Origin of the sequence: Aedoeadaptatus urinae, from assembly GCF_900155585.1 — a bacterium.
GTDB classification, from domain to species: Bacteria; Bacillota; Clostridia; order Tissierellales; family Peptoniphilaceae; genus Aedoeadaptatus; species Aedoeadaptatus urinae.
The window spans coordinates 1-56,820 of the sequence record NZ_LT707417.1; the positions used below are offsets into that span (position 1 = coordinate 1).

The following is a 56,820-nucleotide window of genomic DNA, read 5'->3' on the forward strand; positions in this document are numbered from 1 at the left end:
AAATTTAAATTTAAGATTACAATTTCAACGAAATAGATCGTAAGGTCAAGTTAGAAAGAGCATCCGGTGGATGCCTTGGCACCAAGAGCCGATGAAGGACGCGATAAGCTGCGAAAAGCTGTGGGGAGTGGCAAATACACATCGATCCACAGATTTCCGAATGGGGAAACCCGCTGAGAGAACCTCTCAGCATTCATGCGTGAATCCATAGCGTATGAAAGGAATACCGGGGGAACTGAAACATCTAAGTACCCCGAGGAAAAGAAAGAAACCTCGATACCCTCAGTAGCGGCGAGCGAACGGGGTCCAGCCCAACCTGAGATACGGCATCGTCAGCGAGCAGAATGATTTGGAAAGATCAACCATAGCGGGTAACAGTCCCGTATGCGAAGCGAAGCGCTGCCACTCTAAACGAGTACCACAGGGCACGTGAAACCCGGTGGGAATACAGGGGGACCACCCCCTAAGGCTAAATACTCCTTGGTGACCGATAGTGCATAAGTACCGTGAGGGAAAGGTGAAAAGAACCCCGGGAGGGGAGTGAAATAGAATCTGAAACCGGATGTTTACAAGCAGCGAAAGTGGTCTCGAGCCACGATCGTGTACTTTTTGTAGAACGGGCCAGCGAGTTATGATTTCCAGCGAGGTTAAAATGTTATGCATTGAAGCCGTAGCGAAAGCGAGTCTGAACAGGGCGAAGAGTTGGAGGTTATAGACCCGAAACCGCGTGATCTATCCATGGGCAGAGTGAAGTTGAAGTAAAATTCAATGGAGGCTCGAACCGGGTAACGTTTAAAAGTTATCGGATGACCTGTGGATAGGGGTGAAAAGCCAAACGAACGCGGAGATAGCTGGTTCTCCTCGAAATAGCTTTAGGGCTAGCCTGGAAGGGCATGTCTCGGGGGTAGAGCACTGAATGGTCAAGGGACTTTACCAAGTTACCGCGACCTATCAAACTCCGAATACCGAAGACAGACGCCTCCGGAGTCAGACTATGGGGGATGAGCTTCATAGTCGAAAGGGAAACAGCCCAGACCACCGGCTAAGGTCCCAAAATTCGTGTTAAGTGGAAAAGGATGTGGAGTTACTGAGACAACTAGGATGTTGGCTTAGAAGCAGCCATACATTGAAAGAGTGCGTAATAGCTCACTAGTCAAGTGACTCTGCGCCGAAGATAACCGGGGCTAAACACGATACCGAAGCCGTGGAATCCGTAAGGATTGGTAGAGGAGCATTGTGTATGCGATGAAGCAGAAGCTGTAAGGCCCTGTGGAGCGTACAGAAGAGAGAATGCTGGCATGAGTAGCGAGAGGTGAGTGAGAATCTCACCCGTCGAAAACCCAAGGTTTCCTGAGGAAGGCTCGTCCACTCAGGGTAAGTCGGGACCTAAGGCAAGGCCGAAAGGCGTAGTCGATGGACAACAGGTGGAGATTCCTGTACCGGCAAACGCAATGAAGACGTGGGGACGCAGAAGGATAAGCGCAGCGCCCGGTTGGTGAGGCGTGCAAGCACCAAGGATGAGAAGTAGGCAAATCCGCTTCTTATAAGTCTGACGTGTGATGCGGATCGAAAATAAGTAGAGAAGGAGCCGAATCCATACTGCCAAGAAAAGCCACTATTCGCGTATTGTCGCCCGTACCGTAAACCGACACAGGTAGGTGAGGAGAGAATCCTAAGACGAGCGGAAAAACCTTTGTTAAGGAACTCGGCAAAATGACCCCGTAACTTCGGGAGAAGGGGAGCCATGGAAACATGGCCGCAGTGAAAAGGCCCAAGCGACTGTTTACCAAAAACACAAGTCTCTGCGAAGTCGAAAGACGAAGTATAGGGGCTGACACCTGCCCGGTGCTGGAAGGTTAAGGGAAAAAGTTAGCGCAAGCGAAGCTTAGAACTGAAGCCCCAGTAAACGGCGGCCGTAACTATAACGGTCCTAAGGTAGCGAAATTCCTTGTCGGGTAAGTTCCGACCCGCACGAAAGGTGTAACGATTTGGGCACTGTCTCAACAAAGGATCCGGTGAAATTGTAGTAGCGGTAAAGATGCCGCTTACCCACGACAGGACGGAAAGACCCCATGGAGCTTTACTGCAGGCTGATATTGGATTTCGGAATGGACTGTACAGGATAGGTGGGAGACTTAGAACGGAGCACGCCAGTGTTTCGGGAGTCGCCCTTGGGATACCACTCTATTCATTCTGGAATTCTAACCTACTTCCGTGAATCCGGAAGAGGGACACTGTCAGTTGGGCAGTTTGACTGGGGCGGTCGCCTCCCAAAAAGTAACGGAGGCGTTCAAAGGTTTCCTCAGCACGGACGGAAATCGTGCGAAGAGTGCAAAGGCAAAAGGAAGCTTAACTGCGACACCGACAAGTGGAGCAGATGCGAAAGCAGGACTTAGTGATCCGGTGGTACCGAGTGGAAGGGCCATCGCTCAACGGATAAAAGCTACCCTGGGGATAACAGGCTTATCTCCCCCAAGAGTCCACATCGACGGGGAGGTTTGGCACCTCGATGTCGGCTCGTCTCATCCTGGGGCTGAAGCATGTCCCAAGGGTTGGGCTGTTCGCCCATTAAAGAGGCACGCGAGCTGGGTTCAGAACGTCGTGAGACAGTTCGGTCCCTATCCGTCGTGGGCGTAGGAAATTTGAGAGGATCTGTCCTTAGTACGAGAGGACCGGGATGGACAAACCGCTGGTGCATCAGTTGTCATGCCAATGGCATAGCTGAGTAGCTAAGTTTGGAAGGGATAAGCGCTGAAAGCATCTAAGCACGAAGCCCCCCTCGAGATGAGATTTCCCTCAGTAATGATAAGACCCCTTGTAGCCTACGAGGTAGATAGGTCTCAGGTGGAAGTACAGCAATGTATGTAGCTAAGAGATACTAATCGGTCGAAGACTTGACCAAAGAGATTGTATATGCAGAATGGTTCGTCCGGTGACGATAGCAAGAGTGACACACCTGTTCCCATACCGAACACAGAAGTTAAGCCTCTTAACGCCGATGGTACTTGGTTGGTAACGACCCGGGAGAGTAGGAAATTGCCGGTCACACAAAGAACGCACGCTGATCATTTGACGGCGTGTGTTTTTTTGTGCCTGTAAAAGGAAAAGAAGAGTAATAACATAGAAGAGGCGAGCCTCTTGCCGTAGATGGCAGCCGGGCGACTCGCTTGGCTCGTTCCACCGGGCCATCCTGACATAGGACCTACCATCCATTTTCCGTCCCTCCGGGCCGCAAAATGGGGTTAGGTCTCTAACGCCGATGGTACTTGGTTGGTAACGACCCGGGAGAGTAGGAAATTGCCGGTCACACAAAGAACGCACGCTGATCTTAACGACGGCGTGTGTTTTTTTGTGCCCTGAATTGTGAAATGGCAGTCTTATCTTTGCGTACATCACCCCGTTGACGAGTCGTGCTTTTGTTTTTCTTCTCCGCCTTATGGCTTGGGATTCCGTTGCCGAGCATGGCATTATTTTATTCGAAAAAAGTATAAAAACAGGCAGGAAAAGCTAGACATTGCAAGGGAAAGAGTGTATGATTACGGGTAAGTTTATTTAAACAAAGTGATAAAGAATAAAGGAGGTTTAAATGAAGGACAATAAGTTTACATCGACTTGGGGCTTCATACTGACCACCGTCGGCTCGGCGGTAGGCATGGCAAATGTGTGGGGCTTTCCTTATAAGCTGGCAGCCAACGGCGGAGGCGCATTTTTAGTCGTCTATTTATTTTTTATCGCTATCTTCGCCTACTTCGGTCTGTCCGCCGAGTACGCCGCGGGCCGGTACTCCGAAACGGGGACCCTGGGCTCCTACGAAAAAGCCTGGTCCCACAGAAATCTGTCTAAGGTCGGAAAAGCTGTCGGCGTGCTACCTCTTTTAGGTTCTATCTGTATCGCCATCGGCTACGCTGTCATTATTTCTTATGTATTAAAATCCCTTTTCCAAAGCTTGAGCGGAAGTCTAATGACCGTGGATTCGGAGGCTTGGTTCGCATCCTTTTCGGGCCAAAACTTCAGCGTCATCCCCTTCCACTTTATCGTCATCGTCCTGACCCTATTGACCTGTGTCAGTGGGGCTCAGTCCATTGAAAAGGCAAATAAAATTATGATGCCGATGTTCTTCGTTCTGTTCGTCATCTTGGCATGTCGTGTGGCCTTCCTACCCAATGCCGTTGAAGGGTACAAATTTATGTTTACGCCGGATTGGAAAAAGCTTCTGGATCCGCAAGTACTTGTAACAGCCATGGGGCAAGCCTTCTTCTCCCTGTCAATCACGGGGAGCGGGATGCTGGTCTGCGGCGCTTATCTGAACAAGGACGAAGACATTGTGGGAGGGGCCAAGCAAACGGGGCTCTTCGACACCATTGCGGCCATGGTTGCGGCCCTCGTTATGATCCCGGCCCTCTTTTCCTTCAGCGAAAATCCCGAAGGCGGTCCCGGGCTCTTGTTCGTGACCCTGCCCACGATTCTTCAACACATGACGGGGGGTAGAATCTTTGCCATCGCCCTGTACCTGGCCGTGCTCTTTGGCGGGATCTCTTCCCTGCAAAATATGTTTGAGGTCGTTTGCGAGTCCATTCTCCATCAATTTAAAAATTTAAATCGAAAGACCGTGTTGATCCTCATCGGCCTCGCCTCCTTTATCCCCGGCATCTTTATGGAACCCATCGGCGGCGTCGACGGCGCCATCTTAGGCGGCTGGGGACCCTGGATGGATCTCGTGTCCATCTACATCATTCCCCTGGGCGCCACCCTCGGAGCCATCTCCTGGTTCTGGATTATGGATGCCGACGCCCTCATCGACGAGATCAACTCGGGCAGCAAGGTAAAACGCAGCAAGAGATGGTACTACCTGGGCAAGTTTATTTATGTACCCATGGCGATCATTCTGTGCTTCATCGCCCTGTACTTTAGAATCGCCTTCTAGCCGTAGATGGCAACCGGGCGACTCGCTCGGCTCGTCCCGCCGGGCCATCCTGACATAGGACCTACCAACCATTTTCTCGTCCCTTCGGTCCGAAAAATGGGGTTAGGTCTCTAAGAGAAATAAATTTTTAATCACAACGGAATAAATGAAATGAACTGTCGAGGACTATACCCTCGGCAGTTTTTTAATGGAAAAGTTTCGAATAAGAAAACACGGCTCCTTGCAAAGATGCAATAAGCCGTGATTTTTCGGTCATATGAATTTGAAAGGTCTTAGCTGTCGTAGACCAGATACATAATCAGCAAATTCTCCTCATCCACGACAAGGGCGTCGTAGTTGGAAATAGCATCTCCCGCCGCATCCGGGGAGCGGTCCACATAATAGTAGCGGCACTTGGGAAACGACAGGGCGGGATCTTTTATGGCCGGCTGCTCTTCCTTCGCCCATTTCAGCGCCGAGACCACATTCCCTCCGATCTCGCTGTCGGCGGAAAAAGCCTTCGCCTTTTTCAAATCTTTATTTAGCCGGGCCATGTCCTCGTCATTCAACTTGTAAATCGCATAGCTTACGCCGTCGCCGAGAAAATCCGGCGGCTTTTTTACGGCGTCTATGCACATAGCCCGCCTCGTGACGTGAGTACCAAAGGCGGCGTTCATGGCCTTGATCGTACGGGGCGTGGCGTCGGAGAAAATAAGAATCGCCGCAAGGCCCACGCAAAAGAGGGCGCCTAAAGCCTTCAAGCCCTTAGTCCGCGTCATGGTCATCATCTCCTTCGTAGCGCAAAATATCTCCCGGCTGACAATCAAGGGCCCGACAAATGGCCTCCAGGGTGGAAAAGCGAATGGCCTTGGCCTTTCCGGTCTTTAAAATGGACAGATTGGGCAGGCTCACATTCACCGCCCGGGACAATTCCGTCAGGCTCATCTTTCGTTTGGCGAGCATAATATCTAAATCCACACAAATCATGGCGCACCTCAAATGGTCAGGTCGTTTTCTTCCCGCAGACGGCGGCCCTCATCCACCACATCGGCCAGGAGAAAAAAGAAGAGCGCCGCCGCCCCGAGGAGCAGGTCGAGGAGAAAGAAGAGCAGAAAGAGGGCGGCCAGCTGCACGTTCACGGCCAGGTAAATGGCGAGAAGCAAAAAGCTTCCCCCGGCGCCTAAAAAGCACAGGCCCACCCGCTCCAAGCCGCGGACCATGGCCGGGGTGAATAGGCGGCCCTTGGCGTATAAAAACGTGGTGTATAGGCCCAGGGCCAACCCCGCGAGAAGAAAGACGCCGCTTGCTCCCCAAAAGGCGAGGCTCGCGGGAATCAAGGGCAGGTAGATGGTAAAGGTGGCATCCTTCAGCACCCACGCTTTCACTAAAGCCGATCCGATGATGGCGAAAAAGGCGCTCACGGAAAGGATGGCCGCCGCCAAGACGACGGCGATAATTGTGGTTTGTAATCGTTTCATATCGACCTCCTGCTTTTATTATACCCGAGATTTAACGATAAACAATAAATAATTAGCGAAAAAAGTAAAGAAGTGACGAAGAATTCGATATGAGGAAGGAAAAGAAAGACTTGAACGGAAAAATCTTGGGGAAAAATCGCCGTAGAGAACGAGGCGATGAAGGCGATGGCAGAACGAGGGCGGAAGATGATCGAGAAAAAATCGGAAGAAGATCGTAGAGAGAAAACGAGAGAAGACGAAAAAGAATATTTCGGAACAAGATCGAGAAGAATTGAAAGAAGGTCGAAGAGAAAAATCGGAAGCAGATCGAGAAGAAAATTTCGAAAAAGCATAGGTTGTAAAGAAAACACGCCTGAAAAGCCCGAAACCAAGCCGAAAATACGCATTGAAAATAAATCTCAAAAAGTTTCGAAAATGCCTTGCAAAAATTCGAAGGGACGATTATAATAACAGATGTAAACGATATGAATTATCAAATCATTCTTTGCGGTACATATCAGGTGATTCTGTCGTTTATGCCAATGCGTGCAGCGTGAAGTGCCGCAAGGTAGAAAGGAGGGAATTTGATACCTGTCATTTACTGGTCGGGGACCGGCAACACCGAAGCCATGGCGAAGGCAGTCGCCAAGGGCTTGGAAGCAGCCGGTCAGGAAGCTTCGTTAATCGAAGCCGCCGACGCAACAGAGGCCAACGTCAAGGATGCAGACAGGATCGCATTCGGTTGTCCGGCTATGGGTGCAGAAGAGCTGGAAGAATCGACCATGCGTCCTTTGATGGATGAAGTAAATCCTCTGTTGAAAGGAAAATATGTGCTACTGTTTGGCTCCTACGATTGGGCGGAGGGCGAATGGATGGAAACCTGGGAGGACGAAGTTCGAGGACTTTCCCCCGCCTATGTCGCCACCGTCATTTGTAAAGGCGAGCCGGATGCAGACGGCTTGAAGGAGTGCGAAGACAGTGCTCGCGCATTATGTGAAGCGTAAACTCAATGACTCCACGGTTCGTTACCTCAATCAATGCAACTCATGTAATGATCGAGACTATTTAGAAGCTATACTTAAAGCCTATACGGCGCCCACGGTTTTTTGCGGAAAAACGGGAACTCTGGTTAACTTAGTCAATCCATCGAGAGATCTTTCCCGATGCTGGGCACGGGATGAAAGCATCAAGCATGTCGTACCCCTTGCACATGCCGAGCTGAGAAATCCCAAAGGTAGCTTGCTTCTATACTTTTACGACAAAAAAAGACTTGAACACAGACTTACTGACCGAAGATGCCGAGCTTTTTTAAAGAATCGCGGCTATAAATACGCCACTGTGGACGAAGCCATTGCGGAATTAAAAACACGGTTTTTAATTGGCTGTCCCGACGAAATAGGCATCTTTCTCGGTTATCCCGTCTCCGACGTGGAAGCCTTTAGCCAGAGGCGACACCATCGATTCGTCGGTTACTGGAAATGCTATGAAAACATCTTGCTATCGAAAGTGCGCTTTTTCTTATTTGACTTAGCGAAATATTTTGTCATGAATAAAGCGATGCAAGAATACTAAAATAATGACACCTTCCTATATTCTGAATGAAAGCGGACGCTGAGGCGTCCGTTTTTTTGCGCAAAAAACCCGCGTCGTGCGCGGGAGAATTAATCTTTCTTTTTGAAAAGAGAATAGAGAACGACCACAGGGCCGATGACATAAAGAGCCGGGAGCGCCACGAGGCGAAAGAAATTAAGTTCCAAATGATCCAAACGGTCGCCGGTGTATTTATAGGCTTGAGGAAAGGCCACGGTGGCGAGGATGAAGTAAAGGGTGAGGGGCATTAAGGCCGCGGATGTGGGGCTTTTGTGGAAAAGGGCGTCGGCAAGGATAAAATAGTAGACGAGAAAAAAGAACAGGCCGATGGCGTAGGCGAGGATTGTCACAAAGGTATCGCTAAGGGGAGAAGGTTCTTCTTTCTTCGAATCATCTTCTCCGATGAAATAGGCCATGTCCACGGAAAATACCTCCGCCAACTCCCTGAGATTAGTCATGGTCGGCTGCGCTTGATCCGTTTCCCATTTGGACACGGCCTGGCGGGTGACGCCGAGCTTTTCCGCCAAGTCCTCCTGAGAAAGCTCCATGGCCTTTCGCTTTGCTTTTATTTTTTCACCATACATAAGAAACTCCTTCTTGATTCGTGTTTTCCTGAATTCACTGTAACAAAAAGAAGAATAGAGCACAAGCAACCGGGGCGCAACTTTCGGTTGCGGCGAAGGATTTCTGCGAAATTTTATTAAAATCTTCGGAAAAGACATTTTCAGCAAAAAAATTCAAAAAAAGAGTTGACACTGTATTAAGACGGCGATACAATATGACTGTATTAAGGAAGTGGTACAGTCGAAAGGAGGGAATGATGGATTTACTTGATGTGGCGTCCTTAACCAAAGACTATGGAAACGGAAGGGGACTTTTCAATTTTTCGATGCATTTAAATGCGGGCGACATTGTCGGCCTCATCGGCGTAAACGGCGCGGGGAAAACCACCTTGTTGAATATCTTATCCGGACAAATTCATGCCGATTTCGGAAAAATATGCTACGAAGGCGAAGAAGTCACCATGGATTCACCTTGCCGGAAAAAGTTCGGCATTTCCGTGGAGCCGAATTTTTATGAGTATTTGACCGCTTATGAAAATTTGGAATCCATTTTGTACTTAAATGGAATAAGGCGTGCAGAGGAAATGAACAATGAAATCAAGCGTGTGTTGAATACAGTTGGTTTGGAAGGGGTGGAGAAAAAGAAGATTAAAGAATTTTCTTTCGGAATGAAGCAGAGGCTCGGATTTGCGCAAGCCTTGCTCAATGCCCAAACCGTGCTGCTTTTAGATGAACCTTTTGTGGGCTTGGATATTCACGGCCGCGGGATGGTAAAAAGCCTCATTCAGGAGATGGCAAAGAAGCAGAAAATGGCGGTGATTTTTTCGGACCACAACTTAGACGAAGTGAAGTCTTTATGCAATCGTCTCATTGTGATAAGAGACGGAGTCAAGCACTATGATGGGGACATTCATATTCAAAGTGCCGCGTTGTTATCTGTCGATGATGCCGAAGCCATTGAGGATGGTTATGTGAGAAAAATAGATAAGCATAGGGTGGAGGTAACGGAAGAAAATCTTAACGAGAAGTTGCACCACATAAGCGCGGTCACGACCATTTCGAGGATTGAAAAAGTAATCAACCCGCTGGAAAAACTATTAGAGGAGGGAAATGATGAAGGCACTTGTAGAGTTCGAACTGTTTAAGCAGTTAAGGCGAAAAGAGAATCTGCTTGCATTCTTCATGTTCCTGTTGCCCTTGTTTTATGGTTTGGGCGTACACAATCATTCGTTGATTGTCACGTACAACGGCAATGCGCCAATCAATGGGCTAACTTTTGCCGATAATATGTACACCTTGGTCTACATGGTCTTCGTTATTTTTCTCATTCTCGCCATCAACAGTGCGAATATACTAAAAGGGGAAATTGAAAACGGAAGCCTCTCCATGATGTTGAACCGCGTCAATAATCGGCGCAGGATTTATCGATCGAAGTTTTATGCGCAATCCATTTACTGGTGGGTCGTGACGGCGCTGTTCATTGTCTTCTCGATTGGTTGCTATTATTTGTTGGTTGCGAATCTTCCGATAGCTGACGGAAAGCTGTTTGACAGCCGCTATCTTTCTGATCTGATGACGATCGTTGCGACCGGTTCGTTGTACATACTGGCCATTAGCCTAGTACAAAGTCTCAGTATGTATGTTAAATCTCATGTTTCTATCGGCCTATTTATTGTCCTGTTTGTCGTTTTCGTGTATTTAAAATCATTCCCGTGGGTCCAACTGGCATCGCCTATGTATCATTTGGGGCAGCTGCTGGATACTGGAAAGGGAATCGATTTTATTCGGTTTATGGCACTTAACTGGGGATTGGTTTATTTATTAAACCTCATAGGCATTAGGAAGTTTGAACGATGTGATTTGTAAAAGAAGTAGTACAGATGAAAGGAGGGCCCATGGAATTTGACGGCAATCGACCGATTTATTTGCAGCTTTACGAAACCATTCGAAAGCAAATCGCCGCCGGGGAGCTGATCCCGGGAGAAAAATTGGAATCGGTACGAAATTTGGCGAAAGAATACGGCGTGAATCCAAACACCGTGCAGCGGGCACTACAGGAGCTGGAGCGAGAAGCGCTCATTGAAACGGATCGAACGCGGGGGAAATTTGTGACTGAAAATAAAGACACCATCGACACCCTGGGCAAGGACGCGTTTTTCGACGCCTGCGATCAACTGATCGGCGTGGCGGCGGATCTGTCCATGTCACAGGAGACAGCGGTAAAATTATTGAACAAGCGTTGGGAGAAAGGAGGGTCTCATGAGGGCCGTTGATTGCAAACAAATCGACATCGACTACCGAGGCAATGTCGTCTTGGACAAACTGGATTTAGCATTGGAGCCTGGCCACATCGTGGGGCTTATGGGGCCAAACGGCGTGGGGAAGACGACGCTCCTTCGCATTTTGGCCGGTCTCGAGATGAGCTACAAGGGCGAGGTGGAAATCTTCGGTGAAAAAATCGGCAAGGCCACGAAAAATATGGTGAGCTACCAGCCGGACCACCTGCCTCTGCCCAAGGATTTAACCGCCGAGGCCTGCGTGGATCTCTACGGCCATTTCTTCGACGACTTCGATCGGCAGAAGGCCTTTTACATGCTGAAATCCTTCGACCTGGAGTCCTCTCGCCGCATTCGGGAAATGAGCAAGGGCATGCAGGACAAGCTCCAGGTGGCGCTGACTCTGTCCAGGAAGGCGCGGCTCTATTTAATGGATGAGCCCATCGGCGGCGTGGATCCCTTGGCGCGGAAAAACGTCATCGACGGGATCTTGGACGGCTTCGATACGGAAGCGACCTTGATCATCTCCACCCACATGGTGGAAGCCATCGAGCCCATTATCGACACGGCGGTGTTTTTAAAAGAGGGCAAGGTGCTTTTAAACGAGGATGTGGAAGCCCTCCGCAGCCGCTACGGCAAGGATTTGGAAGCGATTTTCAGGGAGGTGTACGATGTCTAAACTTATCAGCTATTATTTCAAGCGAGACAAATGGATTCTTCTCGCCATGGTGGTCTGCGCTATTCTCGGCAGCTTCCTCTTGTGGAGCTACACGGGAGAAGAGAGCGCGATCGGCGCCGTCACCGTCTTTGTCGGCGTCGCAGCTTTTTTCATCGGCGTGAGCCTCCTTCCCTTGTGGCTTTATGTGAGGGATTACAAGCGCATGTACGGCGCCTACGGCAGTTTCTTCGCCGCCCTGCCTTTGACGGGAAAAGAAGTCATGGGCGGTCGGGCCATTTGGCTGATCATCGTGGAAGTGCTGGCGGTCCTCTCATCCGTGACTTTTTTCGGCCCCCTTTTCGTCCGCCAAATGGGGGGTTATCCGGAGGTAGGAGAGTTTCTCAGTGCCTTCCTTGAGAAGCCGGCCGTCACCTATTTGGAGGGCCTCGGCATTTTAATCATCACCGGCATCCTTTTTGCCGCATCCGTGTGGGTCTTCGTCACAAGCGTCGGGAGCGAAAAGCCCTTCCGCCGCTTCGGCATCGGGGGGCCTCTTATGCTCTACATCGGCCTGCAAGTGGTCATAAATGTGGTGAGTAAAGCGGTGGTCAATACCATGGGAAGCCAAAGACAGATTGTCGCCGAAGAATATTTTAATCAGGTCGCTTCCCAACTGTTTTTCAGGACGGCCCTGGTATTGAGCGGGCTTATGCTTATCGCCGCCGTGGTCCTCTACCTCAGGAGCATTTACAGCCACGACAAGAAACTTTCCGTATCCTAATAATAGAAATGAGCGGGGCCTTAAGGGCCTCGTTTTATTTTTCCTTAAATACGGGTAAAATAGGCGTAGGAAAAATCATCTAAAGAGAAAGGAGGGCCTATGGGGTTTAAAGTGGCTATGGCTTTCGCCCTGTTATTAACTCCGGGGATCATGGTTATTTCCGGCCGCATCATGGTGGATCATCCGCCGAAAACCATTAACGGTGCCTACGGCTATCGCACCTCCATGTCCATGCTTAATCAGGACACCTGGGATTACGCCCAGGCCGCCTGCGCCGAAAGGTGGCGGACATGGGGCCGCGTCCTCGCCCTCATCACCCTCGTCGTGTTAATCTTCGCCCTTCGCCGCCCGGGTGGTGAAGATTACATGGGCTACTACACCGCCTTTGAAGTCGCTTTTCTCTTGGCCTCCGTGGCCGCCACGGAAATGGACCTGCGACGCACCTTCGACGAAAAGGGCGAGCGGCGGAAAGAGTAGGGGCGTGCTTGAACATTGTACTTTTCTTTATCCTGTGTTAGGCTAAAACAAAGAAAGAATGAATGGAGGATATGATGAAACGAATTTGTCGATTATCGGCGGTGCTTTTACTCGCCCTGGGATTGATTTTGCCGGCTCGTTCGGCCTTTGCCGCAAGTCGAGATGAAAAGATCGCCTATTTGCAAAAGGCCGGTGTCGTCACCGGCTATCCCGACGGCACCTTGGGGCTGGATGCGCCCATTAAGCGGTCGGAGATCGCCACATTGTTGGTAAAAATGGACGGCAAGCAAGGTGAAGCCGCTGAAAAAGCCGCTATTTTTAAAGACGTCCCCACGAGCCACTGGGCCAACGGCTATGTGCGCGTGGCTTCCCAAACGAAAAATGCCGGCGGGGTCAGCGCCATTATCGGCTATCCCGACGGCACCTTCCGCCCGGAAAAAAATATCTCCAATGCGGAAATCGTGAAAATCCTCGTGGCGGCGACGAAAGCCGAGCTCACCGCCGCCGATGAAGCGAAGGCCCAATGGCCGGACAGTTGGATTCGCTGGGCCAACGAAATGATCATCATCGGCTCCCGAGGAGGCATTGAAAAGCTGGATCCCGAAAAACCCGCCACCCGCGGCGACGTCTTCGTCATGGTCTACAATGCCAAGGTGAAAGAACAACAGCCCGCAGAAAAACCGGCGACGCCGAAGCCGGACGACAAGCCGCTGAGTGAGCAAGACCCTTTGGTCGCAGCCAATCGCGGCAACGCCTTCTCCATGATTTTCAACGGCACATGGAGAAAGAATTTGCTGAATCAATAAGAAAAAATTGGCCTTATGTAAAAGAGCAGTTGCTTCCGGCAGCTGTTTTTTTATGCCGAGGATTTGATTCGAAAGAGGAGAAATGGCTCGAGGCTTTAAGACAACGCTGTTCATGTTTAGGCGCCATGGTTTAAAGATACTTATTTTCAGGTATAAATATAAAAGAACAGTAAATTGAATAAGGAGGACAATATGTTAAAAGATAAAGTATGTGTGGTTACCGGGGGCACCCGTGGCATCGGTCACGCCATTGTTGAGGAATTTTTGGCTCAAGGGGCGAAGGTGATTTTCTTCGGCTCCCGCCAAGAGACGGTGGATGCCGCCATGAAGTCCTTTGAAGGCAAGGGCGAAGTGGAAGGGGCATGGCCCGATCTTATGGACGGGGATGCGGTGAAGGCGGAAATGGACCGCATCGCGGAAAAATACGGCCGCATCGACGTCTTGGTCAACAATGCCGGCATCGCCGACGATAAGTCCGTCTATGACTACACGTCGGAAAAATTCGACAAGATCATGAATTTAAACGTCAAGGGCGTCTTTAACGCCATTTTGGCGGCGATTCCCCACATGAAGAAGCAAGGGGGCGGCGCCATTATCTCCACCAGCTCCATGGTAAGCAAATTCGGTCAGCCCGCCGGCGTGGGCTATCCCACCAGTAAATTTGCCGTCAACGGCCTCACCGTGTCCTTGGCCCGCGAGCTGGGTCCCGACGGCATTCGCGTCAACGCCGTGGCGCCCGGGGTCACCAATACGGACATGATGCGCAATGTGCCCAAGGAAATGATCGAGCCCATCGTGGCCAATATTCCCATGCGCCGCATCGGCGAGCCGGAAGACATCGCCAAGGCCTACGCCTTTTTGGCAAGCGACGCGGCCTCTTATATTTCCGGCACCGTTTTAAATGTAGACGGCGGCATGCTCGTCTGATAGAAATGAAAAGCTCCTGCGGGAGCTTTTTTTATTGAAAAAATCGGATGGATTTTACAAAAACAATTAAAAAGTGTCGGAATTATAAAATACAAACGTATATTTTATTATTTAATGATATAATCCAATCAAGTATCACATGAAGGAGGTTATGATGAAAAGATACGTGAAGAGACAGTGGACGGTGCTGGTCCTGGCCCTGGTCATGACGCTCGCGGCGGGCGCTCAGGTTTTTGGCGCCGGCTACAAGGACATCGGCGGCCACTGGTCGGAAGGCACCATGCTCAAAGCCGCGGAGCTCGGCTGGATTAAGGGCTACGAAGACAACACCCTGCGCCCGAATCAAGCGGTGACCCGTGCGGAATACATCGCCATGGTGCACCGCATGGCCGGCCTTTCCAAGGTGAAGGCAAAGAGCGCCTCGGCCTTTGGCGATGTGGATCAGGCGGCATGGGCCGATGAAACCATTCGCCAAGCTGAAGGGGCGCGGCTCCTGGAGCCCGTCTTCCCCGGTCCCTATCTGCGTCCCAACGACGCCATTACCCGTGAAGAAGCGGCGGCCCTCTTAAATGTGGGCACCATGCTCAAAAATGTGGGAGCGCACTCGGCTTTGGACGAGGAAGGCATCGAAGCCGTTCAACGCATGGTCGATCTGCAAATCAACAGAAACAGCGGTCCGGAAAGTCTCGCCTATATCGATAAAGGGATGGTCACCCCGCGCTTCGTGTGGGCTGTAGACGATCTGTCCAAGGCCAAGGTCATCGCCGGTTACGAAGACAACAGCTTCAAGCCCCAAGGCAAGCTCACCCGCGCCGAAGCCATGACCTTAATTTTAAAGGCCACGGGAGAAGTGCCGCTACAAGTGCAAAAACCGGCGCCGCAACCGCAGCCGACACTACAGCCGCAACCGGCGGCTCAGGCCCAAGGCAAAATCGTACAGGAAGACGGCAAGTTCTACATCGTCAATCCGGAAACCGGCGCACGCTTCAGTCGCAGCGCCTTTAAAGACGGCTACGTCACCATCGGCGATCAGGCCTATTTGCTTGGTGCAGACGACGCCCTCACCTCGGGCTTTATTCGCAGAGAGAACAAGACCTACTACATCGACCGGGAAAAGGGAAAGGTCCGCGGCTGGAAACAAGTGGGCGACGGCCTCTACTACTTCTCGCCGGCCAATTACCGCATGTACAAAAACGGCATGTTCTCCACCGGCGAAGGCGTCTATTGGTTCGGCAATGACGGCAAGCTTAAAATCGGCAAGCGCCCCGGCGGACAACACGGCCGCTTAGTTTACTGGGCAGGCCCCTCGGCCAAGGAATTGGAAAACGGCTGGCTCACCGGTCCCAATCAAGAGCTTCGCTTTAGAGGTCAGGAAATGGCCAACTACGCCGCCGCCTTCGAAGGCCAACCCTTCCGCTGGTACGGCTTTGAATTCGACAGCGGCAAGGGCGTTTACTGCGTCGGCCTCACCTACGCCACCCACAAGGCCTTCGGCATTCACATCCCCGGCCCCAACGACGCCAACATTCGCCTGCACAAGGGCTACGAGCTGCCCCGAGTGCAATACGAAGCCGCCTACAAATTCGGCGGCATGCGCTATCCGGCCAACTTCGCCAACGCATGGCCCGGCGACATTATCTTTAACTACAGCCCCAACTTTTACTTAGGCTACAACCACGTGGGCCTGTATATGGGCAAGAACAACGGGCGGGACATCTACGTTCACGCCACGCTGAAAAACGGCATCTTTGTCGGCGACTGCAGGGAAATGAACCGCGAAATCGGCCGCCGCTTCAACAAAGAATTCGTCCGCTACAACACGGAAAAGAACAAGGGCAACGGCAGGATCCCTGAAATTTTACGCCGCCAATAATCACCATACAACTTGATTGAATCGAGTGGGCATTTGCTCACTCGATTTTTTTCCATAGGTTCCGCTCGTGAAAAGGCGGGGAGCTTCTCTTTCCCGACATGGCCATTGCAGACGCAGTACTCGTCGCCTCATGAGTCGGCCGCGACTATTGCGAGAACAAAACAACATATTTGATACATTTTAACGGCACAGCCGCTTAGGGTACGGAACTCATACTCAGGGGTACGAAAATGAGCAAGGGGTACGAAAACTAATGCGCTAACCCTAAAACAAAAGGGACTGACTGCAAACATGAGCATGCAGGAGTCCCCCTTTTCATAATAATTGGAGTTGCTAAATTAAAATAAATTTGTTCAACTGAGTTGCCAGTTACTTGTCTTATTGAGTATTTTCTGGAAATCTTTATATATTCCTTCTTCTTCTATTAACTGCTCATGCGTTCCCTGCTGTACCAGCTTTCCTTGGTCTATAACTAAAATATTGTCAGCGAACTGTATTGTGTTTAGCCTGTGGGCAATAACGATCAATGTTTTTCCTTTGACCAAGGCGGATATGGCTTGTTGAATTAAATGCTCGTTTTCAGGATCAACACTGGCAGTTGCTTCATCTAATATAACGATAGGTGCATCTTTTAGTATGGCACGAGCAATGGATAAGCGTTGTTTTTCTCCTCCTGAAAGTGTCGATCCGCCTTCGCCAAGCATCGTGTTATAGCCGTTTGGTAAATTCTCAATAAATTCATGACAAGCCGCCTTTTTGGCAGCTTCTTTAATCTCCTCGATGCTGGCTTCCGGTCTGCCGAAACGAATGTTGTTCAATATCGTGTCATGAAACAGATAGACATGCTGAAAAACGATCGAAATATATTGCAGCAGAGTATCACAAGTCATTTCCCTGATATCATGACCATCGATAGAAATAGACCCATGATTGACATCATAGAATCTGGCAAGCAAATTACAGAGCGTTGTTTTACCGGAACCGGAGGGTCCCACGATGGCTAAAGTTGAATTTTCGGGAAGAGAAAAGCTCACATTCTCGATAACATTTTTGTGATCGTAAGCGAAGGATACGTTCTGATAAGAAATGTCAAAATTGTTTAAAACAATGTCTTTTGAATCTTCGTCGATATAGTTTGCCGTCTTAATTGTTTGAAGTTTGTCCAGCGCTGCTCGCATCATTTCCAAGGTGTGAGAAGCAGTAGTTACCGTTTCCAAACGAGCAAACATAACAAATGAAAAGATCACTATCATGAGCATGATAGGCAGAGAAATTTCATCGTGAATGGTTTGAAGGCATACCATAAAAGCGATTGCTACGGAGGTCAATTTTAGGCTTAACTGATAAAGACCGTGCGTCCACATGTAATCATTTTCTATTTTGATGTTGATGTCACGTTGATCGGAAAAAGATTTTTGTAGTTCCGCAACGGCGCTTCCTGTTCTCCCATACGATTTAATAACCGTTATTCCACGGATAAATTGGAGTGTTGCGTTAATCATGCTATCATTGGCTTTCTGGCGCACCGCTGTGTTTGCCCGGCTGTCTTTCACCAGTCGGCGCTGGAAAAATGCAGAGCATAATACACCCACTAAAGCAACAGTTGCCACTTTCCATGAGAAAAAAAGGATGCATAGAATCATGGCAAGAGTCTGCAAATAAGCCCCGATAACCGTATCCGTCATCTTCATGGCATACAATTCCAAAGTAGATAAGTCGGTTGTAACTGCTCCCGCAATTTCACCGGTCTTGTGACGATCAAAAAAGCCAAGGGAAACTCGCTTTAATATATCGCCTATCTCGATGCGCTCCTCGGCTGTTTTTTCATAAGCAATGCTTTCTTGAAAAACAGCCCGCAGATAGGAGAAGAAGAAACGACCTAAAACACAGAAAACCATAAACAAAAGCGCCCATAAAGCCTCCTTTGTGTGCAAACTCCTGAGCCCTGCCGTATCCTGCAGCATAAGGTTCAGAACATAAGCCGCTCCCATCAAGGGAAAGGCAATAAAGAAATTCTCTAATAACGACCAGACGATGCCCCAGTAAAATCTTTTTTTATAAGAACCTGTCCAATCAACGATACGTTTGATCATGGTAAACATTTATTTATCCGCTCCTTTCTCTTGATTGGATGCCGCCCATGCTTTGGCACCAACATGTGCTTCCCACATGGAGCGGTAAAGGGAGCAAGCCTTCAGAAGTTCATTCTGCGTTCCTTCCGCCACTTTTGTGCCTTCCTGCAAAACAACGATTTTGTCGGCATTTTTTATCGTAGAAAGCCTATGGGCAATCACTAACAGCGTCTTGCCACGCGTTAGTTCATTAATCGATTTTTGGAGTTGAAGTTCATTTTCCGGATCAGTAAATGCGGTTGCTTCATCCAAAACAACGATAGGGGCATCTTTTAGTATTGCCCTGGCAATCGCTATACGCTGTTTTTCACCGCCCGACAGTTTATCCCCCGCTTCTCCAGCCGGCGTGTCCCAACCTTGTTCTAAACGTGAAATAAACTCTTCGCATTGTGCCATATGAGCAGCCTGAAACACCTCTTCTTTTGTTGCGGCCGGATTGCCTACGCGGATATTTTCAAAAAGGGACATATTGAAAAGAAAAATATCCTGAGAAACATAGCTGATGAGTCCTGAGAGCTGTCCAAGTGGCAAAGAGCGTATATCCTTTCCTCCGATACAAATACATCCCTGATTCACATCCCAAAAACGCAAAAGTAATCGAGATAAGGTAGATTTTCCTCCACCGGAAGGACCTACCAAAGCTACGAAAGATTCCTCGGGTATTTCTAAAGAAAAATCTTTAACGACAGGTGCTTGAGCCTCTTCATAAGAAAATGTGACATCCTTATATGAAATGTCATAACCGGACAGTTCTTTCGACTCTTTTTCTTCCGGAAGCTCTTGCAAGTCTAAGATTTTCTGAACATCCAGCAGAGCGTATTCAATGGATTTATAGCTGTTGACAGCTGTCGTAAAATATGAAACGGGGCCTACCAGACTTAAGGAAAGGATGATGGTAAGCGTTAGTTCGGCAGGTGATAGATTTCCTGTAGCATAAAGCAAGATACCTGCCGGAAGAATGCCTAACAGTGTACTCGGCAGTATCGCCGCTGCAAAATTCATCAGCGGCCAAGTGGAGCGAAACCAATCTAAAGTAAAATCTTTAAAGGACGTGATCGCATTCGTATATTTTTTATAGGATTTACTGGATTGATTAAAAGCCTTGACAACTTCAATGCCTTCCACATATTCCACAATCACACTGTCCACTTTTTTAGAAGCTTTCATATAGCTGTCATATTTGCTGTTAAATGTCTTCATGACGATCGCATAGGCGAGCACGCCAAAAGGAATGCAGGCAACAGATGCCAATGCGACTTTCCAATTCCATACCAGCATGAAAATAAATACGATAACAGGAAAAATCAGATTCGATAAGCCTTCCGGTATCAAGTGTGCCAAAGGTAATTCAATCGTTTCTACACGGTCAACAATAATGCTCTTGAGTTCACCGGCGGTTTTTCCTGTTACAGTTCCAAGCGGCAATCGCATTAATTTATCGGTCAGTCGGCTTCGTATATTTTTAAGAATATGGTAGGCGGCATGATGAGACCGATTCGTTGAGATTGTGTGAAACAAGACTTTAAGGCCATATCCTGCGACGCACAAAAGGAACCAAGGGACAAGTGAATGCACAGAAATTTGACTGCTATCTTGTACTTTTGAAAAAAACACAAGAAGGACTTGATAGATCCCAAAATAAGGCAAAACACCACAGAAAACGCTTAGCACGGCAAACAGAATGGATAGTATAAACTGTGGTTTCGCACTGTCTGCAAAAGACAGAACAATCGGCAATATTCTTTTTTTGCTTTTCAAAATAAAAACACCTCATTTCTAAACTGTTTTGGTCGAAGAGAATTCAACGTATTCTCTAAAACAGTTTATGAAATAAGGTGTGGTCCGTTCCACCCTCTAATGGGAAAACAGCTCCGTTCAGACAAGAGTTTTTCTATAGTCTCGTGGCGTTAATCCACGAAGGGACTTGAAGGCAGCTGAAAACTTGGATGGGTTTTGGTAGCCTAAATCATTCGCAATTTCAAGTATGCTCTTCGATGAATCTTGTAAGAGCAAAGCCGCTGCATTAACGCGATACTCTTTCATATAGGCATAAATCGATTTTCCATAAATAATTATGAACGCTTTTTTCATAGATGTGAGTGGCATATCAATGAAACTCGAACATTCGGTTAACGTATAAAATCGGTCAAGATGTGAAGTCAACCTTTTTTCCAAAGATTTGATCTTAGTTACTTGGGCGAAATTTAAAAAGTCGTTTTGTTGTTTTGCCAAAGAAATATCCATACCATCCAAATAAAGAAGAAGTTCTAATACCTTAATTTTCAGATAAGGAACTCTATCTTTTTCAGAAATTTGATAAATTTCGGCTAAGATATGGTTCGTTTGTGGATTGGAACGCATAATAAAGGTTTCATAGCCTTTTGATGTTCTACAGAATTTGTTTTTCAAATTTTCCACATCAACCGGAAATCCGTTTAATAATGTCCTTATCGTTTCAGAACCCTGCGGAAAGAGAATGCTGATTGTGATTCCGTGATAGTGTTTAAGTGGAAAGTAAAACTCTCCGCAATGCTGGGTGCGTACTTCCATCTGCAAATCACCAGCACTGATATAAGTGTACTTTTCCGGATGAATGCTATTTTCTATTCTTCCTTCTTTACAGTAATCAATGGTGAACATCGATTGATGTGGCTTGAAAGCTGAGTAACAAGTTTTGAGATGAAAGTCATTAAAAAGTACAAAGACGCCTTCGAAAAGGGAGTAGCAAGTCATCGTCCCCGAGCCAGTTTCATCATGCAAAAAAAAGATAGAACTGCCATCTTCTCGTTTCTGCATTTTGATATTATCTCCCATATTGCCTAAGGCGTTCATTGTCATTAAACCTCCTCTCTAAAAAAATTCTGCAATTTCTGTACTGTCGTCTGGTTCAAATCATATTGCTCCTTAATCTGCCCATCTTTCATTTCAACAATATGCTGACAGGCAAGAGCGATAAACTCCGGATCATGAGTAATAATTAAGCATGTTTTTCCTAAAAGAATTATCCTCTTTATAATTTGTGCAAAACGCTGCATGTTTTCCAAATCAAGACCACTGGTCGGCTCATCAAAGATTAAAACATCTCGATTGCTCATCAGAGCGGAGGCTACTGCAACACGCTGCTTTTGCCCTCCTGAAAGAGACATGGGATGTTCATCTTTAAAGCCATCCAGATGGAGTTCTTGGAGTATTGCCTCGGCTGCAGAATGATTTTCTTCTTCCTGAGAAATCAAAAGCTCTTCCATAACCGTTTCTGTAAACAACTGACGATTCACTTCCTGTTGCACAAGATAGGTCAGATCACGTCTTTTTTTAGGTGGAAAAGTCTTGTTTTTATAGATCAGTTTGCTTTTATCTTTTTTCACCAGTCCGCAAAGAAGTTTGGCAAAAGTGGACTTGCCGGCACCGTTTGAACCTATGAGAGCTGTTGCCCTTCCCAGAGGAAGTTGAAACTTCGGAATATTCAATACGCTTTGCGTATTGTGGTAGGAAAAATTCACATCGTAAAGCTCTAAAAAATCTTTCGTCGGCGATAATGGATCGGAAGCTCCAAATGAAAGCTGTTTTATGTCCGGAATACGTATCCCATGCGTTTCATAAAACGAACTCGGTAACTCGAAAAAGTTAACGCCTTGATAGTCTCCGATCATCTCGCCGGTATCAAGCAATATCACACGATCCACTAAATTTTTTAAATAATGGATGCGATGCTCGGCAATAACGATTGTTTTTCCCTCATCTTTCCAAGATTGTATCATCCCTTGCAAATTTGCGATAGCGGAAAAATCAAGATTAGCACTTGGCTCATCCATAAGAACAAGATTGGGAGAAAGCACAGCCACAGAGGCACAAGCAATTTTTTGTTTTTCTCCAGAAGAAAGATGAAACAAACTCTTTCCCATCAATCTCTCAATATGCAAAGAGGATACGATTTTGTTAAAGCGCAATCGAATATCTTCTTTTGACATACCTAGATTTTCACAGGCAAAAACCAGTTCACTATCCGTATCTACATTAAAAAACTGGCTGCGGGGATTTTGAAATACGCAGCCAACAATCGGCGCGAGTTCATATAGAGCAAGCGTTTGTGGACTTTTACCAAAAACAGATACACTCCCCAAACTTTTCCCTTCATAGTAATGAGGAATAAGGCCATTTAAAGCTCGTATAATGGTCGTCTTACCACATCCGGACATTCCCGTTAAAAGAACGCATTGACCGTCAGAGATTCTCAGATTGATATTTTTAAGTGTACTTTGGTCAGAGGATGTATAGGAAAAAGAAAAATTTCTTATTTCTATCATGACGAACCTCCGATCTTATAAAAGATAAGTACACACAAGCTAATCAGGCAAAGCATCAGAAAGAGTATATCTTGCAAATGGAATCCAATTTTACAGACATTGGTGCGCCTAATCGGCGCGCCTAAGCCACGTGTTAAAGCAGATGCGGAAAGTTCGTCACCGATTTTTACGCAGGACACCATCAGCGGAACCAGACGATATTCCACAGTTTTCCACGGTTTTGAACCACCTAAAGAGATGCCTCTCATTTTCATTGCATCGGCTATGGCGTGATACTCCTCCAAGATGGTAGGAAAAAAGCGAAAAACAACGGAAAGTGGAATCGTAATCTGGGTAGGAACACGCATGCGTTCCATTGCTGCCATAAACTCGCTGATTTTCGTTGAGCTGAGCAAATAGGCACCCATGGCAAGCCCCGGCATCATGCGAACAAAAATACCGCAAAAAGCCACCAACAGAAAACCTAAAAATCCGGTAACGAGCGGCAAAAGATATATCTGCCCTACATAGGCCGCTATGAATAAAATGGCATATATGGCGGCATATTTCCACTTGCTTTCAATAAGAAACAGTATAAAGGGAACGGATATAAGGAGTATTCGAATCGGAGCCAGCCAATATCCATGTCCTCCTCCCACAACGACAGCAGCGATGGTAAAGACAAGAAGTATTTTTGTTCGAGGATCAAGAAATTCTTTTTTTGATCGCGTTTGAATAGGTTGCATGATGGATTAGACAATCCCGGCGCGTTCGAACTGCTTTTTTAGAAGGGAACGTCCAATCAAAGCACCAAGGATGCCCGCGATAAATATGCCTACAAGTAATGGGATCAAAATCCAGTCCGGAATAAGCTTCATAAGTGCATCCGCATAGGCCTTTCCGTAACCGCCTTGTGCTAAATTTTGATAATAAGCATCACGGCTAATAACAATAGGAATATAGTTGCCGATCAGCCATATTGAAAAAATACCTTTGCTGAGAATTACTTTTTTTGCACTGGAATAATCCGAGGATTTTAATAACAAATCCGCTAAAAGGCCCGCGATAAGTCCGGTGAAGGGTGCATATACGCCCATTCCCATGACCCCGATTAGTAGTCCAAGCAAAAATCCCATAATGGTTATAAGCCCAAACTTTTTCGTTTTGCTCACAAACAACACATACGGAATACCGTCAATAAGCGGCACGATGATGCCTAAAAGCGGAATAAATATTGGCATGTAACCCAGCATTGCTACTGCCATGCAAAGAGCAAACATAATGGCAGTAAAAATACCTGTGGTGATCAAATCTTTTGCTTTAATTCCAGATGATTTTTTCATACGATTAACCTCCATTGAGTTAGAATAAGCTAACTTGGCACATTTGATTAGACCTCTTTAAGGGCATTTCATTCAACCCCGATTAAAATAAAAAGCTCCATTCGGACATTTTATAGAGCCTTGATTTCTGAGCCATTTCTGAAGGTTATGCGGATATCTCCTTTGCTGAATACCGTGATATGATCTACAAGAGCACAGAAGCTCTGTTCGTCGAATGTTTGCAGAAGCCTGTCTTGTTTTTGTAGCTGCTTCAGGCAGAACTTGATATCGGCTTTGGTCGCCTGCATCTTTTTGAGCTTTCCTTCGACCTTCGCTAAGGCCGCCTTTTTTTCATTGTAGAAGCGTTCCAGATCTTCGTACTTTGCTTGGTACTCGCTCTGGTCTTGCGGGATGGCAGCATTTTGGCGGATAAGGTCTTCGATCATCTTGGCACAGACATCCATCTCACTTTCCAGCTTTGCTTTTTCGCCTTCCAAGGTATGAGTATCATAAACGCCTCCGACAATCTCTTGAAAGCTATTAAGAATCTCATCTTTATTCTCTATGAGCTTGTTGGTCGCAGAAAGAGGTCATCTTTTCCTATGGGGACAAAGATCCGAATCTTGGACACGCAAAAAGAAGTATCAAGAAACATTATCCCAAAGTGGAAATAAAAATCTTGCAAGGCTATGGGCACTGCGAGGAGATGACGCAAAACACGGAGGCGTATCTGACGTTTGTAAAAGAATTTTTGAATTCGGATTTATGGAATGAGAAAGATAAAAGTTGATGGATATCCTACGAGCAATACTTGACGGCGTGGCGATCGCCGCAATTTTTAATGGGGCTGTCGCAAGCTTGGCACTGATCAATCCAAGATGGTTTTTGGACTCTTATCCAAAAGCCATTCAAAAGGCAACTTCTTTACCAATGACAACGCAAGAGAAAAAGATAAATCTCATATTCACTATCGGCCTCGTTGGGATATGTTTTGTTTATTCGGTTGCGAGCCTTATGCATTCCCCAATTATTGGTTTTTAGAACTTGTTTTGGATGAGCTATATTCAGTGGAGCATCTTAAATGCAGGAGATTTTTTGCTGTTAGATTGTCTGTTATTTCAAGGAAAATATAAGAGCAAAATTGTTATTCCCGGCACAGAGGGGCACAAGGACTATGAATTTAAGAATTGGATGAAGCACTTGGCGATTTGGGAACATTTCTTGTTTGTACCCTTTTTGCTGATATCAATCATATCAGTAATCCAGGCGTTCATTATTGGAGTGTTAGTCAGATAATTCGCAATCTGTAAACCTTTTAACGATTCTTCAAACAATTTAACGATTGCTGACACCTTTTAACGATTGCTCGCCAAAGGGTACGAAAAACGTAAACAGACACACCGGCAAGAGCCACAGAAAAGCCCCAAAATCATACAAAAACCGCCACGGAAAGCAGTGACGGAAGCTCCGCAGAAAGGCGAAAATCCCTGTAAATCAAGGGATTTCGAGGTTAAACACGTGACTTACGTACCAGCGTTAAATTGTATCAAATACAGTGTCGGAATAGAGAACAAAACGCCATATTTGATACATTTTAACGGCACAGCTGCTTAGGGTACGAAACTCATACTCAGGGGTACGAAAAATAGGTATGAGGGGCACGAAAACAATTCGATAGGACAAATAGCATCACGATCATATAAAACCAGGCCTTCTTCTGGTCATAATTATTGACGTAAAAATATTTCTCTTGACAGATAGCAACAGCTGGGTGTAATGTTTATATAACTTAGTTATCTAAACAAGAGCTATTTTTGATGGGAGGATCTATGACTACAGGTAATTTTGAAGAAACTCATGCCAACATACTAAAAAGTGGTCTGGATGCCTTCTTGGAGGAAGGCTATGAAAAAGCAAATATGAGAAGAATTTGTAAATCAGCTGGCGTGACAACAGGAGCTTTCTATAAGCATTTTACAGATAAGGAAGATTTGTTTGCAAAGTTGGTAGAGCCTTTAGCAGATAGGATCAATGAAATTTATAACTACTACGAAAAAGAAAGTTTTTCCACCTACGGCACGGAGTTTCCCGTTCCCAAAGAAAAAATCTTAAAAGTTCTTGAACTCAAACAAGAAGGGACGCTTAAAAGTGTTGAGTTTTTCTATGCACATAAAGATATCTTTGAGCTTCTTATTTTTAAATCCTATGGCACAAAGTATGAGCATTTCTTAGATAAACTCATCGAAATTGAGGATCGTAATGACTGGTCGATTTTAGAGATGATCCATGGGAAAGAAAACGCGGATTCCGTTATGACCAAGCAAAGTGTCCATATCATCAATCATGCATTTTTCAACGCCATCTCTGAACTCGTTGTACACGCATCCGATAAAGAACAGCTTCTCAGTATGACAAAGACGATGTCTAATTTTTTCAATGCGGGTTGGGAAAAGTACCGCAGCCCGTAGCTCTATATTTTTTTATCCAAGAGATGACTTAGTTATCTAATTTGCTTTATATGTGATCGTGAGGAGGTAAAAACATGAAAAAACAAAGTCCCATAAAGCGTCTGTGGGAACTGGCTGCCAGTCAGCACGCCGGACTAAAACTCTCTGTGAGTCTTGCGGTACTTGGAGTTTTAGGTGGTATCGTTCCCTACGTGGCTGCGGGACAGGTTCTGACAAACTTATTTAATGGTGTGACAGACTTCAGTGCTTATATGAAAGCCTGCGTTGTCGGGCTTTTAGGCTATGCCATGAAATCCGTTCTATATTCACTGTCGCTTTCCGTTTCCCATAAAGCCACTTTTGAATTTTTACAGGAACTGCGCGAAAAAATGCTGCACAAGCTTCCAAAACTCTCGCTGGGGAAAGTAACAGCGACACCCAGCGGTGAATGGAAGCAGCTCATTGTAGATCAGGTGGAAAGTTTGGAGCGTCCGGTTGCTCATCTTATTCCGGAAATGACGGCAAATATGGTGGGGCCGCTCTGTATTTTGATTTATCTCATTGTACTGGACTGGCGCATGGCACTGTTATCTTTGGTATCCATCCCGATCGGAATGTTTTTTATGAGTATCATTATGAAAAGCTACGGCAAGCAATATGCCGGCTCGGTCCAGGTTGGCGCTCAGATGAATGCCGCTATTGCGGAATATGCCGGAGGCATTGAAGTTATTAAAGCTTTCAATCAAGGAGAGAGCAGCTATCATAAGTTTTCCGAGAAAATTTTCGCAAATGCCCAATACTACTACGACTGGATGAAAAGCGTTCAGTTCTTAATGTCGATGTCTAAATCGATACTTCCTACAACGCTGCTTGCTGTTTTGCCGGCAGGATATCTTTTTTATCAAAGTGGAAGTTTGGACGGAGGAACATTTTTGACGACGGTGATCCTCTCTTTCTCCCTTTCGGGCCTTTTGATGGCTGCCATGAATTTTGTGGACAGTTTGGCTCGGGTGGGAACGGTTGTCGGTCAGATTGATGCGCTCTTAGCTGCCGAAGAGCAGCAGCATGAAAAACACCCGATATCGTTCAACAAACACGACATTGTTCTCGATCATGTTTCTTTTTCCTATGAATCCGGTGAAGATGCCAAAGAAATTATTCATGATGTTTCTTTAAGCATAAAAGACGGGAGCTTTAATGCATTTGTAGGTCCATCCGGCGGCGGCAAATCGACCTTAGCAAAACTGATAGCCGGCTATTGGGATGTGGAAAAAGGAAGCATCGCTATCGGTGGCATCAATGCGAAAAAGGTTCCCTTAGAACAACTCTATAATAGCGTTTCCTTTGTATCTCAGGATAATTTTCTCTTTAACGAAAGCATTCGCAACAACATTCGCATGGGTTGCTTGAGTGCTACGGATGAAGACGTGGAGCACATTGCGAAGCTCTCGGGCTGTCATGACTTTATTGAGAATCTGGAAAACGGTTATGACACGATTGCAGGAGAAGGAGGCACTCATCTTTCCGGAGGTGAGCGTCAGCGGATTTCTATTGCGCGCGCCATGCTTAAAGATGCCCCGATTGTCATTTTCGACGAAGCAACAGCATACATTGATCCCGAGAATGAAGTGCTGATGCAGCAAGCACTGGGACAACTTGTTGCGGGGAAGACCGTTATCGTAATCGCTCATAGACTTTCCACCATCACGGGAGCCGATCAAATCTTCGTCATAGAAGAAGGAAAAATCGAAAATCATGGCACACATCAAGAGCTGCTTGAAAAGTCAAAGCTCTATCAAAGTATGTGGCTTGCTCATGTAGGCGCGAAAGGAGGCAAATAACATGTTGAACGCACTGAAAAAAATAGGACATTTTGCCGGAGAGGAACAGGGCAATATTAGAAAGTCCATCGCCGTTTCCTTTCTTTTTGCCATTTTCTATATGTTTCAAATTGGTGCTGTTTACTTTGTCATCTTAGGGATGCTGGGAAAAGATATCGGCATAAACCCTGCTCTTTCGGCACTCCTTTTTCTCCTTATCAGCATCTTCGGACGTGCTCTTACCAACTACTTTGCTCAGCTCGAGCAAACGCATGCCGGCTACTTCATGGTGGCTCGGCAGAGACTTGCGGTCGCAAACAAAATGAAGACCGTGCCTATGGGCTATTTTGATGAAGCAAACATCGGCAATATTGTAGGAACGCTTACTACGGTTCTCGGTGATGTAGAAAACACAGCTCCGGTTGTGCTGATCAATATCATGGGAGGCTTTCTCAATGCTTTTGTGTTTACTTTAATAACCTTGATCTGGGATTGGCGTATCGGTCTCATCGTTATTGTCGGTACACTGATTTATTTGTGGGTTACCTCGGCGATGGAGAAAAAGACGGCACATCTTGCACCGAAACGCCAAGAAGCGCAAGCAGAACTGGTGGAAGCCGTCCTTGAACAGATTAAGGGAATGTCCATTATTAAATCCTTTAATCTGACAGGGAAAGGTGATAAAAAGGTTCATGCGGCAATTCGTCGTAACAAGAAGACCAACCTTGCTATTGAAAAAATGTTTACGCCTTACAATATGGCCCAGGATTTTGTGCTAAAGCTCTTTAGCATTTTGATTATCGTTGTAGCTATTTACCTTTACGTGCAAGGAACTATGCTTCCGGAAAATGCTCTGATGTCCGTTATCATTTCCTTTATGATTTTTGCCCAGATTGATTCCGCCGGTTCATCTATGGCTGTTTTGCGTGTGGTATCCAGTTCTATTGATCAGGTAGAAAACCTAAAACAGATGCCGGTTATGGATATTCATGGTGAAGACATCCGTCCGAAAAAAGCCTCCATAAAGGTAGCAAATATTGACTTTTCGTATGGAAGCAAAGAAATTTTGCATGATGTAAGCTTTACCGTTCCGGCAAAAACAACCACGGCCATCGTAGGCCCTTCTGGATCCGGGAAAACAACGGTTTGTAATTTAATTACCCGTTTCTGGGATGTCAATGCAGGAAGCATCAAAATTGGAGGACATGATATTCGGGACTATACGTTGACCTCTTTGATGGATCAGATCTCTATGGTGTTCCAAAGCGTCTATTTGTTCCAAGACACCATTGAAAACAATATCAAATTTGGAAACATGAATGCCACGCATGAAGAAGTCGTTCAAGCTGCTCAAAAAGCAGCTTGCCATGATTTTATCATGAGTCTGCCGGAAGGCTATAAAACGGTAATCGGAGAAGGCGGTGCATCTCTTTCCGGTGGTGAAAAACAGCGTATCTCTATTGCAAGAGCCATCCTCAAAGATGCACCCATCATCATATTCGACGAAGCAACAGCCAATGTCGATCCGGAAAACGAAGATAAGCTTCAGCAGGCTATGAACAGCTTAATGAAAGATAAAACCATCATTATAATTGCTCATCGCTTGAAAACAGTTGAAAACGCCGATCAAATTTTAGTGATTGATGAAGGCAAAGTAGTGGCGAGTGGTACACATAACGAACTTGCCGCCAAAGACGGTATTTATTCCAGGTTCCTTCAGGCTCGGAAAACGGCTGAGTCTTGGAAGATATAAAAAGCATTTAAGGAGGATTTTATGAAACTTAAAAATGTGGTACAAATTGCAGTGCTTGGAGTCATTGGCTTTGTTCTGGCTATGGGCATCGGTATGCTCACGGGGCTTTTAGGCGTGGTTTCACTTTATGTATCCGCAGGATTTGGCGCTTTCTTTGTCGCGCCGGTCTATGTCATCATGGCACGCAAGGTGCAAAAGCGAGGTGCATCGTTTCTCTTTTGGCTGATTATCGGTCTCTTATACATTGCAATGGGCTATTGGATTGCAACACCGATTTGTGTTGTTGCCGGTATCATAGCTGAACTGATTGTAGGTGATTACAGCAATAAAAACCGTATTGCCATAGCTTTCAGCGCATCAATGTTTATTTACGCCATGCATCCGATTTTATTTGTTGTGTTGTTGGGTGCCGAAAACATTGCACGCTTTGTCAGCAGCATGAGTTTAGAGCAAGCGCAAATGATGGTGGCCAGCTATACCGGAAATGTAATAGTGATTTGCGTTTTGGTAAACATTGTTTTGGAGCTTATCGCCGGCCGCTTCGGGCTTTTCATCAATAACAAGTTTTTTGAAAAGAATAGTAAACAAAGCAGGCTTAGCTGATGATAAAGAAATCAGCTCTAAAGAAAAAGGAGGAAGGACAGCTGCATCCGTTTACGCTCTTCGCGCTTACGATTCTGGTGTCCTTCCAGGTCTTTTTTGGCAATCAAACGGTCTATTGGGCTGTGCTTGTTCTGACGTTGTTGATTGCTTTAAATGCCTCGACAGGTCTCTTCCTTAGACAGATTATTGTTTTTTCTGTTTCCTATGGCATGATGTATCTATTGGCCTTCGCTGATTTGGGATATGTCACAGGCATTTTTATAGGACTTTTTGCACTCATTGCCCGCTTCATACCGATCTTTAATATTGGCATTGTATTGATTCTTACCAGCCCATCGAAAATCTTAGCCTGTTTTCGCAAGCTTCATATACCCAACACCGTTAGTGTAGCCATGATTGCAGCTTTGCGTTTTATGGATGAAATTGGCCTGCGCTTGCATGAGATTCGAAACGGTATGAAAATCCGCGGCTTTCATGCTTCCCTTTTGCATCCCGTCCGCACTTTTGAGCTGTACTTTGTTCCTTTGGTATATAAGTGTCTGCATGTCAGCGAAACGCTTGTCTCTTCAATTATTGCCAAAGGTATCGAGTATGAAGGAGAAAAAACCAGTTATTATGATATGCGCTTTAAATTCGCAGATGGCATCAGCTTGTTTGCCGGCGTGGCGCTTTTGGGAGTTGCACTATGGACATCATGAAAGTCAATATTGAGCGCTTCACCTATCAAGGAGCAGAAAAGTCATCTTTGCATGCTATTCATTTTGCGATCGCACCGGGAAAACTGGTCGTACTCACCGGTAATTCCGGCTGCGGAAAAACAACGCTTACCAGAGTGATGAACGGACTCATACCGGATCAGTATGAAGGCACACTGGATGGCAAAGTCACATTATTGGATCAAAATCTGCATGATTTTAAGACGGGTACCTTGGCTAAGGTCATCGGCAACGTATTTCAAAATCCATCCGATCAATTATTTACCCGCAAGGCAGAAGATGAGGTCGCCCTTGTCGGAGAGAACCTCGGCATGCCGCAGGCGGAATTGAGAAAACGGGTGAAGAAAGCTTTTGAGTACATGAGCATTGCTCACTTAATGGATAAAAATTTGAATGAACTTTCCGGCGGAGAAAAACAGCGGGTAGCTATTGCCTCTACCTTAGTTTATGACACAAAGATTATTTTCTTTGATGAGCCTTCAGCTTCCCTTGATCAAGAAGGTATCCGAGATTTGCAAGGCATCCTGAAATTGCTCAAAGCGTCGGGTAGAACCATCATCATCGCCGAACACCGACTATATTTTTTGGAGGATCTCTACGATAAGCTCTATGTCATGAAAGACGGAACTTTTATCAAAGAATTTGATGCGGGCGAACTAAAATCATCCGATTGTAAATACTTGGGACTTCGAGCGATAGATTTTTCCGCACTTGTTCCGCACAACACGACAAAGACAGGTGAGCGTGTTTTTTCTGCGAAGGATGTTCATGTCTCTGTAGGCAAAAAAGAACTCATCTCGAATTTATCCTTTGACTTACATTCCGATGAAATCATGGGGATTGTCGGCACAAATGGTATCGGAAAAAGCAGTTTAGGTCGTGTTCTCTGCGGACTTGCCGGCAAGAAGCAAGATATTTCATGGGGAAAAACTCAGCGAGAACGACTGAAAAATGCCTACTACATGATGCAGGATGTAGACTACCAGCTGTTTTTTGATACCGTAGAAAACGAGGCGCTCGCGAACGGCAAAAAAATAAGCGATGCTTATTTGGCAGAGGTTTCTTGGATCATTAAGCATATTGATCTTTGGAATAAACGCAGCGAGCATCCGCAAAACTTATCCGGCGGGCAAAAGCAAAGGCTGGCTCTCGCCAATGCTTTTTTGAGTGAAAAGCAAATTCTTATTTTGGATGAGCCGACCAGCGGTTTGGATTACATGCACATGGATAAAATCGCCGAGCTTATCTTTGAACTTGCCAAAGGTCGCCCGACACTTATTATTACGCATGACATCGAACTATTACTGAAAGTCTGCCGGACGGTCCTTCTGATCAAACAAGATGGATATGAGAAACTTGATTTACAGACGGCAGAATATCATAAGCTCATTTCTTATTTTGAGCAGATGATGAAATAACGGCGGCTAAGAGCAAATCTCGCTGCCATTTCTGAAGGTTATGCGGATATCTTCTTTGCTGAATACCGTGATATGATCTACAAGAGCACAGAAGCTCTGTTCGTCGAATGTTTGCAGAAGCCTGTCTTGTTTTTGTAGCTGATTCAGGCAGAACTTGATATCGGCTTTGGTCGCCTGCATCTTTTTGAGCTTTCCTTCGACCTTCGCTAAGGCCGCCTTTTTTTCATTGTAGAAGCGTTCCAGATCTTCGTACTTTGCTTGGTACTCGCTCTGGTCTTGCGGGATGGCAGCATTTTGGCGGATAAGGTCTTCGATCATCTTGGTACAGACATCCATCTCACTTTCCAGCTTTGCTTTTTCGCCTTCCAAGGTATGAGTATCATAAACGCCTCCGACAATCTCTTGAAAGCTATTAAGAATCTCATCTTTATTCTCTATGAGCTTGTTGGTCGCAGAAAGGAGGGCTTATGAAATTTAAACCGGCCGTGGCTTTCGCCGTATTTTTAATTCCCGGGATCATGGTCTTTTTCGGTCGCCTTATGGGAGACCATCCGCCGAAAACCATCAACGGAGCCTACGGCTACCGCACCTCCATGTCCATGAAAAATCAGGATACTTGGGACTACGCCCAGGCCGCCTTTGCCGAGCGGTGGCGGAGATGGGGGCGGGGTTCTGGCCCTGATCACCCTGATTGTTTTCATCGTCGCCCTTCGCCGGCCGGCCCTTGCGGAGGGGATATGCTACTACACCGCTTTTGAAGCCGCCTTCCTCTTGGCCTCCGTGGTCGCCACGGAAATCGATCTGCGCCGCAACTTCGACGAAAGGGGACAGCGGCGAGACGATTGATCTTTCGACCAAGGGATCCTAAATGGCCGCGCCGGGTTTAAAGATACTTATTTTCAGGTATAAATATAAAAGAGCAACAAATAAAGAGGACAATATGTTAAAAGATAAAGTATGTGTGGTCACCGGGGGTACCTGTGGCATCGGTCACGCCACGCTGAAAAACGGCATCTTTGTCGGCGACTGCAGGGAAATGAACCGCACCATCGGCCGCCGCTTCAACAAAGAATTCGTCCGCTACAACACGGAAAAGAATAAGGGCAACGGCAAGATCCCCGAAATTTTACGCCGCCAATAATCATAAAACCATATAGTTTGAAGAAATCGAGTGAGCATCTGCTTGCTCGATTTTGCCTTTCATAGGTTCTGCTCGGGGAAAAGGCGAGGAGTCAGAAAAGATAGGCTTATAATGGGGTTTGATATAGAGTTCCCCCTGTTTTAATGATAAAATGGATAGAGTAAATTTAGAAATGGAGAAAGAACAAATGAACAAAAATTATATGGTAAACGAAATTAAAAATGAAATGAAAGCCTGTATCGACGGCATCGGCGGAGAAAATCTTTACGAGCGCCGGGGCCGCATGGAAAAGCTCTTCGATTTAATGGAGCTTTTGCTGGATATCGACACGGAATCCGGCTTCGACAGCCGCGTTCCTGCAGCCGATGACGACGATAAGGTCTACGTGGGCCGCGTTCACCTGCGCCTGGGCGGCGGCACCTTGGGCGAAGACAATGTGTTCATCCCGGAGAAAGTGCTGCGGATGCAAAACATCGGCGAAGGGGACGAGGTTCGGGCCAAGGTGGTGAAGCAGGTTTACAACAACAATCACCTGAAAAATATTTATAATTACGAGCTGCTGGAAAAGGCCGCGGAGGTCTCTGAAAGCGAACGCCGCACCATTGCCTACGCGCGGGTGCTCTACGATCCCGAATTAAGCGGCCTTTACATCGAAGGCGAAGGCGACGACGGCGTGATCCGCGTGAATTTAGAAGACGTAAGCCTGGGCAATTTAAATGTAGGCGAAGGCGACATTATCGACTACGCCTACTGGCAACGGGATCCCGAAGGGGGCCGTGTCATTTGGATCCACAATATGGACGGGGACGATGTGCTCACCGGGGACTTCGACGGCGAAGGCGCCATGGTTGAGGACGACGACTTTCTCGAACATCTTGAGCTCGCCGTCTTCGGCCAAGGCCCGGTCGTGGCGGATCACGTGGAGGCATTAAACAAAGCGGGAAGCGATGCGGTCCTTATGGAAGATGGATCTCGTGAAAACATCGAGAGCTCTTTAGACGATGCGGATCTGGTCCTCGTCTATCTGAACTCCGTGGCTCCCGCCGATGTGAAGCGCATTCGCGACGAAGTGGACAAGCGGGACATGGACGTCCTGTTTATTCAAGACGAAGATTTCGACAATATTCTGGCCGCCATTCACGATAAATTGGAAAACAGCTATTACTTTGATATTTAAGGCGAAGAAAGGGGACAATCGTGAAATTATTTAATTCCATGACGAGGCAAAAAGAGGAATTCAAGCCAATCGACGACAAGAAGGTGCGCATGTATAATTGCGGACCTACGGTCTACAATTTCATTCACGTGGGAAATGCCCGTCCCTTGGTGGTCTTCGACACCTTGCGCCGCTACTTTATTTACAAGGGCTACGACGTGGATTTCGTCGTGAACTTTACGGACATCGACGACAAGCTCATTAATCGCGCCAAGGACGAAGACACTACCGTCTCCGCCATTGCCGAGCGCTACATCGGCGAATTTATGCAAGACGCCAACGGGCTGAACCTGTACACCTACAAGACCACCAATCCACGGGCCACGGAATTTATCGAGCCCATGTTGAAATTTGTGGAGGGCCTGGTGGAAAAGGGCGCGGCCTATCCGGCGGACGGCGACGTGTACTTCGACATTACCAAGGCCAAGGACTACGGCAAGCTTTCCGGTAAAAACATCGACGAGCTCCAAAGCGGCGCCCGCATCGAAGTGAACAGCGCCAAGAAAAATCCCGGCGACTTCGCCTTGTGGAAGGGCAAGAAGGAAGGGGAACCCTTCTGGCACAGCCCCTGGGGCGACGGCCGTCCCGGCTGGCACCTGGAATGCTCCGTCATGGCAAAAACCCTGCTGGGCGACACCATCGACATCCACTCCGGCGGCGAGGATTTACAGTTCCCTCACCACGAAAACGAAATCGCCCAATCGGAAACCCTGACGGGCAAGACCTTTGCCAATTACTGGCTCCACAACGGCATGATCACCGTGGACGGCACGAAGATGAGCAAGTCCTTGGGCAATTTCTTTACGGTGCGTGAAGTGGCCAATGTATTCGATCTGGAAGTGCTGCGCTTCTTCCTTTTAAGCGCCCACTACCGCAGCCCCATTAACTACTCCTACGACGCCATGGAGCAAACCAAGGCGGGCCTGGATCGCCTCTACGGCGTCAGAGACCACATGGAGCAGCTCTTAAAGGGCGAGCTGGAAGCCGGCAGCGACGCCGATTTCGACGCCGCCGTGGACGGCGAAAGGGCGGAATTTATGGACGCCATGGACGACGACTTAAACACCGCCCGTGCCACCGGCGCTCTCTTTACCCTGGCTCGGGACATTAATTCCTTTATCGCCAAGGGGCCGAAGAAGGACAGCCTGCAAAAGGCCTACGACACCTTTATGGAGCTGGCAGGCGTATTGGGCATTCTCTATCGCCGGGAAGAAGGCGACGAAGACAGCGCCATCGAAGCCTTGCTTGAAGAGCGCAAGGCCGCTCGCGCCAACAAGGATTTCGCCCGGGCCGATGCCATTCGCGACGAACTCTTCGAAAAAGGCATCGCCATCGAAGACACGAGAGAGGGCACTCTGTGGAAGAGGATTTAAGAGGATATTTTTCCGCGCCCCAGTGGACGGAAGCCGAGGCGAGGGGGCAAAATCCCCTCGTTCTTGCATACATAGGGGATTGCGTTTACGAGCTTTTCGTCAGAAGCCGGATTTTGCACCGAAACGAAAAGGTGGCCCGCCTGCACCGGGCCTCGGCGAAGCGGGCCAAGGCCTCGGCGCAATCGGCCCTTGCCGACAGCTTAACGGATTTTTTTACGGAAGAAGAAGCCGCCGTCTTTCGCCGCGGGCGCAACGCCCACCCGAAGACCATGGCGAAAAACGCCTCCATGGTCGATTACCGCAAGGCCACGGGGCTGGAGTGTTTAATCGGCTACCTCTACGGCTCGGGAAACACGGCGCGGCTGTTGGAGTATTTTAACGAGATTGAGAGGATTTGGGAGAATGAAGGTTAAACTCATCGCATACACCCCGGATGGGGCGGCTACCATCGCCAAGGCGGCCAAGCTTTGCTACTCGCCGGTGGGCGTGGAGGCCATCGAAGAGAAATTGGACGAGGCGGAAGTCGGCCGCTTCGTCGCCATGCTCGCCGACATGGGCCACGAATCGCCTATGGAACACATCAGCTTCACCTTTGCCGTGGAAGGGGTGAGCCGGGTCTTGACCCATCAACTGGTGCGCCACCGCCTGGCCAGCTACTCTCAACAATCCCAACGCTACGTGCGCCTGGATCAGTTCGAGTACATCATCCCCAAGGCCATTGAAAAAGATGAAGCCGCCAAGGCCCGCTTTATTCAAAGCATGGAGGATGCCGCCAAGGCCTATGAAGAGTTGGCCGACGAGCTGAAGGCGGGCTATGTGAACGAGCTTACGGATCAGGGTATGGACGAGAAGAAAGCCGCCCGCATGGCGGAAAAGCGCGCCATCGAGGATGCTCGCTACGTCCTTCCCAACGCATGCGAGACGAAAATCGTCGTGACCATGAACGCCCGCAGCCTCATGCACTTTTTCACCATGCGCCTCTGCGAGCGGGCTCAGTGGGAAATTCGCGACATGGCCCTCGCCATGTTAAAAGAAGTCATCGCCGTGGCGCCTGAGGTCTTCAGACAGGCGGGCCCCGCCTGCGTCACGGGCCCCTGCCCGGAAGGCGCCATGACCTGCGGCAAAATAAAGGAAGTCCGCGCCTTTTACAAGGAGGAACTATGGAAACGACCATGATCTACGGCAGAAACCCGGTCTTGGAAGCCTTGGACAAAATGCCCGATAAAGTTTACATTCAAAAGGGTGCCAAAGACGGCTCCATGAAAAAAATTCGCGGCCGGGCCAAGGAACTGGGCATCTACATTCAGGAGCGGGAAAAATCCCGCCTGGACGAAATGACGGGCGGCCAAAACCATCAGGGCGTCGTGGCATTTATTTCCGACTTCACCTACGGCAGCGTGGAAGACATGCTGGCCCTGGCGGAAGAAAAAAGTGAGGATCCCCTGATCGTGCTCTTAGACGGCATCGAAGATCCCCACAATCTCGGCGCCATTATTCGCTCCGCCTACGCCATGGGCGCTCACGGCGTCGTCATCCCCAAGCATCGGGCCGCCGCCGTGAACGGCACCGTCTATAAGACCTCCGCCGGGGCGGTGGATCACATGATCGTGGCCAAGGTCACCAATATGAACCGCACCATCGACGATTTAAAGGCGAAAAACATTTGGGTCTACGGCGCCGACGGGGGGCAGGCTCCCCTTTACGAGGCGGATCTCACCGGGCCCGTCGCCATCGTCATCGGCAACGAAGGCAAGGGCATGGCGCAAAAGACCAAGGAACACGTGGACAGCCTCCTCTCCATTCCCATGGAAGGCGGCTTCGATTCCCTGAACGCCTCCGTGGCGGCGTCGATCTTCCTCTACGACATTCAAAGGCAAAGGCATGGCAAGGCAAAGAGTCTATAGGCGAGGAGGACGCTACCTCTTCGTCGACGGCTACAATATCATCAACTCCTGGGCCGATTTCGAAGGCCTCGTGGACGAGCACCTGGAAGAGGCGCGGGAGCTCTTGGTGGACATATTGGAGGAATATGCCGCCACGGAGCACCTCTACATCATCCTCGTCTTCGACGCCTATCGGGTGAAGGGCCACGGCGGCACCGTGGAAAAAAAGGCCCATATGGACGTGGTCTTTACGAAAGAAACCGTCACCGCCGACCGCTACATCGAAAGCGAAATCGCCGCCATGGGCAGGGTGCGGGATGTGACCGTGGCCACCAGCGACTTTGTGGAGCAGCAGATCATCCTGGCGAGAGGCGGCAAGCGCATCAGTTCCAGAGAGCTGGAAATGCTGGTGAACCGCTCCAAAACCGTGACGCGAAAGGAAGCCAATCGCATTCGCACGAAAAAAGGCAACGCCCTGGCTATGGACGAGGAAAACAAAAAAAAGCTGGAAGATTTGCGCCGGCGTCTGGAAAAATAAAGGAGAAACGGAAGGGGAAGCCCTTTCGTTTTTTTGTGAGGGAAAATTCACATTTCTTTTTCTCGAAAAGCCTTGTTTTTCCGTTGAAGGGAGAGTATGCTCGAATTGATCGTAAAACACAGATCGATTCGCAGGTGAGCGAAGCGATCGACGCCAAAAATTTTGGCATAAGGAGGCAGTCATGAAAAAATTATCCGTCTTCCTGTTGGCTCTCGTCATGATCCCGACCGCGGTATTTGCCGAAGGGTCCGGAGCAGGCCTACACTGTTTCTTAAAGGGAAAAGCCCTTGAATCGGGAGCTTCCTTTATTCAGGACAACCGCACCTTTGCGTCGGTGAACCTGTTGAAAAAAGATGGCTTCGACATTACCGTCGACGGCAAGACCATCGCCATTAAGGACAAAGACCGCACCATCACCATGGCAACGGGAGAAAAAGAATACCGCGCCGATGCGGCGAAATTTGCCATGGATGTAGCGCCCTTTGAAAAAGACGGAGAAGTTTACCTGCCCCTGCGTTACGTATCGGAAGGCTTCGGCATGAAGGTCACATGGGATGAAGACAAGAGTGTGGCATGCCTGGGTGATTACACGGAAGAAATGGCCTTTGGCGGCGAAGAACGCATGACGGCGAAGGACGGTTTTTCCTTCGTGATTCCCGAAAAATACAAAAACTATTTCGTCACCGAAGACGACCGCAGCGAAATCCGCTTCTACGACAAAGCCAATTACAGAAAAACCGACCACGTGGGTCTTATCGGCACCATGGTTAAAGTGACGGATCCCACGGAAGCCAAGGGCCCCATGCTTCTGTTAAGCCCCGTGCCCGGCGGCTACTTGATCTTTACCTACGCCGAAGTCACCGGCATGAAAAATGTCGAAGACGAAAATCTAAAACAACAATACGAACAATCGAAGGCCGCCCTCGCGGAAGTATTAAAGACCGTGGATGCCACGGAACACATCGAATAAAGAAAAGACCTGTGTGGAAAACTCCACGACAGGTCTTTTTTTGTGCTTTTCATAGGATAGGCGTCTATTCTTCCCGAGACAAATCCCGCGACTCCGCCAGGCTTGCGGCGATGAATTTGATGAAGAGGGCGGCGGGCCAAATAATCCACGTGTATTGCCACTTTCCGGTGTAAAACGACGCGCCCAGGTAAATCATAAGGATCAGGAGGTAATAGGCCCGAGCCGCGGGGGAGTAGCGTCGCCGGGCGATTTTCTTGCGGCGAGTAAAGCCGCCCTGCTCCAAAATTTTTTCGAAGCCTTCCTCTATGACGGCGGTGCGCACGATAAGATAGACGCCGAAGGCCACGATACACAGAGTCGCGGCGAGGCCCACGGCGATGCGACCGTCGTCGTTTGTAGCGGAGGAGATGAGCAAGGGAGCGGCGGAGAGAATACAGAGCACGATCCCCGCGCCCAGATTGCGTCGGTGCAGGGGAGCGTAGTCGTCTCTTCGCTTCTTCATGGCACCGTCGACGCCGTAGGCCGTGTCGATGGGATCGTCAAAGCGTCGGAAATCTTCCGGCGTTTTTTCGCCGCCGACCAAAAGAAAGACGCCGGCCGCCACGACGGCGAGGGTGCCGATGGTGCCCAGGACGTAGGCGCCGTCCGTGTCCTTAATGCCGCTCAAGACCACGGGCAGGGCGGAGAGGATGAAGAGGCTCACGGCGAGGGCGACTCTCGGCGCCCGGGCGACGAGGTGGTTCATGTAGGCGTCGGCATCTTCCAAGGTCACCGAGGAGAGTGTCTCTTCCGTAGAAAGGTCGGTCACCTCATCGGCCGTGGTCATGGAATCCAAGAGCAGGAAATCCGTGGACACGTGAAAGTATTTGCTGATTTCGATGATCTTCGCCATTTCGGGCATGGCGCCGGCGCCTTCCCATTTCGATATGGACTGGCGGGATACGCCCAGGGCTTCGGCCAAGGCTTCCTGCGTGAGGCCGGATTTTTTTCGCAGATAGACGAGTTTTTCAGAGAATAACATGATGCGCTCCTTTTCTTTTTCAGCATTGTTTTCTAAGAAAAGAATAGGCCTTTTGCCGGTAGCATACCATACAGACCTCTTGGAATTTTCGCAACCTGCAGTTGCAATGGCGAAATCAAGCCATTTTCGCCCTAGTCTTTTTCAAAAAAATCCTTCACGGCGCGGATCAATGCGTCGTTGGATTCGGCGTCCAAGAGGCAGAAGCGGAAGAAGCGCTCGTCTAAATTTTTAAAGCCGGCGCAGTCCCGTATCACCATTTTCTGTGCCAGAAGGGCTTCGCGGAGCTCCGCCGCCGAGTGGCTGCGGTCTTTGATTTTCACCAGGACGAAATTCCCGTAGGAGGGAAAGATTTTTAAGGCGGGAATGGTCTCCAGAGCCGTAATCACTTTTTCCTTCTCCCGCTGAATCAATCGAAAGCTTTCGTCTCTGTAGGCGGCGTCGTTAAACATGACCCGCCCCATAACGTCGGCCATGCTGTTGATGCCCCAGATGGACAGCTCTCCGGCGAGGGCCTCGGAAAGCTTCTCGTCTTCCGTGAGGGCGTAGCCTAATCGAATCCCCGGCGTGGCGAAAAATTTGCTCGTGCCCCGAATGACGATAAGCTTTTTCCGCGAGCCTACCAGGGGCACGGCGGAGTAAATGGCCGGGTCCGTAAATTCGATATAGGTTTCATCTACCAGCACATAGGCATCGGTTTCGTCCAAGATCCGCGCCACATCGGCCCGGGTCAAAATGGAGCCCGTGGGATTGTTGGGATTGGTAAGGACGTAAAGGCCTATGCCCTCTTCATTGATCCGCTCCACGATGTCGTCTACGTCGATGGCGAAGTTTTTGTGGTAATCCAGCTGGTATTCGGCGACAGCCGCCCCGATTTTTTCCAGCTCCCGCTCGTATTCGCTGTAGCAGGGGCTGTTGATGAGGGCCCGGGCGGGCTTTAAGTAGTCGATGGCCGCCTGTATCAGCTGAGACGTGCCGCAGCCCAGGAGAACGGAGCCGTGGGGCACCTTCAGGTACTCGGCGATGGCGGCTTTTAGCTTCCGGTATTCGGGATCGGGGTAGCGGCACAGGGCGCCGATATTTTTCGCCGCCGCCTCCATGGCCTTAGGCGAGGGGCCCAGAGGATTGATATTCGATGAAAAGTCCCGTATGTCTTCGGGACGGTAGTGGTATTTTTTTTCCAAGGCGTAGAGATCGGCGCCGTGTCGGTTCGTCTTCATGGACTCCCTCCTTTCCCACCTATGATATAATGACGAAAAAGAAAAGACAATGGAAAAGGGGTGCCTATGTTTAATTTCAGAAACGATTACCACGATTTATGCCATCCGAATGTACTAAAGGCTTTGGCCGCCACCGACGGGGAGGGAAACGCCGGCTACGGCTTCGACGCCCACACGGAGCGGGCCGCGCAATTGATTCGGGACGCCGCGGGAGGCGACTATCCCGTGCACTTCGTTCACGGCGGCACGGCCGCCAATGTGCTGGCTCTCACCTTTCATCTGCGGCCCCACGAAGCCATCGTCAGTGCCGACACGGGACATGTGGTGGAACACGAGGTGGGCGCCATTGAAGCCGCCGGCCACAAAGTGGTTTCCGTCAAAACCGAGGCCGGCAAATACGACGCCGAGGCGCTGGACGAATTTCTTTCCTCTTTCGGCGATTTCCACAATGTCCTGCCCGGCATCATCTATCTTTCCAACACCACGGAAACGGGGCTGGTCTATCGTAAAGAGGAGCTCGCCGCCATTCGCAAGGTGGCGGACAAGCACCGGCTTCCCGTCTATATCGACGGCGCCCGCATGGCCAGCGCCCTTACCAGTGAATTTAACGACGTGAAGCTCTCCGAATACATGGACTACGCCGACATGTTTACCGTCGGCGGCACGAAAAACGGCGCCCTCTTCGGCGAAGCCCTGGTCTTTAAAAACGAAGACCTGGCGCGGGAATTTATCTATTTCCAAAAGCAGCGGGCACTCTTAATGGCCAAGGGCTTTACTCTGGGCGCCCAGTACGAGGCCCTGTTTACCGACGATCTCTTCTTCGAAAACGGACGGGCCGCCAATCGGGCGGCGAGCTATCTGGCTCGGGAGCTCACCTGGCTCGGCGTGGAATTTATCTATCCCCCCGAGAGCAATCAGCTCTTTATTCGCCTGCCCAAGGCCGCGGCCGAGGAGCTTGAAAAGCACGGCCAATTCGATATTATGGGCCCGAAGGAAGAAGGCACGGTGCCCGTGCGCTTCGTCACCGATTACAACACGACGAAGGACGAAATCGACGGCGCCATCAAGGTCCTGGCGGGTTTGTTAAACGAGGCCTAGTTAATTCAGAGTAAATTAGTTTGACAAGGCCACTGTGCCGTGGTATGATGTGAAAAAATTCAGAGGAGAAATTATGGTTAAGCAAATCCAAACCATCTGCAAATGTGCTTGCACCTGTACCTGTTGTTGTACGGGTTATTTGCCTGCGCAGATGTTTTGGGAAGAACCATAGCTTTTTCCGGCTGTTATTTTCCATAGGCATCTTTGAAGCGGGCTTCGGCTCGCTTTTTTATTTGTCTGAAAGGAGTTGTTATGAACCGGGATTTTCTCGTGGCCATGCTGCCGCAATACATCGAGGCGGCCAAGCTCACATTATCCATCGGCCTCTTAGGCGTTTTGGGCTCCGTCCTCGCGGGACTGGTCATTGCCTTTATCCGCGTGGAAAAAATTCCCCTGCTCAACGGCATCGCCAAAGCCTATATCGAAGTGTCGAGAAACACGCCTTTATTGATTCAATTATTTTTTCTCTACTTCGGCCTGCCCAAGGTGGGCATCGTCCTCTCGTCTCATGCCTGCGCCATCATCGGCTTGATTTTTCTCGGCGCGAGTTACATGGCCGAGTCCTTTCGCTCCGGGATCGAGGCGGTGGACCTGAGCCAAATCGAAGCGGCCATGGCCATCGGTCTCACGAAAAGCCAGCGCATACGCTACGTGGTCCTGCCTCAAGCCTTGGCCATGGCCATTCCCTCCATCGGCGCCAATACGATCTTTCTTATGAAAGAAACCTCCGTCTTCAGCGCCGTGGCACTGGCGGATCTTATGTACGTGGCGAAGGATTTAATCGGCCTCTACTACGAAACCGACGAGGCATTGTTTTTATTGGTGGTGAGCTATCTGGTGATTTTGGTCCCCATAGCCGTCATCTTCTCTTTACTGGAAAGGAGGCTGAGACGTGGCATCGGCACGAGCGCTATTGCTTAATCCCCACACCATGGCCCGGCTGCTGAAGGGCCTGTCCGTCACCTTGCGGGTGTCCCTTCTGTCCGTGGCCCTCTCCGTCTTCTTCGGTCTGATCTTCGGCTGGATCATGACGAAAAAATCCCCCATCATCAAAATCCTTTCAAAGATCTATTTGGAATTTATGCGCCTCATGCCCCAACTGGTGCTCCTCTTTATCGTCTACTTCGGCATGGCCCGGGCACTGGGGATCCACATCTCCGGCTTCAACGCCGCCATCATCGTCTTTACCATGTGGGGCACGGCGGAAATGGGAGACTTGGTGCGCGGCGCCATCTCCTCCATCCCGAAGCATCAATACGAGGCCGCCGCATCCATCGGCCTCACCCGGCTTCAGACCATGGGCTATGTGGTGCTGCCCCAAGCCCTGCGCCGGCTCATTCCCCAGGCCATGAATCTGGTGACCCGCATGATCAAGACCACCTCCCTCATCGCCCTTATCGGCGTGGTGGAAGTGATTAAGACCGGGCAGCAAATCGTGGAAGCCGTCAGGCTGGAATTCGCCTCGGCGGCCCTGTGGATCTATCTCGTCATTTTAATCTTATACTTTTTGGTCTGCTACCCTCTGTCCAAATGGGCGGGGCATTTAGAAAAGAAATGGAAGGAGGCATAATGGCTATACTCGAAGTAAAGGACATGGTGAAAGCCTACGACGGCGACCCCATCTTCGACGGCTTTTCCATGGACGTGGAAACGGGAGATGTGGTGGCGGTGCTGGGGCCTTCGGGCTGCGGCAAAAGCACCTTGCTCCGCTGCATTAACGGCCTGGAAAAAATTCAGGGCGGCGACATTCTCCTTAGGGGAGAAAGCGTGGTGAAGAGGGAAAAAGACATGCCCGACGTCCGCAAGAAAATCGGCATGGTCTTTCAATCCTACGAGCTCTTCGGCCACATGAAGGTGCTGGATAATTTAACCCTGGGGCCGGTGAAGGCCAAGGGCGAAGACAAAGCCGAGGCCGAAAAAAGAGCCCTGGCCCTGTTGGATAGGGTGGGCTTAAAAGACAAGGCCGACAGCTATCCGAAAAATCTCTCCGGCGGCCAGCAACAGCGGGTGGCCATTCTGCGGGCCATGCTCATGGACCCGGAGCTCTTTCTCTTCGACGAGGTAACCGCCGCCCTGGATCCCGAAATGGTGCAGGAGGTGCTGGCCCTCGTCGGCGAGCTGGCCAAGGAAGGCAAGACCATGCTCATCGTCACTCACGAAATGGAATTTGCGAGAAAAGTCGCCAATCGCATTTTGTTTATAGAAGAGGGGCGCATCGTGGAAGATACCGACCCGGAAACTTTCTTCGAGCACCCGAAGACCGAACGAAGTCGTCAATTTTTAGAAGGACTGCACTACAATTAAGGAGGACAAAATGAAAAAACTACTCACCGCACTAATCGTCGCCGTCATGGCATTGGGCCTCGTCGCTTGCGGCGGCGTGGAAGAAGAGGGCGCCCCTGCCGCAGACAAGGCCGGCGTACGCACCGTGGAGGACATTAAAAAATCCGGCGAAATCACCATCGGCGTCTTCGGCGACAAAAAGCCCTTTGGCTACATGGACGAAAAAGGCGAGTTCCAAGGCTACGACATCGCCCTGGGCAATCGCATCGCGGAAGAACTGGGCGTGAAGGTCAAATACGTCCCCGTGGAAGCGGCGAGCCGTGTGGAATATTTAAACGCCAATAAAATCGACCTCCTCCTCGCCAACTTCACCGTCACCGACGAGCGCAAAGAGCAAGTGGACTTCGCCCTGCCCTATATGAAAGTGTCTTTGGGCGTCGTGTCCCCAAAGGGCGCGATCACCGACGTATCCCAACTGAAAGACAAGACCCTGATCATTTCCAAAGGCACCACGGCGGAAACCTACTTCACGGAAAAGCATCCGGAAATCAAGCTTCAAAAATACGACCAATACGCCGAAGCCTACAGCGCCCTCTTGGACGGCCGTGGCGATGCCATGAGCACGGACAACACGGAAGTATTGGCATGGGCTCTGGAAAACGACGGCTACGACGTGGGTATTAAGGCCCTGGGCGATGTGGATTACATCGCGCCGGCAGTGAAAAAAGGCAACAAAGAATTGCTGGACTGCGTCAACGGAATCATCGAAAAGCTTTACGGCGAAAAATTCTTCACCAAAGCATTTGAAGACACCTTGGCCCCCACCTATGGGGATGCCGCCAAGCCGGAAGACATGGTAGTGGAAGCCAAACCGGAAAATTATTAAAAGTAAATACCGCGTCTGCATTGATTTCAGAACGCCAAGAAACCCACGATGAACGTCGTGGGTTTTTATTTGCGCACAACTCACAAAGAGATCGAGAAAATCTTTCCAAGAAGTAAATGATATCCGTTGTCAAAATAATAAATGAGAGATATAATCATTTAGCAAAGTTGCCATACAATTTTTTATTACTTGGTAAGGAGGAAGCGATGAATAAAAAGAAAACGCCGGCCATTGTGACGGCACTGGCTTTATGTGTAGCCGCACAATCGACCGGTTTTGCGGCAAGTTTTCAGGATATGCCGAAAGAGAGTGAATGGTCTTATAAGGCACTGAATTATTGTCTGGAGAAAGATTATTTAAAAGGCGTTGACAGCTTACATATTGCTCCGCAGTCGCCCTTAACGAGGGCGCAAATGGCGGCGATTATGAATCGGGTGAAAGGAACGACGGAAGTAGCGGACATTTCGAGGTTCAGTGACGTGCAAGCCGACGAATGGTTCTATAACGACATCGCCAAGGCGGTAAAGGCGGGCTTTATATATGGGCGCAGCGAAATAGAAATGGCGCCTAACGCATCCATTACGAGGGAAGAGGCCTTTACGATTTTGGACCGCGTTCTCGGCGACAAAACGACAGCGGACCACTTGGCTGATTATAACGACGGAAAAGATGTATCGGCATGGGCAAAGAAGGCCGTGAATCGCTTAATTGAAGAAAAAATTGTGACAGGTGACGGCGTGAATCTGCGTCCTAAAGCGAATATTACGCGGGAAGAATTTGCCCAAATCATTTACATGGCCGTTGAAAAGCAAGAGCCACTTGAAAAAGAAGTGGTGAAAGAGAAAAAAGAAGACACGGAAAAATCGCCGGGGAGCATCGGAATGATTACGCCGTCCCAAGATTCAACGCCGGAACAAAAAGATACCGTCCTTTATGGCGACGCCAATGTGGACCAACAACAATACCCGCTGGTTGCACCTTTTGTCCATCCGCCCTTCTACAATGTGCGCGTAAAAGTCACCTTGGATAAAGACGGGAAGATTGCCTCGGTGGAAGACGATAACACAGCGACTAAAGGTTTGGCACCGGGTACAAACCAAGAATTTTTTAATAAAAAGAATAAAAAGTTCTTTGACTTACTGTCGGCAGATGTTTACAAAAAATTTGTGGGCAAAGACCGCGCCGGCGTCGAAGCCATGCAAATGAAAAGCGGCGAAGCTGACGCCGTCTCAGGTGCCACGGAATCGGGCAAGGCCCTAAAGCAAGCCGTGCTTAATGCCTTGGATAAAAAAGCGGGCAAAAAATTCTTAGAAAAAGACCAAGTGTTGGTTGCAGAGGCGCCGATCAAGACCAATGAAGGTTTGAAGATTCACTTTAAAAATCAATTGCCCAACGGCTTCAAGGTTCAACTTCTGAGCGTCAATCAAGGCATTTACAATGGCGAAAAGCTGCTGGATGCCGCGGCCTATAGTTGGAAGGCTGAAGGCGATGGCTTTGATCTTCTCTTGAAAGATGGTAATACCCCCGCAGGGAAATACTACGTGAACATTGTGGATGAAAATAACAACTACCGTTCACCGGATTTCGAATCGGGTCATGGTGCAACGCCGAAGTATCCCTACTTCGTTATTGAGAAAGGCGCAAACATCAGCTATGAGCATGACAAGCTGAACGTACCCGGTAATGAGTTTGCCAACTTCCAACAAAATATCGAAGAAATTGAAGTCATCGAATGGGATACGACGAAAGACAAGCCCGTGATGATCAAAGGACGGGACGGTCAAGAGGTACCTAAAGCGGTTGAAATCGAGCCGGTGGGGCATCACGGCACCAAGAGCAATTACGCCGAAAATCCCTTATTCAATAACGATGGAACCGTAAACAAATCCGTTACGGCGGGGCGACAACCGAAGCCGGTTTTCGAAGAAGGCAAGACCTACAAGATTGTGGTCAAGACCTACGGCTACGGAGATACGGGTTTTATGTATACGGCAAAGAAGGAAGAAGATCAGCCCGGAGCGGACGCGAAATTAAACGGAGTATTTACGGGCAAAGGAGCTGTCGCTTACAGGAGGTACGATTTTTTAGTAAAAGTAACGATGAAAGACGGAAGGATTGTTTCCGCCGAAGATAACGGAACAAAACCAAGAGTTGGTCAAGACCGTAGAAGACATCAGAGATTTATAAATAGGAATGGCTTATCTGTTTATGTAGGCAAGACGAAAGAGGAGGCGGCGGCGATAACGAGAGCCGATATGGTATCCGGCGCGACCTACACCTCCAAAGCGGCGAAAGCGGCCATTCAAGACGCATTAAAATAATCGGAAAAGGCCGATCTTAATTTCAATCACCAGTAAACGTTGCCTTCCGTTCGGGCATCGAAAGGTGATGGAGAACTAATGTGTAAGAAAATTGAAACCCAAAATAAATAAGGAGATGTATATGAAGAGAGTCTTAACACTCGTTCTGATGCTTTGCGTATTGTGCTTCTCGTCTAAAAACGTGTTTGCTCGTGAAGCCGTGACGATCAAAGATCCCTATTTGAAAAAGCAAATTATGGCATCACTAAAAAGCAAAAATGAGATGCATAGAAAGATGGGCAATATAAAACTAACCGATCCGGACTATGTCAAGGATCCTAGTGAAACGGTTATTTATAAGTCGGAGCTGGCGATGTTTACGCATTTTCGCAGCGATGAGGCAGTAGAAGATTTAAGCGGCATGGAGTATATGACGGAATTAAGAACCTTAAAAATCTTCAGGAAATCCGTCATTCACGATTTGACGCCATTAAAAGATTTGACTCATTTGGAGCATCTGTGGCTTGGCAATAATCGCATCGAGGATGTGCGCCCATTGAGCAATTTGACACGTCTGGAAGTGCTGCGATTGGAAAACAATCAGATCGAAGACATCGGCCCCATTGCCGATATGGCAAAGAAAAATGAAAAGCTGAAGAAGCTTTATCTGTACGGCAACCACATTAAAGACTTTTCCGGATTAAAGGACAAGACTTTTAAAGAAAAGGACGGATTTTTCGGGTACAATCAGACAATTACGCTTAAACCGAATACGGCGAACTTTCCCCTCAATTTATTAGATGAGAAGGGAAAATTGTACGATTTGAGTGATATGAATGTGTCTGGGACCGATAAACTGGTCAAGGAGTCGAATGGTAACTATCGTTTTAAGGACGCCCCGGAAAATACCCGTCTCCGTATTTTTTCAGATGGGTTTAAGACACAGCCCACTTGGGTGGTAGACATCGATGCGTCGGACATGGGCAATGATCCTTTGAAGACGAAAGTTCATTTTGCCAGCCCTGCTTTAGAGCGAGAGATTTTGACTATTTTAAAGGATCCATCGGTGCGAGATGCCAAGGAGGTCATTCTCAGCAATCCAAATTATGTGAAAAAGCCAAACGAGACCTTTATCTATGAAGACGAGATGGCCTTGTTTAAAAGCTTAACGATTGTGAACAATAATGAAATCGAAGATGTAACGGGACTTGAAACCGCCACGAATTTGGAAAGCCTTAAGCTATTTCAAAACAACCTAAAGGAAATTCGTCCTTTGGCGGCGTTAACAAAGCTTCGTTTATTAAATCTTGATTCGAACAAAAACATCCAAGATTTTTCCGCCATAGCCTCTCTTTCAGACTTGGAAGATTTATCTCTGGCGGAGTGTAATGTGGGTTACCTCAAACCATTTGAAAACCTTACGAAATTAAAGACTTTGGATCTGAGCCACAACAACATTGGGTCCATTGACGCGTTAAAGAAGCTAGATCAACTTCAAGTGCTGAGTTTGGACGATAACTTGATACAAAACCTCGCGCCTCTGCGAGGGAAAGGAAAATTGCATAGTCTGAGCTTAAAGGCGAATGAAATCACTTCCGTGGAAGATTTAAAAGACCTGCGAAATCTGTCCTACCTTGCCTTATCAAAAAATCGTATCACCGATTTTTCCCCTTTAAAGGATGTATTTCACGAAGTTTCAAAAGTATTTCCCCACGAGGATCAAGAGATTCATCTGTATCCCTCGGATGAGGTATTCGCCATTTTATTAAAAGACGAGAAAGGCAAGTCCTATGGACTGGTGTCGAAACGACTGATCGACCGCGGGAATGGAAAGTATTCTTACGCTAAGCAACCCGAAATGCTGGGCTTGGAAGTGGTGGATGACTTTTATGCCAATACGCCACAGAAGAATAAAATAGCATGGCATGTCTTCATTCATCCGGATACGCTATTGGATAAACAAAAAGAGCAGGAGAAAAGCGAACACCTCGCCTTAATAAAAGAGAATAAGCTGTTAAAAGAAAAACTAAAAGAAATGGAAAAGCTTATAGCCAAGGATAAGGCAAAAATGGAGGCCCTGAAAAAGGAATTGACGGCCCTAAAAAATCGCTCGGCAGAGAAAAAAGATTCAAATAAAAATTCCGCCGGCTACCGATACGTCCTGTCGTCTCCTGTGGTCGAATCGCCGGCAAAAAAACATGAGAGCGCAAAGAAGCAAAAGAAACTCTTTGAAAAGTACGTGTTCACTATCGGACAAAAGGAATTCAAAGTCTTCGAGGGGGCCGGGGAGCGTACGTTCAAAATGGACGTGGCGCCCTATATTAAAAACAATCGAACCATGCTTCCGCTGCGGTATGTGGGTGAAAGCCTCGGGATTCAGGTCGATTACAATGCAAGCAGCAGAATGGTCGTATTAAAAAAGGGCGATCGCACGGTTTTAATTGAACAAGGAAGCCAAGTGGCGATTGCATCCAATGGTGATAAAATTGCGCTGGACAGTCCCGCCGAGACGCTTCACGGAAGAGTCTTTATACCTCTGTCCAATGTAAACAAACTATTTGAGCATGGCCCGGAAATTACTTGGGATTCAACGAACCGTACAGTGACCATTGGCGGATAAAGAAAACAGTCTTCGTATCATGCATAGGATTCTTAAGGATGATATGAAGAGGTAAACATTAAAAGGGTGATCTTGGATAGGCATATTTCCTTTCATTAAGAATAAGAAAGACCCCTCCATTTTGGCTTTGAAGCCGATGGAGGGGTTTTAGTATGTTTTCAAAAAACCTTATTCTTCTGAAGATCATGGATGTAAATTGATGACCGGAGATGTTGCGGCATCTGTTTTTCTGTAGACGCCTCGGTCGATAAATTCAAGAAACCCTTTATCGCGAAGAAATTGCAACTGTTGACGTATTTTGGCTCGGACATGGCTATTCTGAGGATGCCTTTGTGATAGGACCTCATCAAAGGCATACACATCATGAAGGGTAAAGATCGACCCTTGAATTTGGTTGACGCAGTTTAACACATCAAAAAGCCAGGAACGTGTATTTAAATTACCGGCATTCAGGCGTGTCGATTGCTCCATTTGCATGACGACTGAATCTTTTTCAATGGGTGATCGATTTTTTATCATGCTGATTTGGCCCTGAAGAGGAATTTCGCCAAACAGAATGTTGCAGCCTGTCCAGCCGGCCCTTCTCGACGTGGAAGACAAGGGCTTTCGCTTCTCGACGATTGAAGGAACGAAGAAATGTTTCGGAACAACCCATAGATTTTCCACGCACATTGCATTTTCATTGTAGGTGAGAATAAAAAAATCGGGATTGTTTTGACTCGTGATCCTCTGAAGAAAGGTATCATATGCCCCGTCGGGGATTTTTTTACCAAAGGAGCCTTTTTTGCTTTTCAATTCATATTCGCTGTTGCATGAAGGGCAGTAGAAATCAGCCACGGCAGAATTGTTCGGGAAATGAAGAATTTTATCATGGCCACATCGGGGGCAATAGATATTATTTAATGCCCATGACTCGGTTAGTATGCGTGCAATCTGAGATTTGCTTCTATAATTGTCAGCCAATTTTTGGTCGAAGTAGATATTCATGAAAAGTTTCCTTTGCCTGTAGCGGCAGGTTTGCTTAGTTAAGGGTGTGCGGTTGAAGTGCCAATTCATCTATAAATCAAAGCTTTTTAAAACTCGTGGTACCGTCCCTTGACGCAGATGCCTTTAATCTTTCCCTTGAACTTTTCTCCCAGTAGGGGAGAGTTGTGGCTCTTGCCGCGGAAGAAGGCGTCGTCCACCTCGGTTTCGCCTTGGGGATCGAAGAGGACGAATTCTCCCCCCGCCACGCCTTGGTGAGGGAGCTTGTAGAAATCCGCCGGGATTTTCGTCATGGCACAGACGAGATCTTCCAGCCGGCATTTCTCCTTCAGCACCAGCTCTGTGTAGAGGAGGAGGAAGGCGGTCTCCATGCCCGTAATGCCCGAGGGGGCCTCTTTCAGGGGCCGGCTCTTTTCCTCCGGCGTGTGGGGTGCGTGATCCGTGGCGATGCAGAAGTTTTCGTGGCCGATGAATTCGGCGAGGCCCGCGGCGTCCTCGGCGGTGCGCAGGGGCGGATTCATTTTCGCCAAGCTGCCGTGGACCTTTACATCCTCGGCAGTCATGGTCAGGTGATGAGGCGTGATCTCACCCAGCACCTTCGCCCCCGATGCAGCAAAGGCCGCCACCAGTCGGGCGGTAAGGGCGCAGGAGATGTGCTGAATGTCCAGCTTCGCCCCCATGTAGTGGGCCAGGGACAGATCCCGGGCGGAGAGGCTGATCTCCGCCATGGCCTCGGCGCCCTTTAAGCCGAAGGCCGGGGCCACGCGGCTGTCCACGCCGGGGGTTTTTACATAGGCCGGGTCCTCCTCGTGAAGGCTGATGGGCAGATCCAGTGCCTTTGCCCGGGCGAGCCCTTCTTTCAGGAGGGCCACATTGTCCACGGGAAAGCCGTCGTCGGAAAAGCCCACGGCACCCAACCGCGCCGCCTCTTTCATGTCCACGAGCTCTTTGCCCTTGAGATCTTTTGTCAGGGCGCTCACGGTATAGGCGTGAAGGGGCAGCGCCTTTGCCCGTCGGTAAAAATCGGCGATGGCCTCTCCGCACATGACGGGCTTCGTATTGGCCATGGCGACGACGTGGCCGAAGCCGCCGTGAAGGGCCGCCGCCGCGCCGGTCTCCAGGGTTTCCTTTTCCGTAAAGCCCGGATCCCTTAAGTGAACGTGGACGTCGACGAAGGAGGGAAAGGCGTAGAGGCCTTCGCCGTCGATGGTGATATCATCGTCCTCCACGGAAAAGGTAATTGTGGCGGTTTCGTTTTTGTTTAAGACGGGATCCAATATGCGGACGTTTTTTATGGTAAGTGTAGCCATACTTCCTCCTAAGGCTGGGGACGAAATTATGATAAAATAGAATCGTCAATAGGTGAGCAACAAGAACGAACAGAGGTGGATCATGAAAAAATACAAGGCATTTGACGTGGTGGGTCCCATTATGGTGGGGCCCTCCAGCTCTCACACGGCCGGCGCGTGTAAAATCGGAAACGCCGCATTGGCCATTAGCGGAGACAGCCCCTTTCACAGGGTGCGCTTTAATCTCCACGGCTCCTTTGCATCGACCTATCGGGGTCACGGCACGGACATGGCATTGGTCGGCGGCGTCCTGGGCATTATGCCCGACGACGAGCGGCTGAGGGACAGCTTTAAAATCGCGGAAGAAAAGGGCCTTCAGTACGAATTCGTGGAAACGGATCTGGGGGACCGGCACCCGAACTCCGTAGAGATCATTTTCTTCTACGACAACGGCGGCCATTTGTCCGTCACCGGCTCTTCCATCGGCGGCGGCAATATTTTAATCGTCGCCATTAACGACATCGAAGTCTCTTTCAAGAATCAATACCCTACTCTTATTTTACAATATCAGGAACAAAAAGGGGTCATCGCTCTGGTTTCCAGTATTTTAACGAGCAACGACTACAATATCGAAACCATGGTGACGGACAAAATCGACGAAACGGTCACCCTGGTTACGGAGATCACCCACTCCGTGGACCCGGCGATTCTGGAACCGATCCTCGAGGATCCCCGCTTCGAATTTGCAAAATACGTGGACATTATCGAACCCATGAAAGGAAACGCTCATGATTAAAACGGCAAAGGCATTGATCGATTTATGCCGGGAAAAGAATTGGAAGATTTCGGACTACGTCCTGGAGGAAGAATCCAAGGGCGACGAAAAAAAGAAGGCGGCCATTTTAGACGAGCTGCATCACATGCTCAACATAATGAAGGAATCCACCACCCGCACCTTGGAATCGGGCACCGATTTAAAACACGATTTAATCAAGGACTTCGGCAAAAAGACCTGGGAATATTCCAAGAGCGGGAAGAGATTCGTCACCGACGAAAAGACCCTGCGCGCCATGGCCCGCGCCTTTTCCACCTTCGAATCCAATGCCAATATGGAAGTCATCGTGGCGGCGCCCACGGCGGGCAGCTGCGGCATCGTGCCGGCGGCCTTGGTGACGGCGGCGGAAGACTTAAACGCCACAGACGACGACTTGGTCCGCGGCCTCTTGACGGCCATCGGCATCGGCCAGTTTATCGCCGGCTACGGCACCTTCGCCGGCAGTGAAGGGGGCTGCCAGGCGGAATGCGGCGCGGCCTCTTCCATGGCGGCGGCGGCCCTCGCCGAGCTTTACGGCGGCGATGTGGAAACTTGCTTAAATGCCGCCTCCATCGCCATCGTTAACATTTTGGGCCTGGTCTGCGACCCCTTAGGCGGCTTGGTTCAATACCCCTGCACCTTCAGAAACGCATCGGGAGTTTCCAATGCCCGGGTCAGCGCCGACATGGCCCTGGCCGGCACCTTCAGCATCATTCCTTTCGACGAAGTCTGCAAGGCCATGAAAGAAGTGGGCGACGCCCTGCCCGCCTCCCTGCGCGAAACCGGCATCGGCGGTCTGGCCGGCACGGACACGGCGAAGACCCTTTGCGGAAAAATTTTCGGTTAATAAATCTAACCTTTGGTAAAGAAAGGTAAAACAAAGACGCAGAGTCCTTTTTTCCCCTGTCCTTTCGGGTACAATGAAGACAAGAAGACAACACCGATATCAAGGAGGCAATAATTTATGATTACCATGGAAAAAATCGACTACGTGATCTCTGTCACCGGGGCAAGCTACGGCGACGTGCGTGAGGCACTCTTGACTGCCGACGGCGACGTAGACAAGGCCATTCGCCTGTTAATGGGCGAGGAAAAAACCGAAGACGAAAAAGCAGAGGGCTTCGATTTTAAAGACGCAAGGACCAAAGCGGAAGACATTTCCGACACCATTTCCAATTTCGGCGAAGAAGTCATCGACGCCGTGAAGGACTTCTGGGAAAAAGGCAATGCCACCAAGCTCGTCATCATGGACGAAAAAGACGAAGTGATCTTAAACGTGTCCATGAACCTGGGCGCCATTTGGACGGTCATCGCACCGGTGGCGGCCCTTATGGGCGTGGGCATCGGCATCATCAGCCGCTGGGAATTTTACATCTATCTCGACGACGGCAAGGTCATCAATGTAAAGGACTATATTACCAACAAACACCGCATGCGCTAAAAATGAAACGAGGCAGGATAAATTCCCGCCTCGTTTTTTTATGCGAAAAATTCGTTTTGTTTGCGTATAGTCCGTAGCGGTTGGGGTATGAAATAAAAAAGAATGTAATATTGTATATTTAAGGAGGGAGTCAATGAGCATGGACCCGAGAGATAAAAACGGATTAGGCGAGCATTTAAGCAGCAGAAACGACACGGCCATAGACGAGCCTATGCGTCGGGCCGGCGGGCAGGTAGTGGATAACAACGAAGACATACTGACCGCAGGCAAGCGCGGCCATTTGTCCATTCAGGATTTGTGGCTTTTTGAAAAACACGCCCACTTTAACCGGGAAGTGATTCCCGAGCGGCGCATGCACGCCAAGGGCTGGGGCGCCTGGGGCGAATTTACCGTCACTCACGATATTACGAAATACACCAAGGCAAAAATCTTTTCCGAAGTGGGCAAGAAGACCAAGGTCTTTTCCAGAATGTCCACCGTCGCCGGCGAACGTGGCGCCGCCGATGCGGAAAGAGACATTCGCGGCTTCGCGGTGCGCTTTTACACGGAAGACGGCAACTGGGACATCGTCGGCAACAACACCCCGGTCTTTTTCTTCCGCGATCCCATGAAATTTATCGATTTAAACCACGCGGTGAAGCGGGACCCGAGAACGCATTTGCGCAGTCCCAACACCAACTGGGACTTCTGGACCTCCCTGCCCGAGTCGCTGCTTCAAACCACGATCATCAACAGCGACCGGGGCATTCCTTCCTCTTTCCGCTTTATGCACGGCTTCGGCTCTCATACCTACTCCATGATCAATGCCGACGGCGAGCGGGTGTGGGTGAAATACCACTTCCGTTCCCAACAGGGCATTCAAAACTACACGGATCAGGAAGCCGAAACGGTTAACGGTATGGACCGGGAAAGCTCCGGGCGGGACTTGTACGAAGCCATCG

General features: G+C 48.7%; 56 protein-coding genes and 2 rRNA genes (1 of these 58 only partly in view). 42 read left to right on the top strand and 16 right to left on the bottom strand.

The genetic code is table 11. The annotated features are described in order from the left end of the window. Positions 1-43: 43 nt before the first annotated feature. The 3 genes from BQ7397_RS02390 to BQ7397_RS02400 all read left to right on the top strand — a co-directional run bounded on the left by BQ7397_RS02390 (position 44) and on the right by BQ7397_RS02400 (position 4,924). Positions 44-2,902, top strand: a 23S ribosomal RNA gene (locus BQ7397_RS02390). Between the two features lie 26 nt (positions 2,903-2,928). After that, positions 2,929-3,045 (top strand): 5S ribosomal RNA (gene rrf / locus BQ7397_RS02395). 541 nt (positions 3,046-3,586) lie between these two features. After that, positions 3,587-4,924, top strand: coding sequence for a sodium-dependent transporter (locus BQ7397_RS02400; protein WP_077074595.1), 1,338 nt, complete (start codon positions 3,587-3,589; stop codon positions 4,922-4,924). A 272-nt stretch (positions 4,925-5,196) separates the two neighbouring features. On the opposite strand, the gene BQ7397_RS02405 is transcribed toward BQ7397_RS02400, so the two are convergent. Genes BQ7397_RS02405 through BQ7397_RS02415 form a run of 3 tightly spaced genes read right to left on the bottom strand, consistent with a single transcriptional unit; the run spans position 5,197 to position 6,381 of the window. Then, the gene (locus BQ7397_RS02405; protein ID WP_077074596.1) at positions 5,197-5,682 is read right to left on the bottom strand and encodes a hypothetical protein; all 486 of its coding nucleotides are present in this window, start codon (positions 5,680-5,682) and stop codon (positions 5,197-5,199) included. Then, positions 5,669-5,890, bottom strand: coding sequence for a helix-turn-helix domain-containing protein (locus BQ7397_RS02410; RefSeq protein ID WP_077074597.1), 222 nt, complete (start codon positions 5,888-5,890; stop codon positions 5,669-5,671). The genes BQ7397_RS02405 and BQ7397_RS02410 overlap by 14 nt, the downstream gene beginning before the upstream one ends. Before the next feature lie 8 nt (positions 5,891-5,898). Next, on the bottom strand, positions 5,899-6,381 hold the full coding sequence (locus BQ7397_RS02415; RefSeq protein ID WP_077074598.1) for a DUF2975 domain-containing protein: 483 nt from the start codon (positions 6,379-6,381) through the stop codon (positions 5,899-5,901). Between the two features lie 186 nt (positions 6,382-6,567). Here BQ7397_RS02415 and BQ7397_RS02420 point away from each other — a divergent pair, with 186 nt between their 5' ends. From BQ7397_RS02420 to BQ7397_RS02430, 3 genes are all read left to right on the top strand, one after another. Next, positions 6,568-6,828: a hypothetical protein gene (locus BQ7397_RS02420; protein WP_077074599.1), complete on the top strand. Its 261-nt coding sequence runs from the start codon at positions 6,568-6,570 to the stop codon at positions 6,826-6,828. Between the two features lie 116 nt (positions 6,829-6,944). After that, positions 6,945-7,364 carry a flavodoxin gene (locus BQ7397_RS02425; protein WP_234970558.1) on the top strand — a complete coding sequence of 140 codons (420 nt, stop codon included), beginning with the start codon at positions 6,945-6,947 and terminating at the stop codon, positions 7,362-7,364. Next, positions 7,339-7,932, top strand: a complete 594-nt coding sequence (locus BQ7397_RS02430) for a DUF3793 family protein (protein ID WP_077074600.1) — start codon at positions 7,339-7,341, stop codon at positions 7,930-7,932. The genes BQ7397_RS02425 and BQ7397_RS02430 overlap by 26 nt, the downstream gene beginning before the upstream one ends. Positions 7,933-8,021: 89 nt before the next feature. Here the strand turns inward: BQ7397_RS02430 and BQ7397_RS02435 are convergent, their stop codons facing one another. Continuing rightward, positions 8,022-8,534, bottom strand: coding sequence for a helix-turn-helix domain-containing protein (locus BQ7397_RS02435; protein WP_077074601.1), 513 nt, complete (start codon positions 8,532-8,534; stop codon positions 8,022-8,024). Between the two features lie 236 nt (positions 8,535-8,770). On the opposite strand from BQ7397_RS02435, the gene BQ7397_RS02440 reads away from it, so the two are divergent. From BQ7397_RS02440 to BQ7397_RS02480, 9 genes are all read left to right on the top strand, one after another. Then, positions 8,771-9,658 (top strand): ABC transporter ATP-binding protein, encoded by an 888-nt coding sequence (locus BQ7397_RS02440; protein ID WP_077074602.1) that lies wholly within the window; start codon positions 8,771-8,773, stop codon positions 9,656-9,658. Continuing rightward, positions 9,627-10,379, top strand: coding sequence for an ABC transporter permease subunit (locus BQ7397_RS02445; RefSeq protein ID WP_077074603.1), 753 nt, complete (start codon positions 9,627-9,629; stop codon positions 10,377-10,379). The genes BQ7397_RS02440 and BQ7397_RS02445 overlap by 32 nt, the downstream gene beginning before the upstream one ends. A gap of 29 nt (positions 10,380-10,408) precedes the next feature. Beyond that, a complete protein-coding gene (locus BQ7397_RS02450; RefSeq protein ID WP_077074604.1) occupies positions 10,409-10,786 on the top strand; it encodes a GntR family transcriptional regulator in 378 nt (125 codons plus the stop codon). Then, positions 10,773-11,468 carry an ABC transporter ATP-binding protein gene (locus BQ7397_RS02455; RefSeq protein WP_077074605.1) on the top strand — a complete coding sequence of 232 codons (696 nt, stop codon included), beginning with the start codon at positions 10,773-10,775 and terminating at the stop codon, positions 11,466-11,468. The genes BQ7397_RS02450 and BQ7397_RS02455 overlap by 14 nt, the downstream gene beginning before the upstream one ends. Beyond that, positions 11,461-12,228, top strand: a complete 768-nt coding sequence (locus BQ7397_RS02460) for a hypothetical protein (RefSeq protein WP_077074606.1) — start codon at positions 11,461-11,463, stop codon at positions 12,226-12,228. Before BQ7397_RS02455 ends, BQ7397_RS02460 begins: the two co-directional genes overlap by 8 nt. 99 nt (positions 12,229-12,327) lie before the next feature. After that, positions 12,328-12,705 (top strand): SdpI family protein, encoded by a 378-nt coding sequence (locus BQ7397_RS02465; RefSeq protein WP_083703384.1) that lies wholly within the window; start codon positions 12,328-12,330, stop codon positions 12,703-12,705. 74 nt (positions 12,706-12,779) lie between these two features. Continuing rightward, on the top strand, positions 12,780-13,511 hold the full coding sequence (locus BQ7397_RS02470) for an S-layer homology domain-containing protein (protein ID WP_077074607.1): 732 nt from the start codon (positions 12,780-12,782) through the stop codon (positions 13,509-13,511). A 192-nt stretch (positions 13,512-13,703) separates the two neighbouring features. Continuing rightward, on the top strand, positions 13,704-14,438 hold the full coding sequence (locus BQ7397_RS02475) for an SDR family NAD(P)-dependent oxidoreductase (RefSeq protein ID WP_077074608.1): 735 nt from the start codon (positions 13,704-13,706) through the stop codon (positions 14,436-14,438). A gap of 154 nt (positions 14,439-14,592) precedes the next feature. Then, on the top strand, positions 14,593-16,311 hold the full coding sequence (locus tag BQ7397_RS02480) for an S-layer homology domain-containing protein (RefSeq protein ID WP_077074609.1): 1,719 nt from the start codon (positions 14,593-14,595) through the stop codon (positions 16,309-16,311). Positions 16,312-16,664: 353 nt separating this feature from the next. Here the strand turns inward: BQ7397_RS02480 and BQ7397_RS02485 are convergent, their stop codons facing one another. From BQ7397_RS02485 to BQ7397_RS02510, 7 genes are all read right to left on the bottom strand, one after another. Beyond that, positions 16,665-18,413 carry an ABC transporter ATP-binding protein gene (locus BQ7397_RS02485; RefSeq protein ID WP_077074610.1) on the bottom strand — a complete coding sequence of 583 codons (1,749 nt, stop codon included), beginning with the start codon at positions 18,411-18,413 and terminating at the stop codon, positions 16,665-16,667. Beyond that, complete coding sequence (locus tag BQ7397_RS02490) at positions 18,414-20,201, bottom strand: ABC transporter ATP-binding protein (protein ID WP_077074611.1); 1,788 nt, start codon at positions 20,199-20,201, stop codon at positions 18,414-18,416. A 117-nt stretch (positions 20,202-20,318) separates the two neighbouring features. Then, on the bottom strand, positions 20,319-21,281 hold the full coding sequence (locus BQ7397_RS02495) for a helix-turn-helix domain-containing protein (RefSeq protein ID WP_077074612.1): 963 nt from the start codon (positions 21,279-21,281) through the stop codon (positions 20,319-20,321). Continuing rightward, complete coding sequence (locus BQ7397_RS02500) at positions 21,281-22,747, bottom strand: ABC transporter ATP-binding protein (RefSeq protein WP_077074613.1); 1,467 nt, start codon at positions 22,745-22,747, stop codon at positions 21,281-21,283. The genes BQ7397_RS02495 and BQ7397_RS02500 overlap by 1 nt, the downstream gene beginning before the upstream one ends. Next, positions 22,744-23,472: an energy-coupling factor transporter transmembrane component T gene (locus BQ7397_RS08960; RefSeq protein ID WP_083703386.1), complete on the bottom strand. Its 729-nt coding sequence runs from the start codon at positions 23,470-23,472 to the stop codon at positions 22,744-22,746. Before BQ7397_RS08960 ends, BQ7397_RS02500 begins: the two co-directional genes overlap by 4 nt. 6 nt (positions 23,473-23,478) lie before the next feature. Further along, positions 23,479-24,069, bottom strand: coding sequence for an MptD family putative ECF transporter S component (locus tag BQ7397_RS08965; RefSeq protein WP_083703387.1), 591 nt, complete (start codon positions 24,067-24,069; stop codon positions 23,479-23,481). Between the two features lie 110 nt (positions 24,070-24,179). After that, on the bottom strand, positions 24,180-24,545 hold the full coding sequence (locus BQ7397_RS02510) for a hypothetical protein (protein ID WP_200801194.1): 366 nt from the start codon (positions 24,543-24,545) through the stop codon (positions 24,180-24,182). Between the two features lie 289 nt (positions 24,546-24,834). On the opposite strand from BQ7397_RS02510, the gene BQ7397_RS09580 reads away from it, so the two are divergent. From BQ7397_RS09580 to BQ7397_RS02545, 7 genes are all read left to right on the top strand, one after another. After that, on the top strand, positions 24,835-25,089 hold the full coding sequence (locus tag BQ7397_RS09580) for a hypothetical protein (RefSeq protein WP_268801894.1): 255 nt from the start codon (positions 24,835-24,837) through the stop codon (positions 25,087-25,089). A 788-nt stretch (positions 25,090-25,877) separates the two neighbouring features. After that, positions 25,878-26,516: a TetR/AcrR family transcriptional regulator gene (locus BQ7397_RS02520; RefSeq protein ID WP_077074614.1), complete on the top strand. Its 639-nt coding sequence runs from the start codon at positions 25,878-25,880 to the stop codon at positions 26,514-26,516. A gap of 74 nt (positions 26,517-26,590) precedes the next feature. Next, the gene (locus tag BQ7397_RS02525) at positions 26,591-28,336 is read left to right on the top strand and encodes an ABC transporter ATP-binding protein (protein WP_077074615.1); all 1,746 of its coding nucleotides are present in this window, start codon (positions 26,591-26,593) and stop codon (positions 28,334-28,336) included. A gap of 1 nt (position 28,337) precedes the next feature. Continuing rightward, positions 28,338-30,068, top strand: a complete 1,731-nt coding sequence (locus tag BQ7397_RS02530) for an ABC transporter ATP-binding protein (protein ID WP_077074616.1) — start codon at positions 28,338-28,340, stop codon at positions 30,066-30,068. Positions 30,069-30,089: 21 nt separating this feature from the next. Then, positions 30,090-30,671, top strand: coding sequence for an MptD family putative ECF transporter S component (locus BQ7397_RS02535; protein WP_077074617.1), 582 nt, complete (start codon positions 30,090-30,092; stop codon positions 30,669-30,671). Continuing rightward, complete coding sequence (locus tag BQ7397_RS02540; RefSeq protein ID WP_077074618.1) at positions 30,671-31,369, top strand: energy-coupling factor transporter transmembrane component T family protein; 699 nt, start codon at positions 30,671-30,673, stop codon at positions 31,367-31,369. The genes BQ7397_RS02535 and BQ7397_RS02540 overlap by 1 nt, the downstream gene beginning before the upstream one ends. Then, positions 31,357-32,805, top strand: coding sequence for an ABC transporter ATP-binding protein (locus BQ7397_RS02545; RefSeq protein ID WP_077074619.1), 1,449 nt, complete (start codon positions 31,357-31,359; stop codon positions 32,803-32,805). Before BQ7397_RS02540 ends, BQ7397_RS02545 begins: the two co-directional genes overlap by 13 nt. A gap of 6 nt (positions 32,806-32,811) precedes the next feature. On the opposite strand, the gene BQ7397_RS02550 is transcribed toward BQ7397_RS02545, so the two are convergent. Continuing rightward, entirely contained in the window at positions 32,812-33,174 is a 363-nt protein-coding gene (locus BQ7397_RS02550; RefSeq protein ID WP_200801195.1) for a hypothetical protein, read from the bottom strand. A 98-nt stretch (positions 33,175-33,272) separates the two neighbouring features. On the opposite strand from BQ7397_RS02550, the gene BQ7397_RS02555 reads away from it, so the two are divergent. From BQ7397_RS02555 to BQ7397_RS02595, 9 genes are all read left to right on the top strand, one after another. Beyond that, complete coding sequence (locus BQ7397_RS02555; RefSeq protein WP_077074620.1) at positions 33,273-33,563, top strand: SdpI family protein; 291 nt, start codon at positions 33,273-33,275, stop codon at positions 33,561-33,563. A 182-nt stretch (positions 33,564-33,745) separates the two neighbouring features. Further along, positions 33,746-33,946, top strand: a complete 201-nt coding sequence (locus BQ7397_RS02560) for a hypothetical protein (protein WP_077074621.1) — start codon at positions 33,746-33,748, stop codon at positions 33,944-33,946. A gap of 187 nt (positions 33,947-34,133) precedes the next feature. Then, positions 34,134-35,123 (top strand): hypothetical protein, encoded by a 990-nt coding sequence (locus tag BQ7397_RS02565; RefSeq protein WP_077074622.1) that lies wholly within the window; start codon positions 34,134-34,136, stop codon positions 35,121-35,123. 20 nt (positions 35,124-35,143) lie between these two features. Continuing rightward, the gene (cysS, locus tag BQ7397_RS02570; RefSeq protein ID WP_077074623.1) at positions 35,144-36,535 is read left to right on the top strand and encodes a cysteine--tRNA ligase; all 1,392 of its coding nucleotides are present in this window, start codon (positions 35,144-35,146) and stop codon (positions 36,533-36,535) included. Then, the gene (locus tag BQ7397_RS02575; protein ID WP_077074624.1) at positions 36,520-36,948 is read left to right on the top strand and encodes a Mini-ribonuclease 3; all 429 of its coding nucleotides are present in this window, start codon (positions 36,520-36,522) and stop codon (positions 36,946-36,948) included. Before cysS ends, BQ7397_RS02575 begins: the two co-directional genes overlap by 16 nt. Beyond that, positions 36,938-37,711 carry an FAD-dependent thymidylate synthase gene (gene thyX / locus BQ7397_RS02580; protein WP_077074625.1) on the top strand — a complete coding sequence of 258 codons (774 nt, stop codon included), beginning with the start codon at positions 36,938-36,940 and terminating at the stop codon, positions 37,709-37,711. Before BQ7397_RS02575 ends, thyX begins: the two co-directional genes overlap by 11 nt. Further along, positions 37,696-38,439: a 23S rRNA (guanosine(2251)-2'-O)-methyltransferase RlmB gene (gene rlmB, locus BQ7397_RS02585; protein WP_077074626.1), complete on the top strand. Its 744-nt coding sequence runs from the start codon at positions 37,696-37,698 to the stop codon at positions 38,437-38,439. Before thyX ends, rlmB begins: the two co-directional genes overlap by 16 nt. Beyond that, entirely contained in the window at positions 38,417-38,956 is a 540-nt protein-coding gene (locus tag BQ7397_RS02590; protein WP_077074627.1) for an NYN domain-containing protein, read from the top strand. Before rlmB ends, BQ7397_RS02590 begins: the two co-directional genes overlap by 23 nt. Positions 38,957-39,137: 181 nt before the next feature. After that, entirely contained in the window at positions 39,138-39,926 is a 789-nt protein-coding gene (locus BQ7397_RS02595) for a copper amine oxidase N-terminal domain-containing protein (protein WP_077074628.1), read from the top strand. A 64-nt stretch (positions 39,927-39,990) separates the two neighbouring features. On the opposite strand, the gene BQ7397_RS02600 is transcribed toward BQ7397_RS02595, so the two are convergent. Beyond that, positions 39,991-40,947: a helix-turn-helix domain-containing protein gene (locus BQ7397_RS02600; protein WP_077074629.1), complete on the bottom strand. Its 957-nt coding sequence runs from the start codon at positions 40,945-40,947 to the stop codon at positions 39,991-39,993. Between the two features lie 131 nt (positions 40,948-41,078). Then, positions 41,079-42,164, bottom strand: coding sequence for a pyridoxal phosphate-dependent aminotransferase (locus BQ7397_RS02605; protein WP_077074630.1), 1,086 nt, complete (start codon positions 42,162-42,164; stop codon positions 41,079-41,081). Between the two features lie 66 nt (positions 42,165-42,230). Between BQ7397_RS02605 and BQ7397_RS02610 the strand changes: the two genes are divergently transcribed. From BQ7397_RS02610 to BQ7397_RS02640, 7 genes are all read left to right on the top strand, one after another. After that, positions 42,231-43,262: a threonine aldolase family protein gene (locus BQ7397_RS02610; RefSeq protein WP_077074631.1), complete on the top strand. Its 1,032-nt coding sequence runs from the start codon at positions 42,231-42,233 to the stop codon at positions 43,260-43,262. Between the two features lie 252 nt (positions 43,263-43,514). Further along, positions 43,515-44,183, top strand: coding sequence for an amino acid ABC transporter permease (locus BQ7397_RS02615; protein ID WP_077074632.1), 669 nt, complete (start codon positions 43,515-43,517; stop codon positions 44,181-44,183). Continuing rightward, complete coding sequence (locus BQ7397_RS02620; RefSeq protein ID WP_234970559.1) at positions 44,155-44,832, top strand: amino acid ABC transporter permease; 678 nt, start codon at positions 44,155-44,157, stop codon at positions 44,830-44,832. Before BQ7397_RS02615 ends, BQ7397_RS02620 begins: the two co-directional genes overlap by 29 nt. Further along, a complete protein-coding gene (locus tag BQ7397_RS02625; RefSeq protein ID WP_077074633.1) occupies positions 44,832-45,566 on the top strand; it encodes an amino acid ABC transporter ATP-binding protein in 735 nt (244 codons plus the stop codon). Before BQ7397_RS02620 ends, BQ7397_RS02625 begins: the two co-directional genes overlap by 1 nt. A gap of 10 nt (positions 45,567-45,576) precedes the next feature. Continuing rightward, the gene (locus BQ7397_RS02630; RefSeq protein ID WP_077074634.1) at positions 45,577-46,431 is read left to right on the top strand and encodes a cysteine ABC transporter substrate-binding protein; all 855 of its coding nucleotides are present in this window, start codon (positions 45,577-45,579) and stop codon (positions 46,429-46,431) included. Positions 46,432-46,637: 206 nt separating this feature from the next. Further along, a complete protein-coding gene (locus tag BQ7397_RS02635) occupies positions 46,638-48,752 on the top strand; it encodes an S-layer homology domain-containing protein (RefSeq protein WP_077074635.1) in 2,115 nt (704 codons plus the stop codon). A 121-nt stretch (positions 48,753-48,873) separates the two neighbouring features. Continuing rightward, complete coding sequence (locus tag BQ7397_RS02640) at positions 48,874-51,351, top strand: leucine-rich repeat domain-containing protein (protein WP_077074636.1); 2,478 nt, start codon at positions 48,874-48,876, stop codon at positions 51,349-51,351. A 183-nt stretch (positions 51,352-51,534) separates the two neighbouring features. On the opposite strand, the gene BQ7397_RS02645 is transcribed toward BQ7397_RS02640, so the two are convergent. Continuing rightward, positions 51,535-52,338 (bottom strand): DpnI domain-containing protein, encoded by an 804-nt coding sequence (locus BQ7397_RS02645; RefSeq protein ID WP_077074637.1) that lies wholly within the window; start codon positions 52,336-52,338, stop codon positions 51,535-51,537. Between the two features lie 86 nt (positions 52,339-52,424). Further along, positions 52,425-53,645, bottom strand: a complete 1,221-nt coding sequence (locus BQ7397_RS02650) for a dihydroorotase (RefSeq protein ID WP_077074638.1) — start codon at positions 53,643-53,645, stop codon at positions 52,425-52,427. Positions 53,646-53,727: 82 nt separating this feature from the next. Here BQ7397_RS02650 and sdaAB point away from each other — a divergent pair, with 82 nt between their 5' ends. From sdaAB to BQ7397_RS02670, 4 genes are all read left to right on the top strand, one after another. After that, complete coding sequence (sdaAB, locus tag BQ7397_RS02655) at positions 53,728-54,420, top strand: L-serine ammonia-lyase, iron-sulfur-dependent subunit beta (protein WP_077074639.1); 693 nt, start codon at positions 53,728-53,730, stop codon at positions 54,418-54,420. Next, complete coding sequence (gene sdaAA, locus BQ7397_RS02660) at positions 54,413-55,285, top strand: L-serine ammonia-lyase, iron-sulfur-dependent, subunit alpha (RefSeq protein WP_077074640.1); 873 nt, start codon at positions 54,413-54,415, stop codon at positions 55,283-55,285. The genes sdaAB and sdaAA overlap by 8 nt, the downstream gene beginning before the upstream one ends. A gap of 117 nt (positions 55,286-55,402) precedes the next feature. Continuing rightward, complete coding sequence (locus BQ7397_RS02665) at positions 55,403-55,879, top strand: DUF4342 domain-containing protein (protein WP_077074641.1); 477 nt, start codon at positions 55,403-55,405, stop codon at positions 55,877-55,879. Between the two features lie 133 nt (positions 55,880-56,012). Beyond that, positions 56,013-56,820 carry the start of a catalase gene (locus BQ7397_RS02670; protein WP_077074642.1) on the top strand. 899 nt of this gene lie beyond the right edge of the window, so only the first 808 of its 1,707 coding nucleotides appear in the window; the start codon lies at positions 56,013-56,015; its stop codon lies beyond the right edge, outside the window.

Excerpts from the sequence above, each read along its gene's own strand:
- BQ7397_RS02400 (WP_077074595.1), top strand. The coding sequence starts at position 3,587 with ATGAAGGACAATAAGTTTACATCGACTTGGGGCTTCATACTGACCACC.
- BQ7397_RS02405 (WP_077074596.1), bottom strand. The coding sequence starts at position 5,682 with ATGACGCGGACTAAGGGCTTGAAGGCTTTAGGCGCCCTCTTTTGCGTG.
- BQ7397_RS02410 (WP_077074597.1), bottom strand. The coding sequence starts at position 5,890 with ATGATTTGTGTGGATTTAGATATTATGCTCGCCAAACGAAAGATGAGC.
- BQ7397_RS02415 (WP_077074598.1), bottom strand. The coding sequence starts at position 6,381 with ATGAAACGATTACAAACCACAATTATCGCCGTCGTCTTGGCGGCGGCC.
- BQ7397_RS02420 (WP_077074599.1), top strand. The coding sequence starts at position 6,568 with ATGATCGAGAAAAAATCGGAAGAAGATCGTAGAGAGAAAACGAGAGAA.
- BQ7397_RS02435 (WP_077074601.1), bottom strand. The coding sequence starts at position 8,534 with ATGTATGGTGAAAAAATAAAAGCAAAGCGAAAGGCCATGGAGCTTTCT.
- BQ7397_RS02440 (WP_077074602.1), top strand. The coding sequence starts at position 8,771 with ATGGATTTACTTGATGTGGCGTCCTTAACCAAAGACTATGGAAACGGA.
- BQ7397_RS02445 (WP_077074603.1), top strand. The coding sequence starts at position 9,627 with ATGAAGGCACTTGTAGAGTTCGAACTGTTTAAGCAGTTAAGGCGAAAA.
- BQ7397_RS02450 (WP_077074604.1), top strand. The coding sequence starts at position 10,409 with ATGGAATTTGACGGCAATCGACCGATTTATTTGCAGCTTTACGAAACC.
- BQ7397_RS02455 (WP_077074605.1), top strand. The coding sequence starts at position 10,773 with ATGAGGGCCGTTGATTGCAAACAAATCGACATCGACTACCGAGGCAAT.
- BQ7397_RS02460 (WP_077074606.1), top strand. The coding sequence starts at position 11,461 with ATGTCTAAACTTATCAGCTATTATTTCAAGCGAGACAAATGGATTCTT.
- BQ7397_RS02465 (WP_083703384.1), top strand. The coding sequence starts at position 12,328 with ATGGGGTTTAAAGTGGCTATGGCTTTCGCCCTGTTATTAACTCCGGGG.
- BQ7397_RS02470 (WP_077074607.1), top strand. The coding sequence starts at position 12,780 with ATGAAACGAATTTGTCGATTATCGGCGGTGCTTTTACTCGCCCTGGGA.
- BQ7397_RS02475 (WP_077074608.1), top strand. The coding sequence starts at position 13,704 with ATGTTAAAAGATAAAGTATGTGTGGTTACCGGGGGCACCCGTGGCATC.
- BQ7397_RS02480 (WP_077074609.1), top strand. The coding sequence starts at position 14,593 with ATGAAAAGATACGTGAAGAGACAGTGGACGGTGCTGGTCCTGGCCCTG.
- BQ7397_RS02485 (WP_077074610.1), bottom strand. The coding sequence starts at position 18,413 with ATGTTTACCATGATCAAACGTATCGTTGATTGGACAGGTTCTTATAAA.
- BQ7397_RS02495 (WP_077074612.1), bottom strand. The coding sequence starts at position 21,281 with ATGACAATGAACGCCTTAGGCAATATGGGAGATAATATCAAAATGCAG.
- BQ7397_RS02500 (WP_077074613.1), bottom strand. The coding sequence starts at position 22,747 with ATGATAGAAATAAGAAATTTTTCTTTTTCCTATACATCCTCTGACCAA.
- BQ7397_RS08960 (WP_083703386.1), bottom strand. The coding sequence starts at position 23,472 with ATGCAACCTATTCAAACGCGATCAAAAAAAGAATTTCTTGATCCTCGA.
- BQ7397_RS08965 (WP_083703387.1), bottom strand. The coding sequence starts at position 24,069 with ATGAAAAAATCATCTGGAATTAAAGCAAAAGATTTGATCACCACAGGT.
- BQ7397_RS02520 (WP_077074614.1), top strand. The coding sequence starts at position 25,878 with ATGACTACAGGTAATTTTGAAGAAACTCATGCCAACATACTAAAAAGT.
- BQ7397_RS02525 (WP_077074615.1), top strand. The coding sequence starts at position 26,591 with ATGAAAAAACAAAGTCCCATAAAGCGTCTGTGGGAACTGGCTGCCAGT.
- BQ7397_RS02530 (WP_077074616.1), top strand. The coding sequence starts at position 28,338 with ATGTTGAACGCACTGAAAAAAATAGGACATTTTGCCGGAGAGGAACAG.
- BQ7397_RS02535 (WP_077074617.1), top strand. The coding sequence starts at position 30,090 with ATGAAACTTAAAAATGTGGTACAAATTGCAGTGCTTGGAGTCATTGGC.
- BQ7397_RS02540 (WP_077074618.1), top strand. The coding sequence starts at position 30,671 with ATGATAAAGAAATCAGCTCTAAAGAAAAAGGAGGAAGGACAGCTGCAT.
- BQ7397_RS02545 (WP_077074619.1), top strand. The coding sequence starts at position 31,357 with ATGGACATCATGAAAGTCAATATTGAGCGCTTCACCTATCAAGGAGCA.
- BQ7397_RS02555 (WP_077074620.1), top strand. The coding sequence starts at position 33,273 with ATGAAATTTAAACCGGCCGTGGCTTTCGCCGTATTTTTAATTCCCGGG.
- BQ7397_RS02560 (WP_077074621.1), top strand. The coding sequence starts at position 33,746 with ATGTTAAAAGATAAAGTATGTGTGGTCACCGGGGGTACCTGTGGCATC.
- BQ7397_RS02565 (WP_077074622.1), top strand. The coding sequence starts at position 34,134 with ATGAACAAAAATTATATGGTAAACGAAATTAAAAATGAAATGAAAGCC.
- thyX (WP_077074625.1), top strand. The coding sequence starts at position 36,938 with ATGAAGGTTAAACTCATCGCATACACCCCGGATGGGGCGGCTACCATC.
- rlmB (WP_077074626.1), top strand. The coding sequence starts at position 37,696 with ATGGAAACGACCATGATCTACGGCAGAAACCCGGTCTTGGAAGCCTTG.
- BQ7397_RS02590 (WP_077074627.1), top strand. The coding sequence starts at position 38,417 with ATGGCAAGGCAAAGAGTCTATAGGCGAGGAGGACGCTACCTCTTCGTC.
- BQ7397_RS02595 (WP_077074628.1), top strand. The coding sequence starts at position 39,138 with ATGAAAAAATTATCCGTCTTCCTGTTGGCTCTCGTCATGATCCCGACC.
- BQ7397_RS02600 (WP_077074629.1), bottom strand. The coding sequence starts at position 40,947 with ATGTTATTCTCTGAAAAACTCGTCTATCTGCGAAAAAAATCCGGCCTC.
- BQ7397_RS02605 (WP_077074630.1), bottom strand. The coding sequence starts at position 42,164 with ATGAAGACGAACCGACACGGCGCCGATCTCTACGCCTTGGAAAAAAAA.
- BQ7397_RS02610 (WP_077074631.1), top strand. The coding sequence starts at position 42,231 with ATGTTTAATTTCAGAAACGATTACCACGATTTATGCCATCCGAATGTA.
- BQ7397_RS02615 (WP_077074632.1), top strand. The coding sequence starts at position 43,515 with ATGAACCGGGATTTTCTCGTGGCCATGCTGCCGCAATACATCGAGGCG.
- BQ7397_RS02625 (WP_077074633.1), top strand. The coding sequence starts at position 44,832 with ATGGCTATACTCGAAGTAAAGGACATGGTGAAAGCCTACGACGGCGAC.
- BQ7397_RS02630 (WP_077074634.1), top strand. The coding sequence starts at position 45,577 with ATGAAAAAACTACTCACCGCACTAATCGTCGCCGTCATGGCATTGGGC.
- BQ7397_RS02635 (WP_077074635.1), top strand. The coding sequence starts at position 46,638 with ATGAATAAAAAGAAAACGCCGGCCATTGTGACGGCACTGGCTTTATGT.
- BQ7397_RS02640 (WP_077074636.1), top strand. The coding sequence starts at position 48,874 with ATGAAGAGAGTCTTAACACTCGTTCTGATGCTTTGCGTATTGTGCTTC.
- BQ7397_RS02645 (WP_077074637.1), bottom strand. The coding sequence starts at position 52,338 with ATGAATATCTACTTCGACCAAAAATTGGCTGACAATTATAGAAGCAAA.
- BQ7397_RS02650 (WP_077074638.1), bottom strand. The coding sequence starts at position 53,645 with ATGGCTACACTTACCATAAAAAACGTCCGCATATTGGATCCCGTCTTA.
- sdaAB (WP_077074639.1), top strand. The coding sequence starts at position 53,728 with ATGAAAAAATACAAGGCATTTGACGTGGTGGGTCCCATTATGGTGGGG.
- sdaAA (WP_077074640.1), top strand. The coding sequence starts at position 54,413 with ATGATTAAAACGGCAAAGGCATTGATCGATTTATGCCGGGAAAAGAAT.
- BQ7397_RS02665 (WP_077074641.1), top strand. The coding sequence starts at position 55,403 with ATGATTACCATGGAAAAAATCGACTACGTGATCTCTGTCACCGGGGCA.